Below are 56,836 nucleotides of genomic sequence, written 5' to 3' on the forward strand. Positions count from 1 at the left end.
AGATCGTGCTGCACGAGCTGAGCCCGCAGCGGGCCTCGCTGGAGGAGGCGTTCATGCAGCTGACGGCGGAGTCGGTGGAGTACCACGCGCACGACACGACGACGGAGCCCGCCGGAGGGCCGCAGTGGGGCGAGAGCTGGAGGAGGGGCTGACATGGCGGCGACGCAGGTCGTGAGGTCCGAGTGGACCAAGATCCGGTCGGTGGCGTCCACGGTGTGGACGCTCTCCCTCGCCGTGGTGGTCACCATCGCGCTCGGCATGCTGATCTCGGCGCTGTCGAAGAACGAGTACGACTCCATGAGCGAGCGGGACCGGCTCTCCTTCGACCCCACCTTCATCAGCTTCGCCGGGATGAGCCTCGGTCAGCTCGCGATGATCGTGTTCGGGGTGCTGGTGGTCTCCAACGAGTACTCGTCCGGCATGATCCGCACCTCGCTGGCCGCCGTACCGCAGCGCGGCACCCTGCTGTTCAGCAAGGTCGCGGTCGCCACCCTGCTCGCCCTCGCCGTCGGCCTGGTCACCAGCTTCGCCGCCTTCTTCCTCGGACAGGCGATGCTCGGCGACCTCCGGGCCCACTTCGGGGACCCCGGCGTGCTGCGGGCGGTGCTCGGCGGCGGCCTCTACATGGCCCTGATCGCGATGTTCTCCATGGGTGTCGCCGCGATGCTGCGCTCACCGATGCTGTCGCTCGGCATCCTGATGCCGTTCTTCTTCCTGATCTCCAACATCCTGGGCGGCGTCTCGGCCACGGAGAAGGTCGGCCAGTACCTTCCCGACCAGGCGGGCAGCAAGATCATGCAGGTGGTCACCCCCCTCGACGACGACACGCCCTACGGACCCTGGGGCGGGCTCGGGATCATGGTGCTGTGGGTGATCGCCGCGCTGGTAGGCGGTTACCTGGTGCTCAAGCGACGGGACGCTTAGTCGTGTCACGGTCGCATCGCGAACCGGGGACCTTTTACTCGGCCTTGGCTGGAACCGTCAGCGCCTCGATATCCTCCTAACCCTTACGGGGGCGTGTGCCCCGCTGTCCTGAACCTTTCGATGGGTGCGGAGCATGATCGAAGCAGTCGGCCTGACCAAGCGCTACGGCGACAAGACCGCTGTGTACAACCTTTCCTTCCAGGTACGGCCCGGTGCCGTCACCGGCTTCCTCGGCCCCAACGGCTCCGGCAAGTCGACGACGATGCGGATGATCCTCGGCCTGGACAACCCCACCGCGGGCCAGGTGACGATCGGCGGCTACCCGTACCGCAAGCTGCCGAACGCGCCCCGCCAGGTCGGCGCGCTGCTCGACGCCAAGGCCGTGCACGGCGGCCGGTCGGCCCGCAACCACCTGCTGTCCCTCGCCCAGCTCTCCGGCATCCCGGCCCGCCGGGTGGACGAGGTGCTCGGCGTGGTCGGTCTCCAGGACGTGGCCAAGCGGCGCTCCAAGGGCTTCTCCCTCGGCATGGGCCAGCGGCTGGGCATCGCGGGCGCGCTGCTCGGCGATCCGCAGGTGCTCCTCTTCGACGAGCCGGTCAACGGGCTCGACCCCGAGGGCATCCTCTGGGTGCGGAACCTGATGAAGGCGCTCGCGGCGGAGGGCCGTACCGTCTTCGTCTCCTCCCACCTCATGAGCGAGATGGCCCTGACCGCGGACCACCTCATCGTCATCGGGCGCGGGCAACTGCTCGCCGACATGAGCGTGCAGCAGTTCATCGCCGCGAACTCCGCCGGGTTCGCGCGGGTGCGTACGCCGGACAGTGAGCCGCAGCTGCGCGAGAAGCTGACGGTCGCGCTGACCGAGGCGGGCGGGCAGGTGCTGCCCGAGCAGGACGGCGGGCTGCGGGTGACCGGGCTGCCGCTGCCCCGGATCAGCGACATCGCGCACGAGTCGGACGTACGGCTGTGGGAGCTGTCGCCGCACCAGGCCTCCCTGGAGGAGGCGTACATGCGGATGACGCAGGGCGCGGTGGACTACCGCTCCACGGCCGACCAGAAGGCCGGTCTCATGCAGCCGATGCCGCCCGGCGCGCAGCCGCCGGTGCCGGTGCCCGGGCAGGGTCAGCCCGGTTGGTACGCGCCACCGCCGCCGCAGCAGCAGGGTGGGCAGCCGTTCGCGGCGCCGGAGGGGAATCCGTACCTCCAGGCGGCACCGGCGGCTCCGCAGCAGGCGCCGCCCGCTCCCGCGGCGCCGCCGCAGCCCCCGGCCGCCGCGCCGGAGCAGGCCCCGGCGCCCGCGCCCGCCGTCGCCCCGTCCACGCCCGCGCCCGCGTCGCAGACCCCCGCCCCCGCACCCGCCCCCGCACCCGCCCTCACCGACCCGAACAAGCCCGAGGACGTTCGATGAGCACGCCGCAGACTCCGATGCCGCAGGCCCCGCCCGAGTGGCAGGGCGCGCCCGGGGCGTCGTACCACCCCGGCCACCCCGGCTACACGTCACCCATCCCCGTCGTCCGCACCCACCTCGGGCACGCGATCGCCTCGGAGTGGACCAAGATCCGGTCGGTCCGCTCCACGATGTGGACGCTGGGCGTGTTCATGCTGCTCGTCGTCGGTATCGGCCTGCTGGCCGGGGTGCTGGTGGGCGACTCCTCCGAGGGCGACCTCGGCGGTGAGAGCGCGCTGGCGCTGGGCTTCTTCGGTCTGCTCCTCGGCAGCATGTGCGTGATCACGCTCGGTGTGCTGACGACGGCCTCCGAGTACGGCACCGGCATGATCCGTACCACCATGACCGCGTGCCCCAGCCGGGGCCGGGTGCTGACGGCGAAGGCGATCGTGTTCTTCACGCTGGCGTTCACGGTGACGCTGGTGTCCGCCGGGTTCGTCGCGCTGGTGCAGGTGAGCCTGGTGACCAACGCCCGGGAGCCGTCCGGCGCGGAGTGGCTGAAGGGCACGGTCGGCGTCTCGCTCTACATCGCGCTGCTCGGCCTGCTCTCGCTCCTCGTCGGCTCGATCATCCGGCACTCGGCGGGCGCGATCACCATCATGATCGCCGCGGTGCTGGCCCCGCTGGTGATCGCGCTGTTCATGTTCTCGTCGTCACTGGAGGGCCTGCGCACGGCGCTTTTCGAGTACTCGATCCCCAACCAGCTCAGCATCTTCTACGCCAACTCGCTGTCCGAGTCCGGCCCTTCGGGCTGGGACCCGCTGTGGATCATTCTCGGCGTCACGGCCGTCACGTTCGCGGGCGCCGTGGCGCTCCAGGAGAAGCGGGACGTGTAGCCGGACCCGCTCAGAACCTCGGCGCGTTACGGGACCGCCGTACCGATGTGGTGCGGCGGTCCCGCGCGTTCCAGCAGGCCTTGTGCCAGTGCCGACGGTCGTCGACGCCCGCGTGCTCCGGCCAGGCCACGACATGCGGTATGGCGGAGGGGATCAACTGGTCGCAGCCGGGGCAGCGGTACGTCTTGCCCTCCGCGCTGGCGCCCGCCACGTGCCGCACGCTCCACTGCTCGCCCTGCCAGCTCTCCGTGGACTGCCAGCCGCCGTAGCGGCCCGGGGAATCCTCCTCGGCGCTCCGGCCGTGGAAACCGGAGCCCTTGGGTCGGTTGCGACGCGGGGACACAGGACACCTCACGGAGCTATACAGGTAACGGGGCCGCATCAAGCCTACGCGGGCCCGGCACGGGTACGCGGACACGGTGTTCCGCGCAAGTCACGTGCCCAGGGCGCTTCCGAAGCCGTCCATTTGGCAGACAATCCGCAAATCCCTCCGCCAGCCCGTGTCCTCGGCACGTGTCAGACGGTTATGCGGGGTGGGGGCGCTCCGTGTCGGAGCCGAGGAAGCAGGAAGTGCCATGCGCGTAGGAAGTTTCGTATTGGGGGCCCGGTTCCCGGGTCAGGGCCAGGGGGAGGCACTGCACCGCGCGGTCCGCTCCGCCGAGGTGGCCGAGGAGGCGGGGCTCGACGCGGTCTGGCTGGCCGAGCACCATTTCGTGCCGTACGGCAGCTGCCCGTCGGCGATCACCCTGGCGGGGTTACTGCTCGGCCGCACCGACCGCATCCGGGTCGGTACGGCCGTCAGCGTGCTGTCCACCCAGCACCCGGTGGCGCTCGGCGAACAGGCCGCGCTGCTGCACGTGGCGAGCGGCGGACGCCTCTCGCTGGGCGTCGGGCGGGGCGGGCCGTGGGTGGACCTGGAGGTCTTCGGGACCGGCCTGGAGGCCTACGAGAAGGGGTTCCCGGAATCACTCGATCTGCTGGTGCGCTGGCTGCGCGAACCCGCCGTCGCCGCCGCCGGGGAGCGGTTCCGGTTCCGTGCGGTGCCCGTCGTGCCGCGGCCGTCGGAGTGTCTGTCGGCCACCGAGGGGCCCGAGGTGCTCGTCGCCTGCACCTCACCGGCGAGTGTGCGGCTGGCCGCCGAGCGGGGGCTGTCGATGCTGCTCGGGATGCATGTGGGCGATGAGGAGAAGGCCGAGATGGTCGCCCTGTGGCGGCAGCACGCGCGCGCGGTGGGCCGCTCGCCGGAGGAGATCGCCCGCGCGGGCCATGTCTCGGCCGGTGTCTGCCAGATCGCCGACCGGCGCACCGACGCGGTGGAGACGCTGATGAAGGCGTTGCCGGGCTGGCTGAAGCAGGGCCTTGACGCGCATGTCACGGTGGACGGCCGACAGCGCCGGATGCGCGATCCGCTGGCGTACACCGAACTCCTCTGCGGGCTGCACCCGGTGGGCACACCCCGGCTCTGCGCCGACCGCCTCGCCGCGTCCAGCGAGCGGACCGGAATCTCCCGCTTCGCCCTGCTGGTGGAGGGGTCGGGGGACCTGGCGGCGACAGAGGAGAACGTACGGCGGTTGGGGGCGGAGGTGCTGCCGCATCTTAGGTGAGCGGGGTGCCGGGTATGGCCGCCGGTCCAAGGGGGGCGCCGGATCCAAGGTGGGCGCCGGATCAGAGGTGAGCCCGTATTTGAGGTGGGCGCGCCGAATGTGAGGTGAGCGCCGATGCGGGATGAGCGCCATGGCCCGGTGAACGCTGTACCCGGGATGAGCGCCATGGCCCAGCGAACGCCGTACCGACACACGCGCCATGGCCCAGCGAACGCCGTACCGACACACGCGCCATGGCCCAGCGAACGCCGTACCCGACACGAGCACCACGGCCCAGTAAGCGCCGTACCCGGGATGAGCACCACGGCCCAGTGAGCGCCGCATCCCAGACGAGCGCCGTACCCGCGTGAGCACCATGCCGAAGGGGAGTGGGGCCCGCCGTCCGTCGGCCACCCTCCGCCGTCAACGTGCCGGTGTCGCGAGGGGCTTGCCGCTCCGGTACAAACTGCACCTCCCGCGTACGGAGCGGCAAGCCAGCGGCTCACCTCGTCAGCAGTCCCGCAGTTCCGGAGACTGGTTCAGCAGTTGTCCGCGGACGGACGTGAACCGGGCCAGCCTCTCGTCCGCCGAGGTGTCCAGCGGGAACACCGCCACCCGGTGGCAGTTCTGGAAGGCCAGCCGCACCCCGAAGTGCCGCTGAAGCGCACCGCGGATGGCGTCACTCGCGAGCGCACGCAGCAGCTGACCGCGTGCCTGCTCGTCCGGCGGGGGCGTCTGGTTGTCGGCGAACTCTCCGCCGTCCACCTTCAGCTGGGCCACCAGGGAGCTGATCATCTCCCATGCGTAGGGCAGGGAGGTCCGGACGCAGTCGACGAAGTCAGCTTCGTCGACCTCGCCTCGCTCGGCCTGTTCGAGTAGGGCCGGTGAGACGTCGAGCGACATGGGTTCTCCTCTCGCACCCCCAACCATCAGGGGTTGCCGGACAGGTATGGGGGACCGCGAACTCGGCCACGCTCAGTACACACATCGCGACCTCCCGTTTAATACGGTAGGCAACTGCCGGTGACGGCACCAGGCGAATGCCCACACAGGCGGCCACGGGTGGGCGCACAATCGGCCACGAACGAACGGGAGTGTTCCGGGAGAACTGGGACGCCGGACGCGCGTGCCGGGGCGGGCGGAGACGGGCGGGAGGCAGGCGAATCGCGTGGAGCGGGGGCCGTCGAGTAGCGTTGCCGACCATGCGTCTCGTCATTGCCCGATGCTCCGTCGACTACGCGGGCAGGCTCACCGCCCATCTTCCCTCCGCGCCCCGTCTGATCCTGGTCAAGGCGGACGGCAGCGTCTCGATCCACGCGGACGACCGGGCCTACAAGCCCCTCAACTGGATGTCGCCGCCCTGCACCCTGAAGGAGGGGAACGGTGATGAGGAGGGCGTCTGGACCGTCGTCAACAAGGCGGGCGAGAAGCTCATCATCACCATGGAGGAGGTCCTCCATGACTCCTCGCACGAACTCGGCGTGGATCCTGGCCTGATCAAGGACGGCGTGGAGGCGCACCTCCAGGAACTGCTCGCCGACCGCATCGAGACCCTCGGCGACGGCTACACCCTGATCCGGCGCGAGTACATGACGGCCATCGGGCCGGTCGACATCCTGTGCCGGGACGCCGCGGGCCAGACCGTCGCGGTCGAGATCAAGCGGCGCGGTGAGATCGACGGCGTCGAGCAACTCACCCGCTACCTGGAGCTGTTGAACCGCGACCCCCACCTGGCCCCGGTCCGCGGCATCTTCGCCGCCCAGGAGATCAAGCCCCAGGCCCGCGTGCTCGCCACCGACCGCGGCATCGGCTGCCAGGTCCTGGACTACGACGCCCTGCGGGGCATCGAGGACGACAAGCTGCGGCTGTTCTGACCCGGACGCGGGGGCGGACGCGCATCCGGCCCGCCCCCCGCGCCCGTCAGATCACCGGCTCCGAGCCGCCCGGGGACTCCGAACCCGCCGCGCCGCTCTCCGGGGCACTCGCCGTGGTCTCCGCCGGGCCGCTGGCCGAGTTGGACGTCGTCGGGGGTTCCGGGGACGTCTCGGAGGTGGTGGGGGTCGGGGTCTCGGACTCGGTCGGGGTGGGTGTCGGGGTGGCCGTCCTCGTCGGGGGCCTCGTGGTCGGCGTCGAGGAGGACGACGGCGGCTTCGTCGTGGACTTGGTCGGGGAGGTCGAGGGGCTGCCCGGGGTCGTGCCCTGGGTGCCGCTCGGGTCGTCGGTGGGGGTGTCCGGGGGCGTGGTGCCCGAGGCCGTCGGGGCCGGGTCGTCGGCGGTGCCGGGTGTGCCGTCGGGGCCGGGGTCGGACGGCCTGCCGGTGGCGTCGCCGGTGTCGGCGTCGCTGTCCTGACCGGCCTCGTCGGCGCCGAGGCTGCCGTCGTCGGTGCCCTGGCTGGCGGAGGGGTTGACGCCCACCTGGTCTGAGGGGCTCTCGGCGTCGTTGCTGGAGGTGGCGCCGAGCGTCACCACCGTACCGAGCACGGCGGCGAGCAGCGCGCCCGCGCCCGCCGCGACGAGGTTGCGCTTGGCGAGGCCGCGCAGCCCGCCCCGGGCGTGCCGGGAGCCGGAACCGGCCGCGGGCTGCCGGGTGACCAGCGTGTCGGCGGGCGACTTGAGCAGCGGGAAGGCGGACAGCGAGGCCGGGACGCCACCGGGCGGCGACGCGGACTCCTCGTGCAGCGCGGAGGGCACCTCCTCGCCCGCCGTGCCACCGGCCACCGGGAGACCGGTGCCGGAGCGGTCGGCGACCAGGGCGAGGGCGCGGCGTCCGGCGACGGTGCCGCGCTTGTCGGCGAGGGCGCCGCGCAGCCCTATGGCGGCCTCCAGCTCGGCGCGGGCCCGGTCCAGCCGTCCCTCGCAGAGCGCGAGGACGCCCAACTCATGGTGGAAGTAGGCCTGTTCGGCGACCTGCCCGGCGAGCCGGGACGCCTCGGCGCCGGACCGCAGGGCCCGCTCCCAGGCGCTCCAGTGCAGCCCCGCGGCGAACGCGGGCGCCGCCGTGCGGGCCAGCCGGACGGCGGTGCTCTCCTCGCCGTCGGCGGCGGGCGTGGTGGCGGGTACGAGGACGGCGAGCGCGGCGAGCACGGCGTCCGCCTCGGCGCACACCCGCTCCGGGGTGACCGAGGGGTGCCCGGCCCACCAGGCGTAGTGCTGGGCGGCGGTGCGGGCCCGCTCCGGAAGGTCGGCGGCGTACCCGGCGGCCTCCAGCTGGGTCCGCACCCCGGCGGCGAGCCGGTAGCGGGAGCCGACCGGGGAGACCAGCGCGCAGTCGAGCAGCTCACCGAGGGCGGCGTCGGCGTGGGTGTCCCCGACGAGCGCGGGCAGGTGCGCCTGGTGCGGCACCTCGCCGCCGAGCGCGACGGCGAACCGCAGGGTGTCGCGGGCCGAGGCGCTCAGCCGGGAGGCGAGCAGCTCGGCGGGCGCGGCGCCCTCGGCGAGCGAGGGCAGCGGCACGTCGTCGGCGACGGTGGCGTCGACGGGCGGGTCCAGCACCGCGTCCACGGGCGGCGCGTCCTCGAAGACACCGAACTCGTCGACCGCGTCCACACCCGCCAGCAGCCGGTCGCGCTGTCTGAGCAGGGCTCCGGCCTGGACGAAGCGCAGCGGCAGGCCCTCGGACTCGAACCACAGGTCGCCCGCCCAGTTGGCCTCCTCGTCGGTGAGGGTGCGGCCGACGGCCAGTTCGAGCAGTTCCAGGCCGCCCGCCCGGTCGAGCCCGCCGAGGGCGACCTCCTCGAGGTCCGCGTCGGCGGACGGCGCGGGCACGTCCGGGGTGGTGCCGAACAGGAAGGCGCACTCGGGGGTGGCGTCCAGCAGCTCGTCGAGGGCGGCGCCGCCGATCTCCAGGTCGTCGACGACGACCACGGCACCGATGTCCCGGACCAGTTCGAGCAGTTCGTCCGGTTCGGGGCGGTGCAGCGGGGCGTCGTGGACGGCGTAGAAGAGGTCGTGCAGCAGGTCGTCGCCGGTGCGGTGGAAGCCGGAGAGGCGGACCACGCCGTCGGGCGCGAGGTCCGCGCAGTCCTCGGCGACGAGGTCGAGCAGCCGGGTGCGGCCGGAGCCCCCGGGGCCGGTCAGGCGCACCGAGCGGCCGCGGGCGAGCAGCCGTACCAGTTGCTCGCGTTCGTCCTGGCGGCCGAGGAGCGGCGGCGCGGGCCGCTGCGGTCCGGCCGGGACCGGGGGGCGGGCGGCGCGGTCGCTCTCGGCGCGCTGGGCGGCGGTCAGTTTGCGCGGGCGCGCGGGGCGTTCCCCGGGCGGGCAGGGTTCGATCTCGCTGCCGTCGACGGGGTTGACGGTGAGCAGCAGTTCGCCGGTGACGAGTCGCACCGTGCGGGCGAGCGCGGGCGCGTGCTGGGCGAAGTCCGGTGTGAGGGAGTCCCTGGGCGGGCGCGGGCGCGGTGCTTCACCGTCGCCGTCCTGGCCGTAGTCCTCGGGCCCCCGGGTGTTCGGGTCCATAGGTTTCAAGCCCCCCAAAGGCGTCGTGTGCTCATCCAGCCCCTCCCGGCCACGCCGCACACGGCGCTGTCACTTCTGGTCCGGTGCCCGCGCGACGGGGTTCGGTCGAAGGGGTTTCGGGCGGCGGGCAGTCGAACCGTAAACCTTCGCTCAGTATCTACGACAGCCCGGGGTGCCGAGCCGTCGAAGAGGTCACGGTCTCGTGAGGATTGTGCGGGGCGTGCGAAGGCCGACCCGGGTCACCGGAGCGCGGGTCACACGCGGGGCAGTGACTCCACGCCGATGCCGCCCTCGATGGCGAGGATGCGGTGCAGCCGGGTGGCGACCAGCAGGCGCTGCATCTGCGGTGGTACGTCGCGCAGCACCAGCCGCCTGCCGCACCGGCCGGCCCGACGGTGGGCACCCATGATCACCCCGAGTCCGGTGGCGTCCCAGGAGTCCAGTTCTGACAGGTCGAGCACCAGGTCGCCGACTCCGTCGTCGACGGCCGAGTGCAGGACCGCACGGGCGTCCGCCGCGCTGCGGACGTCGAGGCGGCCCCCGACGACCAGCTCGGCGTGGTCGCCCCTGATGTGCATATGCGCTCCCGTACGTGCGTCTCGTTGCCTCGCGTCGTGATGTCTGGTGGTGCGGTCCCGGCCCTGTGGGCGGCCGTGCGCCCGCTGGGCCGGGGGTGTACCGGGATGTTCCGGGGTGTTACTGCAACCAGGTGTTGCATCCTCTGACGGCTGCGCGCCCCCAGAGGTTGCCGTCTGTAAGCGAACCGATACCGAATTCACCCCGGGGTGTGATACTCCGGAGGCCGGGTGCGGTGTCAGTGCTTGTAGAAGCCCTGCCCGCTCTTGCGCCCGATGTCACCGGCGTCAACCATCCGGCGCATCAGCTCCGGCGGGGCGAACTTCTCGTCCTGGCTCTCGGTGTAGATGTTGCTGGTGGCGTGCAGCAGGATGTCGACGCCGGTGAGGTCGGCGGTGGCCAGGGGGCCCATCGCGTGGCCGAAGCCCAGCTTGCAGGCCAGGTCGATGTCCTCGGCGGTGGCGACACCGGACTCGTAGAGCTTGGCCGCCTCGACGACGAGCGCCGAGATCAGCCGGGTGGTGACGAACCCCGCGACGTCGCGGTTGACGACGATGCAGGTCTTGCCGACCGACTCGGCGAACTCCCGGGCGGTGGCGAGGGTCGCGTCGCTGGTCTTGTAGCCGCGCACCAGCTCGCACAGCTGCATCATCGGCACCGGCGAGAAGAAGTGCGCGCCGACGACGCGCTCCGGGTTCTCCGTCACGGCCGCGATCTTGGTGATCGGGATGGCGGAGGTGTTGGAGGCGAGCACCGCGTCCGGGCGGGTGATCCTGTCCAGGGTGCGGAAGATCTCGTGCTTGACTTCCAGCTTCTCGAAGACGGCCTCGACGACGATGTCCGCGTCCGCGGCGGCGTCCAGATCGGTGGTCGTGGTGATCCGGGCGAGCGCGGCGTCGGCGTCGTGCGCCTCCATCCGGCCCTTGCTCACGAACTTGTCGTACGAGGCCTTGATGCCGTCGGTGCCGCGCTTCAGCGCCTCGTCGGTCACATCGCGCAGGACGACGTCCCAGCCCGCCTGGGCGGAGACCTGGGCGATGCCGGAACCCATGAGACCGGCCCCGATGACGGCGAGCTTCCCTGCCACTGTGCGACTCCCCTGATACGCGCTGTCGTTGTGCTCTCGAGCGGACCCTAGCGCTCGTGAGGGGCCGTGTGACCGCTAAGTAATACGCGTCACGTCTCACATGACGGACATCACACCGGCAGGGGTCACAGGACCCCGCAGACGGCCTAGTTGAGCCGGACGCCGGGCGCCTCACTAGGCTGGCCGCATGGTCAATCTGACGCGCATCTACACGCGGACCGGCGACAAGGGCACCACCGCCCTCGGGGACATGAGCCGGGTCCCCAAGACGGACCTGAGGATCGCGGCGTACGCCGACGCCAACGAGGCGAACGCGGTGCTCGGCACGGCGATCGCGCTGGGCGGGCTGCCGGAGGAGGTCGTCAAGGTGCTCACCCGGGTGCAGAACGACCTGTTCGACGTGGGCGCCGACCTGTCGACGCCGGTGGTGGAGAAGCCGGAGTACCCGCCGCTGCGGGTCGAGCAGTTCTACGTGGACCGGCTCGAGGCGGACTGCGACCGGTTCAACGAGCGGCTGGAGAAGCTGCGCTCCTTCATCCTCCCCGGCGGCACCCCGGGCGCGGCCCTGCTCCACCAGGCCTGCACGGTCGTTCGCCGTGCCGAGCGCTCGACGTGGGCCGCGCTGGAGGTCCACGGCGACCTCATGAACCCCCTGACGGCGACCTACCTCAACCGGCTATCGGACCTGCTGTTCATTCTCGCGAGGACCGCGAACCTCGGCGTCGGGGACGTGCTGTGGGTGCCGGGCGGGGAGCGCTGACGCCGCCTTCCCGGGGTCCTTCTTCGGCCACAGCAGATAGGTGAGCGCGATCACGCCGTGGATGCCCGCGGCCCGCAGCGCCACCCACTGGAACGACCGCAGCGAGGAGACGTCGCCGCTGTCACCGACGTACCACACGGCCCCCTGCAGCAGCGCGCAGGCGACCGCGGCGGCGAGGACGGTACGCAGCCACAGGCGGCCCTCGTGGGCGGCGCGGGGCAGGCCGTAGCGGGGCGGTCCCGTCGGCTTGGGCGCCCCGGCCAGCCGGTGCGCGGCGTGGCCGTCGAGCCAGCGGATCGTGTAGTGGCCGTACGCGACCGTGAAGCCGATGTAGAGCGCCGCCAGGCCGTGTTCCCAGCTCGGCTCGGCGCCGTTCCTCAGGTCGATCGCGGTGGCGACGAACAGCACCACCTCCAGCAGCGGCTCGCACAACAGCAGCGCCACACTCGTACGGCGCCACTTCAGCAGGTAGCGGACGGCCAGGCCGAGCGCCAGCAGTACCCAGAAGCCGACCTCGCAGACGATGATCAACGCGACGATCACGGCGTGCTCCTTTCGGTCACCCTTCCAGGCTCCCGGCGGATCCGGCCGGACACGTCGTCGCCGATGACGAACCCCGAGTACATCGAAGGATGCAGTCCGGGACCCTCCCCCGGCATCAGGCGACGGGCGCCCGCCCCGTGTTGGATGGGGTCATGGCCGTACGACTCCCCCGCCCGCACCGCTTCGACGTGTACGTGGCACTGGGCGGGCTGCTCGGCGGGCTGCTGCTGTGGGCCGTAGGACTGTTCCCGCGGCTGCCGGACGACTCCCTGGTGCTGTGGTCCTCCGACTGGGCGGCCCTGGTCCCGCTCGCGGCGACCGCGGGGTGCGAGCTGCTGCGCCGGAGCAGGCCGCGCACGGTGCTGCTGATCGGGACGGTGGCGCTGGTCGCGGACACCTTCACGCGGGGCAGTGTGGTCACGGTCCTGCTCTACACGGACCTGATGTACGCCGCCGTCCTGTACGGCACGCCCGCCGCGGCCCGTCGGATCCCCTGGGTCACCGGGCTGCTCACGGTCGCCGGTGCCGTGGTGCCGTTCGCGGTGTGGCGGGTGCCGGAGGCGCTGCTGATCGGGGTCGGGGTGGGGATCGTGTCGTTCGGGCCCGCGTCCACCGGGCTGATCGTGCGCAACCACCGGGACGCGGCCGAGGCCGCCCGGCTGCGCGCCGAGCAGACCGCGCTGCTGGCCGAGATGGACCGGGTGCAGGCGGTGACGGCGGAACGGGCGCGGATGGCGCGGGAGTTGCACGACATGGTCGCCAACCACCTCTCCGCGATCGCCATCCACTCCACCGCCGCGCTCTCCCTGGACGACCCGGCGACCTCCCGGCAGGCACTCGGTGTCATCCGGGAGAACAGCGTGGCGGGACTGGCCGAGATGCGCCGTCTGATCGGCCTGCTGCGGGACGCGGGCGCCGAGACCGTGCCGTCCGCGGCGCCCACCCTCGACGGGCTCGGCGCGCTGGTCGGCACCGCCCGCGCCAACGGCCTCGACGTCACCCTGACGGACGCCCACGGCGACGGACTGCCCGCGCCGGTGGAGCTGGCGGCGTACCGCATCGTCCAGGAGTCCCTGACCAACGCCCTCAAGCACGCCGGGCCGGGCCCGGTCCGGGTGCTCCTGGAGCGCCGGGACGGCCGCCTCGACATCGCGGTGACCAGCCCGTACGGCGGCCACGACGGCCCTCGGGCGCCCGGCTCCGGCGCCGGTCTGGTCGGCATGCGGGAGCGGGCCACGCTGCTGGGGGGCGGGCTGGACGCCGGTCCCGAGAGCGCGGAGGACGGCAAGATCTGGGCCGTACGCGCCACCCTGCCCGTCACCGAGGGAGACACCGCATGATCCGCGTCCTCGTCGCCGAGGACCAGTCCGCCGTGCGCGCCGGGCTGGTGCTCATCCTGGGCAGCGCGCCCGACATCGAGGTGGTCGGGGAGGCGGCGGACGGGGAGCGGGCGGTGGCGCTCGCGGGTGAGCTGCGGCCGGACCTGGTGCTGATGGACATTCAGATGCCGGTGCTCGACGGGGTGTCGGCGACCCGGCGGATCGTCGCCGAACGGCTCGCCGACGTGCTGGTGCTGACCACCTTCGACCTCGACGAGTACGTCTTCGGGGCGCTGCGGGCGGGGGCGTCCGGGTTCCTGCTGAAGAACACCGAGGCGAAGGACCTGCTGGCCGCCGTGCGGACGGTGGCGCGCGGCGAGGGGCTGATCGCCCCGGCCGTGACGCGGCGTCTCATCGCGGAGTTCGCGGCCGGTCCGGCGCGGGAGCCGAAGGCCGACCCGGCGGTGCTGCAGAGCCTGACGCGACGCGAACGCGAGGTGCTGTCCTGCCTCGGTGAGGGGCTGTCCAACGCCGCCATCGCGGTCCGCCTCGACATGGCCGAGGCCACGGTGAAGACGCACGTCAGCCGGTTGCTGGGGAAGCTGGAGCTGCGCAGCCGGGTGCAAGCGGCGGTGCTCGCGCAGGAGTTGGGCATCTAGTCCTCGGACATGTCAAGTGGTCCAGACCTATTGACCCGTGGTCCAGACCTTTCTATTCTCGCGGCACCGTGGGCGTGAAGGCTCAGTCATGCCCCCCACACCCCCATAAGGAGGCGCAGCATGCGCTTCAGACACAGAGCGGCGGCAGGGTTCGCGACCCTGTTGCTCCCCCTCGCCGGACTGGTCGGGCTCGCATCCCCCGCCCAGGCCGCCGCCGAAGCCACCGCCACCTACGCCAAGACCCAGGACTGGGGCTCCGGCTTCGAGGGCAAGTGGACGGTGAAGAACACCGGCACCACCTCCATCAGCTCCTGGACGGTCGAGTGGGACTTCCCCTCCGGCACGTCCGTCACCTCCGCCTGGGACGCCGACGTGACGTCCTCCGGCAACCACTGGACCGCCAAGAACAAGGCGTGGAACGGCACCCTCGCCCCCGGCGCGTCCGTCTCCTTCGGCTTCAACGGCTCCGGCTCCGGCGCCCCCGCCAACTGCAAGCTGAACGGCGCCAGTTGCGACGGCGGACCCTCCGTCCCCGGCGACAACCCGCCGTCCGCCCCGGGCACCCCGAGCGCCTCCGAGATCACCAACACCTCGGTGAAGCTCAGCTGGAGCGCCGCCACCGACGACAAGGGCGTCAAGAACTACGACGTCCTGCGCGGCGGCACCAAGGTCGCCACGGTCACCGGCACCAGCTACACCGACTCCGGTCTGACCGCGGGCACCGACTACTCGTACACCGTCCAGGCCCGTGACACCGCCGACCAGACCGGCCCGGTCTCCGGCGCCCGCGCCGTGCGCACCACCGGCGGCTCCACCGACCCCGGCCCCACCAGCAAGATCAACCTCGGGTACTTCACCGAGTGGGGCGTCTACGGCCGCAACTACCACGTCAAGAACCTGGTGACCTCGGGCTCCGCCTCGAAGATCACGCACATCAACTACGCCTTCGGCAACGTGAAGAACGGCCAGTGCACGGTCGACGACACCTACGCCGCCTACGACAAGGCCTACACCGCCGACCAGTCCGTCAGCGGCACCGCCGACACCTGGGACCAGCCGCTGCGCGGCAACTTCAACCAGCTGCGGCAGCTGAAGGCGAAGTACCCGCACATCAAGGTGCTGTACTCGTTCGGCGGCTGGACCTACTCCGGCGGCTTCGGCCAGGCCGCGCAGAACCCGGCCGCCTTCGCCAAGTCCTGCAAGGCCGTCGTGGAGGACCCGCGCTGGGCCGATGTCTTCGACGGCATCGACATCGACTGGGAGTACCCGAACGCCTGCGGTCTGACCTGCGACACCTCGGGCCCGGCCGCGTTCAAGAACCTCTCCCAGGCGCTGCGCGCCGAGTTCGGCCCCAACTACCTGGTCACCGCCGCCATCACCGCCGACGGCTCCTCCGGCGGCAAGATCGACGCCGCGGACTACGGCGGCGCCGCGCAGTACCTCGACTGGTACAACGTGATGACGTACGACTACTTCGGCGCGTGGGCCAACACCGGCCCGACCGCCCCGCACTCCCCGCTCACCTCGTACTCCGGCATCCCGACCGCGGGCTTCAACTCCGCGGACGCGATCGCCAAGCTCAAGGCGAAGGGCGTGCCGTCCTCGAAGCTGCTGCTCGGCATCGGCTTCTACGGACGCGGCTGGACCGGCGTCACCCAGTCCGCCCCCGGCGGCACGGCGACCGGCGCGGCACCGGGCACCTACGAGGCGGGCATCGAGGACTACAAGGTCCTCAAGAACTCCTGCCCCGCCACCGGCACCGTCGCGGGCACGGCGTACGCCCACTGCGGCAACCAGTGGTGGTCGTACGACACCCCGTCGACGATCGCCGGAAAGATGACCTGGGCCAAGAACCAGGGCCTGGGCGGCGCGTTCTTCTGGGAGTTCAGCGGCGACACCAGCAACGGTGAACTGGTGGGCGCCATCAGCAACGGCCTGAAGTAACCCCCACCGCACCACGAGGAACCACGCCGCGGACAGACCGTACGTCTGTCCGCGGCGTGCGCGTACGCCACGAGCCCCCGGCGTACGCGCACCGGGGACCTTCGGCACCGGGCGGTAGGGCCGAACGGCGGGTGCCCGGCCCCCGGCGGCCGGGGAGACTCCTGGTCTCGGAAGAGACTCGGAAAGACTCCTTGAACCAGCACACGGGGGAGAACATGAAGCGCAAGCCCAGCGGGTCCACACCCCGGGCGGCATGCCTCGGCGGATGCGCGGCGGCACTCGCCGCGGTGCTGTCGGTCTGGCCCGCCACCGTCACGGTGAACATAGCCACGGAACAGCGGGAGACGGTCGTGGTCGAACGGACCAGCGTGCCCGGTACCTATGTGGCGGGCGACATCTGCCCGCTGTGACCAACCGTCAGGCCACGTTGACGCGCTGCCCGGGAGGCGCCGCCTCCAGCCACGCCAGGAAACCGGTCAGCGCGTCCTCGCTCATCGCCAGTTCGAGGCGGGTGCCGCGGTGCAGACAGGTGAGGATCACCGCGTCGGAGAGGAGCGCCAGCTCCTCCTCGCCCTCGGGGTGGCGGCGCCCGGCGACCTCGATCGCGGAGCGCTCCAGGGTACGGCGGGGGCGGGGGGCATAGGAGAAGACGCGGAACCACTCCACGCGGTCGCCGTTGTAGCGGGCCACGCCATAGGCCCAGCCCTTGCCGGTGTCGTCCTGCTCCGGGGCCTCCCAGCGCAGGGAACAGTCGAAGGTGCCGCCCGACCGCTGGATCAGCCTGCGCCGCAGACCGAAGACGAAGAGTCCCAGCACCACCAGGGCGACGACCGATCCGCACACAGTCAGAGCGAGGACCATCGACACCGACCTCCTCGTCTCCTAGGTAACGGAACGGAAAAAACTTCCATATCTGCCTCAGCCGCGACCGGCTCCGGATTGCTCCGGTGCCGACCGCGGCTGAGTGACGTCAGCCGACGACGCCCTGGTTCAGTGCGCCGTCGCCGCACGCAGTCGGACCTCGGCGCGACGCTGCGCGAAGGCGTTGGCCTCCGACTGCGCCCGCTCAAGGGCCCGCTCCGCGCGCTGGACATCGATCTCGTCCGACAGCTCGGCGATCTCTGCCAGCAGCGACAGCTTGTTGTCCGCGAACGAGATGAAACCGCCGTGCACCGCGGCGACGACCGTTCCACCTTCACTCGTACGGATGGTCACCGGGCCCGACTCCAGCACACCGAGCAGCGGCTGGTGACCGGGCATGACGCCGATGTCGCCGGACGTGGTGCGCGCGACGACCAGGGTGGCCTCGCCGGACCAGACCTTTCGGTCGGCGGCGACCAGCTCGACGTGCAGCTCAGCAGCCAAGGGTGGCTCCTCGGGTCACCACCCGGCGGGTGTGCCGGGTGTTGGTTACAAGTCTAGTAGGCGTGAAAGAGGGGGCGGGACGCACCCGCCCCCTCAGTCGAACTCAGCGAGTTCAGGAGACGCCCAGCTCCTTGGCGTTGGCCTTGAGGTCCTCAAGACCACCGCACATGAAGAACGCCTGCTCCGGGAAGTGGTCGTACTCGCCGTCGCAGATCGCGTTGAACGCCGCGATCGACTCGTCCAGCGGCACGTCCGAACCGTCCACGCCGGTGAACTGCTTGGCGACGTGGGTGTTCTGGGACAGGAAGCGCTCCACGCGACGGGCACGGTGGACGACGAGCTTGTCCTCCTCGCCCAGCTCGTCGATACCGAGGATCGCGATGATGTCCTGGAGGTCCTTGTACTTCTGCAGGATGTTCTTGACGCGCATGGCGGCGTCGTAGTGCTCCTGCGCGATGTAGCGCGGGTCCAGGATCCGGGACGTGGAGTCCAGCGGGTCCACGGCCGGGTAGATGCCCTTCTCCGAGATCGGACGGGAGAGCACCGTCGTCGCGTCGAGGTGGGCGAAGGTGGTGGCCGGGGCCGGGTCGGTCAGGTCGTCCGCGGGGACGTAGATCGCCTGCATCGAGGTGATCGAGTGACCACGGGTCGAGGTGATGCGCTCCTGGAGGAGACCCATCTCGTCGGCCAGGTTCGGCTGGTAGCCCACCGCGGAGGGCATCCGGCCGAGCAGGGTCGACACCTCGGAACCGGCCTGGGTGAAGCGGAAGATGTTGTCGATGAAGAACAGCACGTCCTGCTTCTGGACGTCACGGAAGTACTCCGCCATCGTCAGACCGGCCAGCGCCACGCGCAGACGGGTGCCCGGGGGCTCGTCCATCTGACCGAAGACCAGCGCGGTCTTGTCGATGACGCCGGACTCCGACATCTCCTCGATCAGGTCGTTGCCCTCACGGGTGCGCTCACCGACACCGGCGAACACGGAGACACCGTCGTGGTTGTTGGCGACGCGGTAGATCATCTCCTGGATGAGCACCGTCTTGCCGACACCGGCACCACCGAACAGACCGATCTTTCCACCCTTGACGTACGGGGTGAGGAGGTCGATGACCTTGACGCCGGTCTCGAACATCTCGGTCTTCGACTCGAGCTCGTCGAAGTTCGGGGCCTTGCGGTGGATGGACCAGCGCTCGCCCTCGTAGGTCTCGTCGACGTTCAGCACCTCACCGAGGGTGTTGAACACCTTGCCCTTGGTGAAGTCGCCGACCGGGACGGTGATGCCCGTGCCGGTGTCGGTGACCGCGGCCTGGCGGACCAGGCCGTCGGTGGGCTGCATGGAGATGGTGCGGACCAGGCCGTCACCCAGGTGCTGGGCGACCTCCAGGGTCAGCGTCTTCTTCTCGCCCTCGTTCGCCGGGTCCGCGACCTCGACGTGCAGGGCGTTGTAGATCTCCGGCATCGCGTCGACGGGGAACTCCACGTCGACGACCGGGCCGATGACCCGCGCGACGCGGCCCGTCGCCGTGGCCGTCTCAGCAGTGGTGGTCATTAGTTGTCACTCCCCGCGGTCGCGTCGGCCAGGGCGCTCGCGCCACCGACGATCTCGCTGATTTCCTGGGTGATTTCGGCCTGGCGGGCCGCGTTGGCAAGACGGGAGAGCGTGTTGATCAGCTCGCCCGCGTTGTCGGTGGCCGACTTCATCGCGCGCCGCGTGGCGGCGTGCTTCGAAGCGGCCGACTGGAGCAGCGCGTTGTAGATCCGGCTCTCGACGTACCGCGGGAGCAGTGCGTCGAGCACGTCCTCGGCCGACGGCTCGAAGTCGTACAGCGGAAGGATCTCGCCCTTCGGCTGCGCCTCCTTCGCCACCTCGTCGAGGCTGAGCGGCAGCAGCCGGGCGTCGAGCGCCGTCTGCGTCATCATCGAGACGAACTCGGTGAAGACGATGTGCAGCTCGTCGACGCCACCGTCCGCCGTGTCCTTCTCGATGGCCTCGATCAGCGGGGCCGCGACCTTCTTGGCGTCCGCGTACGACGGCTCGTCGGTGAAGCCCGTCCACTGCTCCGCGATCTTGCGCTCACGGAAGTTGTAGTGGGCGACACCGCGCCGGCCGACGATGTACGTGTCGACCTGCTTGCCCTCGCGCTCCAGCCGTGCGGTCAGCTGCTCCGCCGCCTTGATGGCGTTGGAGTTGAACGCGCCGGCCAGACCACGGTCACTGGTCAGCAGCAGTACCGCGGACCGGGTGACCGTCTCGGCCTGGGTGGTCAGCGGGTGCTTGGTGTTCGACCCGGTGCCGACCGCCGTGACCGCGCGGGTCAGTTCCTGCGCGTACGGCGTGGAGGCCGCCACCTTGCGCTGCGCCTTGACGACGCGCGAGGCGGCGATCATCTCCATCGCCTTGGTGATCTTCTTGGTCGCGGTGACGGATCGGATGCGACGCTTGTAGACCCGGAGCTGGGCTCCCATGAGTCAGGTCCCTTCCTTACGTCACTTGGCGGTGGCCGAGGCGTCCTCGCCGAGCAGCTTGCCGTCCGAGGTCTCGAACTGCTTCTTGAACTCCGCGACGGCGTCCGCGATGGCCTGGATGGTGTCGTCGGACATCTTGGCGCCCTCCCTGATGGAGGTCATCAGACCCTGCTCCTTGCGGTGCAGGTAGTCCAGCAGCTCCTTCTCGAAGCGGCGGACGTCGGCGACGGGGACTTCGTCCATCTTGCCGTTGGTACCGGCCCAGATCGACACGACCTGGTCCTCGGTGGCCATCGGCTCGTACTGGTTCTGCTTCAGCAGCTCGACCATGCGCTGACCGCGCTCCAGCTGCGACTTCGACGCGGAGTCGAGGTCGGAACCGAAGGCGGCGAACGCCTCCAGCTCACGGAACTGGGCCAGGTCCACACGGAGGCGGCCGGACACCTGGCGCATCGCCTTGTGCTGGGCGGAGCCACCGACGCGGGAGACCGAGATACCGACGTTCAGGGCCGGACGCTGACCGGCGTTGAACAGGTCGGACTCCAGGAAGCACTGGCCGTCGGTGATGGAGATGACGTTGGTCGGGATGAACGCCGAGACGTCGTTGGCCTTGGTCTCGACGATCGGCAGACCGGTCATCGAACCGGCACCCATGTCGTCGGAGAGCTTGGCGCAGCGCTCCAGCAGCCGGGAGTGCAGGTAGAAGACGTCACCCGGGTAGGCCTCACGGCCCGGCGGGCGGCGCAGCAGCAGCGACACGGCGCGGTAGGCGTCCGCCTGCTTCGACAGGTCGTCGAAGATGATGAGGACGTGCTTGCCCTCGTACATCCACTGCTGACCGATGGCCGAGCCGGTGTAGGGGGCGAGGTACTTGAAGCCGGCCGGGTCGGACGCCGGGGCGGCGACGATGGTCGTGTACTCCAGCGCGCCGTTCTCCTCCAGCGCGCGGCGGACCGACGCGATGGTGGAGCCCTTCTGGCCGATGGCGACGTAGATGCAGCGGACCTGCTTCTTCGGGTCGCCGGTGCGCCAGTTGTCGCGCTGGTTGATGATCGTGTCGACGGCCAGGGCGGTCTTGCCGGTCTGGCGGTCACCGATGATCAGCTGACGCTGACCGCGGCCGATCGGGGTCATCGCGTCGACGGCCTTGTAGCCGGTCTCCATCGGCTCGTGCACCGACTTGCGGACCATGACGCCCGGAGCCTGCAGCTCCAGGGCGCGGCGGCCCGAGGTCTCGATCTCGCCGAGGCCGTCGATCGGGTTGCCGAGCGGGTCGACGACGCGGCCGAGGTAGCCCTCGCCCACCGCGACGGAGAGGACCTCGCCGGTGCGCGTGACCGGCTGACCCTCCTCGATGCCGCTGAACTCACCGAGGACGATGGCACCGATCTCGCGCTCCTCGAGGTTGAGGGCGAGGCCGAGGGTGCCGTCCTCGAACTTCAGCAGTTCGTTGGCCATGGCCGAGGGCAGACCCTCGACCTTCGCGATGCCGTCGCCGGCAAGGGTGACCGTACCGACCTCCTCGCGCGAGGCCGCGTCCGGCTTGTACGACTGGACGAAGGTCTCCAGTGCGTCCCGGATCTCCTCCGGCCGGATCGTGAGCTCCGCCATCTGGGTTCCCTGCTCTCCTTGTTGGGCCCGAAGTTTCACTTGGGGGGATGGGGACTCCCCCCGTTAAGAGGTGAATCCTCTGCACGGCCCAACCAGGGCCGTAGGTACGTACTACGTGTTCAGTTGCTGGTCGGCTAACCGGCCAGTCGGCGCTCGGCGTCCTCGAGGCGGTCCGCGAGGGAGCCGTTGATGACCTCGTCACCGACCTGCACCCGGATCCCGCCGAGGACCGCGGGGTCCACTTCGAGGTTGAGGTGCATCCGGCGCCCGTAGAGCTTCGCCAGGGCGGCGCCGAGGCGCTGCTTCTGGCCGTCGCTCAGCGGCACCGCCGAGGTGACGACGGCGACCATGCGGTCCCGGCGGTCGGCGGCGAGCTTGGACAGGGACTCCAGTCCCGCTTCCAGGCTACGTCCCCGCGGCACGGTCACAAGGCGCGTCACCAGACGCTCGGTGGCCGGGGCCGCCCTGCCGCCGAGGAGGCTGCGCAGCAGCTCGCCCTTGGCCGAGGCGGTGGCCTTGCGGTCGGTCAGCGCGGCGCGCAGCCCGGTGTTCGAAGAGACGATCCGGCCGAACCGGAACAGCTCGTCCTCGACGTCGTCGAGCGTGCCCGCCCGCTGGGCGGCGGTGAGGTCGGCGGTGTTCGCCAGCTCCTCCAGCGCGTCCACCAGGTCGCGGGACTGCGACCAGCGGGCGCGGACCATGCCGGACACCAGGTCGGCGGTCTCGCCGCCGAGCTGGCTGCCGAGCAGGCGCTGGACCAGGTCGGCCTTGGCCTCTCCGGACTGCGCCGGGTCGGTCAGGACCCGACGCAGCGACACCTCGCGGTCGAGCAGCGCGGTGACGGCGGCCAGCTCCTCGGCGAGGGCGCCGGCGTCCACGGACGTGGCGTCCGTCAGCGCGTCCAGACGCTCGCGTGCGGCTGCCAGGGCCTCGCGGCTCGCTCCGTTCATCGAGACGCCTCGGCCTTCTCCTCAAGCTCGTCGAGGAAGCGGTCGATCACACGGCTCTGGCGGGCGTGGTCCTCGAGGGACTCGCCGACCAGCTTGCCGGCCAGGTCGGTGGCGAGCTTGCCGACGTCCTGGCGCAGCGCGGAGGAGGCGGCCTTGCGGTCGGCCTCGATCTGGGCGTGGCCGGCGGCGACGATCTCCTCGCGCTGACGCTGGCCCTCGGCCCGCATCTCCGCGATGAGCGCGGCACCCTGCTCCTGCGCCTCCTGGCGCAGGCGCGCGGCCTCGTGCCGGGCCTCGGCGAGCTGGGCCTTGTACTGCTCAAGGACGCTCTGGGCCTCGGTCTGCGCGGCCTCGGCCTTCTCGATACCGCCCTCGATGGCCTCGCGACGCTCTTCCAGGACCTTGTTGATGGTCGGGAGGAGCTTCTTGGCGAGGAAGCCGAAGACGATGACGAAAGCGATGAGGCCGATGACAACTTCCGGCCACGGCGGGATAAGGGGATTCTCCTTCTCCCCCTCAGCCGCCAGGAAAACCAGGGCGGATGTCACATCAGTGCCTTTCGTCGAAAGGGTCGGTCGTCAGGGCTCGTCTTAGTAGACGAACGGCATGACGAGACCGATCAGGGCGAGCGCCTCACAGAAGGCGAAGCCCAGGATCTGGTTGGCACGGATCAGGCCGGCGGCCTCGGGCTGGCGGGCGAGGGCCTGGGTGCCGTTACCGAAGATGATGCCAACGCCGACGCCCGGGCCGATGGCCGCGAGACCGTAACCGACGGAACCGAGGTCACCGGTGACAGCAGCAAGGTTGGACATGCCAGTTCTTCCTTCTCTTTACGGACCGGTGGGGGTTGGCCACCGGACGAGTGCGGGGTGGTGAAGCGGACGTGCTCAGTGGTGCTCGGCGAGCGCGCCCTGGATGAAGGTGCAGGTCAGCAGGACGAAGACATACGCCTGGACGGCCTGGATGAAGAGTTCGAAGGCGGTCATGATGATGACCATCACGAACGAGACCGCGGAGTATGCGATGCCGATGCCGTTCAGCATGTACCAGGCGGCGATGGTGAACAGCAGCAGCAGGGTGTGACCCGCGAACATGTTGGCGAAAAGCCGGACCGCGTGCGTGAACGGACGGACCAGGAGGTTCGAGAAGAACTCGATGGTCATCGCCAGCGGGAGCACCGGGCCGAGCGACTTGTCGTAGCCGGTGAAGTTCTTGAGGGCACCGACGAAGCCGTGGCGCTTGAAGGTCAGCGAGACCCAGGTGATGTAGACGATCAGGGCCAGGATGGCCGGGTAGGCGATGATCGACGTCACCGGGAAGGCGGCGACCGGGATGATGGACCAGAGGTTCATCATCCAGATGAAGAAGAAGAGGGAGACGGCGAGCGGTACGTACTTCTCACCCTCCTTCTTGCCGATGGTCTCGTAGACGATGCCGCGGCGTACGAAGTCGTAGCCGGCCTCGGCGACCATCTGGAGCTTGCCCGGAACGACCTTGGGCCTGGCGAACGCGGCCCAGAAGAAGCCGACCACGATGATCGAGCCGAGCAGCGCGAGCAGCATCGGCTTGTTGAAGTACAGGCCGTTGCCGTCGGCGTCGCCCCAGAGCGGCTCGAAGAGGAAAGAGTGCAGGCCCGGAGCCGGGAAGCCACACCCGTCGAAGAGGTGGCAGTCGGTCTCGAAGGCGAGCACCTGCGTCGGGTCAGCACTCACCGCGGGCTCCTTCATCGTGGCGCATGGAAACGGCAACCTCGTTGTGTCGGCGCGGCGCGGGGCCGCGGTTCGGCACGGGACTGGTGTTACGGATGTGGGGGCGGCTGTGGGGCATCTCGCCTCGCGATTGAGCAGGCGTCAGCTCGGATGCCCGCGCCCGCGATGCCGCAGTTGGCACCGGACGATAGCAGGATCTGTCATGCGCCTTTATCCCGGCCCTACCCCTCACGACGAGTGCCCCGAGTTGTCGGGCTCGACGTAGAGGATCTTGGACTTCATGTGCGCCCGCGTCTGCGCGGCGATCCACGCGAGGGTGGCGGCGACCAGCGTGAGCGCGAAAGCCCTGGGGTTGAAGAGCGTGGTGTTCTTGAACGCGGCGACGAAGACGAACAGCAGAAGAATCTGTGCCGCGTAGAGCATCAGGCCCATCGCCTGGAAAAGGTGCGGAAGCGATTTGGCGGTGCGCTGGAGGACGTAGAGACCGATTCCCATGAACAGGATCACGATCACGGTCGCGACGACCGCGCCGACCGCCCCCTTGCCACCGGCGACCACTCCGCTGACGATGGCCGCCACCGCGCCGACGGCGGCTGTGGGCACAGCGGCCTGGGCAAGGATCCGGGCGTCAGTGGACGGCATGGCGGCAACTCCGCTTTCAAAGGGGGCAGGGGTGTCGTCATGGACGAGCGTAGTCCCGGGCTGAGAGCGAACCTCACACCAATGGACCCTCGCACTAGGGTCCTTCGGCTCTATCCGGGGGTTCTCGTGAACGGTATCACAAACTATTTGATGAGGTCTTTACCTGAGCGTGTGCTCACTGTCACACATGAGAGTGAAGGCGCGCGCTTGAGCATGCACCCGGCCGACTTGTCTGGTATTGGGATGCTTCGCTCCCCCATCAGGGCCCCACGCGTTGGCAATGCTTTAGTCAGATTCTTACCTTCGGTGCCCCACGGCGGTCGCCCCATTGACCCCTGAGGCCCCGGCCGTCACCGGCTCGCGCTGCTCCTCCGGCACCGCCACCGGCTCGACGGCGGCGGACTCCACCGCGGCCACGACCGCGCCGCGCCGCCGGTAGCGCGGCGGCACGAACCGCTCGGCCCAGCGCGGGGCCCGCGGCGTGAAGCGCGGCAGCAGAAGCAGGATCAGCCCGATCGCGCTGAGGAAGACCACACCCAGCACGATCCACATCGACGCGGAGTTCACCGAGTAGGCCAGCGCCCCGAAGGCGATCAGCGCCGACCAGAAGTACATGATCAGTACCGCCCGGCTGTGCGAGTGCCCGATCTCCAGCAGCCGGTGGTGCAGGTGGCCCCGGTCCGCCGCGAACGGCGACTGGCCGCGCCAGGTGCGCCGTACGATCGCCAGCACCAGGTCGGCCGCCGGGATCGCGATGATGGTCAGCGGCATCACCAGCGGGATGTAGACCGGCACCATCTGGTGCACGGCGTTGCGCTCGGAGCCGGAGAACAGCTTCATCACGTCCGGGTCGATCTGCCCGGTCACCGAGATCGCGCCCGCGGCCAGCACCAGCCCGATCAGCATCGAGCCGGAGTCGCCCATGAAGATCCGCGCGGGGTGCATGTTGTGCGGCAGGAAGCCCAGGCACATGCCCATCAGGATCACCGCGAACAGCGTCGCGGGGGCGGCGGCCTCGATGTTGTAGCCGTACCAGATGCGGTAGGCGTACAGGAAGAACGCGCACGCGGCGATGCACACCATGCCCGCCGCCAGCCCGTCCAGGCCGTCCACGAAGTTCACCGCGTTGATGGTGATCACCACCAGCGCGACGGTGAGCAGGGTGCCCTGCCACTGGGTCAGCGCGACCGTCCCCACGCCTGGCACCGGCAGCCACAGGATCGTCAGACCCTGCACCACCATCACACCGGCCGCGATCATCTGCCCGCCCAGCTTGATCAGGGCGTCGATCTCGAACTTGTCGTCCAGCACCCCGATCAGCCAGATCAGCGCCGCCCCGGAGAGCAGCGCCCGGGGCTCGTTGGAGTCCTCGAAGACCTGGTTGAGGTTGGTGAGGTGATCGGCGACCAGCAGGCCCGCGCACAGCCCGAAGAACATGGCGATACCGCCGAGCCGCGGAGTCGGTTCCCGGTGCACGTCCCGGGCCCGGATCTCCGGCATCGCTCCCGCCACGATCGCGAACTTGCGTACCGGCCCGGTCAGCAGATACGTCACCGCGGCCGTGACGCAGAGCGTCAGCAGGTATTCACGCACGGGCTTCCCCACAGGTCTCGCTGGCCATCTCAGCCCCACACCCTAGCGACGGACTCGTACGTGACGCATATACGTAGGGACTTCCGGGTAGCGACGATGGTTGCACGCGCCGCTGTGTACGTGGGCCGCCTACCCCAACTCGGTACGGTGACGACGCCGGATGCGGCGCGCATCACACCGCCGGATAGGGCGGGAACCCCGCCGTCAGCTCCCGCACGTCCTCCCGTGCCCGCGCCCCGTCCACCTCCCGCCGCGCCACCGCCGCCAGCAGCGCGGCGATCTCCGCCATCTCACCCTCCCGCATCCCCTGGGTGGTCACCGCCGCCGTGCCGAGCCGCAGCCCACGCGAGTCGCCGTGCGGCAGGGCGCAGCAGTCCAGCACCAGCCCCGCGGCGGCGAGCAGGTTCCTCGCGGTACGGCCGTCGACGCCGAGCGGCGCCGGGTCGGCGGTGATCAGGTGGGTGTCCGTGCCCCCGGTGGTGACCACGAGGCCCTCGGCGGCCAGCCCCGCCGCCAGCACCCGGGCGTTGGCGACCACCTGACGGGCGTACGCCGCGAAGGCCTCCGTCGCCGCCTCGCCGAACGCCACGGCCTTGGCGGCGACGGTGTGCATCTGCGCGCCGCCCTGCGTGAACGGGAACACCGCCCGGTCCACCCGCTCGGCCAGCTCGCTCCCGCACAGGATCATCCCGCCGCGCGGCCCCCGCAGCACCTTGTGCGTGGTCGCGCAGACGATGTCCGCGTACGGCACCGGACTGGGCGCCACTCCCCCGGCGACGAGCCCGATGGGATGGGCGGCGTCCGCGATCAGATAGGCGCCCACCTCGTCGGCGACCTCGCGGAAGAAGGCGTAGTCGAGATGGCGGGGGTAGGCGATGGAGCCGCACACGATCGCCTTGGGCCGCCGGGTTAGGGCCAGCGCCCGCACCTGGTCGTGGTCGACGAGCCCCGTCTCGGCCTCCACGCCGTAGCCGACGAAGTCGAACCAGCGCCCGGAGAAGTTCGCGGGCGACCCGTGCGTGAGGTGACCCCCGTGCGGCAGTCCGAGCGCCAGCACCGTGTCACCGGGCCGCAGCAGGGCGGCGTACGCGGCGAGCACCGCCGACGACCCCGAGTGGGACTGCACATTGGCGTGCTCCGCGCCGAACAGCTCCCTGGCCCGGTCCACCGCGACCCGCTCGGCGACGTCCACGATCTCGCAGCCCCCGTGGTGCCGGGCCCCCGGATACCCCTCCGCGTACTTGTTGGCGAGCGGCGAGCCGAGCGCGGCCAGCACGGCCGGGGAGGCGAAGTTCTCGGCGGCGTTCAGCTGGAGCGTGCGCGACTGCCGGGTCAGCTCCGCGAGCAGGATGTCGGCGAGCTGCGGGTCCTGACCGCGCAGGACGGCGGTGGCATCGGCCGTGGGGGCAGGCGTGACCGACATGGTGGGCTCCCGGGCGTCGGCGGTGACGACGGTGACGTACGACCAATGTAGGCCGCTCCCGGGGTCGCCGCCCGGCTGTTACGCCCTGGCGGGCACCCCGGTCAGCGCGGTGACCACCGGATCCAGCGCCTCGTGTATCTCGTCCCCGATCGACCGGAAGAACGGCAAGGGGGCCCCGTAGGGGTCGTAGACCTCGTCCGCCTCGGCGGTGGGCGCCAGCAGCCAGCCGCGCAGCGCCGCCGCCGCGCGGACCAGGGCCCGCGCCCGCGCCACCACGCCGTCGTCCAGCGGCGGCAGCGTCGCCGGGTCGATGGCCTTCACCAGCCGGGTGAACTCCTTCAGGGTGAACGTCCGCAGCCCCGCCGAGTGCCCCATGGAGATCACCTGGGCCCGGTGGTCACGCGTCGCGGTCAGCACCAGGTCGGCCCGGATCACATGCTCGTCCAGCAGCTCCCGGCCGGTGAACCCGGACGCGTCCGCGCCGAAGTCGGCCAGCACCGTCTCCGCGTTCGCCTCCATCGGCGCCCCCTCGTGCCCCCAGGTCCCCGCGCTCTCCACGATCAGCCCGCCGCCCAGGATGCCCAGCCGCTCCTGCACGAAATGACGGGTCAGCCGCTCGGTGATGGGCGAGCGGCAGACGTTCCCGGTGCTGACGTGCAGGATGCGGAAGGAGTCACGGGGAAACCCGAACGTCGTCGTCTCCTCCGCGGGCCGTTCCCGGCTGCCTATGCCACGCCCCGACTCAGGGGCGGTCAATTGGCCACCTCGAGGTCGGGTACGACCTTCCGCAGCTCCTCCGGCGACAGGGCGCCCTCACGCAGCAGCACCGGCACCGGACCGGTGACATCGACGATGGACGACGGCACGATGCCGGGCGTGGGACCACCGTCGAGATAGACGGAGACGGAGTCGCCGAGCATCTGCTGGGCCGCGTCACAGTCCTCCGGCGCCGGGTGCCCGGTCAGGTTCGCGGAGGACACGGCCATCGGGCCGACGTCGGTGAGCAGCTCGATGGCGACGGGGTGCAGCGGCATCCGCACGGCGACCGTGCCCCGGGTGTCGCCCAGGTCCCACTGCAGGGACGGCTGGTGCTTGGCGACCAGCGTGAGCGCGCCCGGCCAGAAGGCGTCGACCAGTTCCCAGGCCAGCTCGGAGAAGTCGGTGACCAGGCCGTGCAGGGTGTTCGGGGAGCCGATCAGGACGGGGGTGGGCATGTTGCGGCCCCGGCCCTTGGCGGCCAGCAGGTCGGCGACGCCCTCCGAGGAGAAGGCGTCGGCGCCGATGCCGTACACGGTGTCGGTCGGGAGGACCACCAGCTCGCCCCGGCGGACGGCGGACGCGGCCTCGCGCAGACCCGTCACACGGTCGGTCGCGTCGTTGGTGTCGTATCGCCGTGCCATATCAGCGGGCCTCCTCGTACACGAAGTACACGTACTGCTGGGGGATGTGGTTCGGGATGGTCACGGCAGCGCCTTGCGGGCGGTGGCGAAGCGCGGCCGGTTGTTCAGGTCGGGGTGGTCGGCGGCGTCGGTCCAGCCGCGGTCCTCGGCGAAGATCCACGGCACCTGGCCGCCCTGGGTGTCGGCGTGCTCGACGACCACGAGCCCGCCGGGCCGCAGCAGCCGGTGCGCGGTGCGCTCCAGGCCGCGGATCAGGTCGAGGCCGTCCTCGCCGGAGAACAGCGCCAGCTCGGGGTCGTGGTCACGGGCCTCGGGAGCGACGTACTCCCACTCGGTGAGGGGGATGTACGGCGGGTTGGAGATGACCAGGTCGACGTGGCCGTCGAGGTCCGGGAAGGCGGTCAGGGCGTCGCCCTGCCGCAGGTCGACCCTGGACCCCTCCATGTTCTTACGGGTCCACCTGAGCGCCTCCTCGGACAGCTCCACGGCGTGCACGCGCGAGCGCGGCACCTCCTGGGCCATGGCGAGGGCGATCGCCCCGGAGCCGGTGCACAGGTCGACGATGCACGGCTCGACCACGTCCATGGCCCGAACCGCGTCTATCGCCCAGCCCACGACGGACTCCGTCTCCGGGCGCGGCACGAACACGCCGGGGCCGACCTGGAGTTCCAGATAGCGGAAGTAGGCGCGTCCGGTGATGTGCTGGAGCGGTTCGCGGGCCTCGCGCCGGGCGACGACCTCCCAGTACCGGGCGTCGAAGTCAGCGTCCCGCACGGTGTGCAGCTCGCCCCGCTTGACGCCGTGGACGAACGCGGCGAGTTCCTCCGCGTCGGTGCGCGGCGAGGGCACGCCGGCGTCGGCCAGCCGCTGGGTGGCCTGCGCCACCTCCGCGAGCAGCAGGTTCACGCTGGTCCTCCGAGCTGTCCGAGCTGTCGAGCTGTCCGAACTTTCCGAGCTGTCTGAGCTGTCTGAGCTGTCTGAGCTGTCTGAGAGAGTTACGCGGCCGCCAGCTTGGCGGCCGAGTCCGCGTCGACGCAGGCCTGGATCACCGCGTCCAGCTCCCCGTCCAGGACCTGGTCGAGGTTGTAGGCCTTGAAGCCGACACGGTGGTCCGAGATGCGGTTCTCCGGGAAGTTGTAGGTACGGATCTTCTCGGAGCGGTCGACGGTACGGACCTGGCTGCGACGGGCGTCGGCGGCTTCGCGCTCCGCCTCCTCCTGCGCCATGGCGAGCAGCCTGGAGCGCAGGATACGCAGTGCCTGCTCCTTGTTCTGCAGCTGGCTCTTCTCGTTCTGGCAGGAGGCGACGACTCCGGTGGGAATGTGCGTGATGCGCACCGCGGAGTCGGTGGTGTTCACCGACTGCCCGCCGGGCCCGGAGGACCGGTAGACGTCGATCCGGAGGTCGTTCGGGTTGATCTCCACGTCCACCTCCTCGGCCTCGGGGGTGACGAGCACACCGGCGGCGGAGGTGTGGATCCGGCCCTGGGACTCGGTCGCCGGGACGCGCTGCACCCGGTGCACCCCGCCCTCGTACTTCAGCCGCGCCCACACGCCGTGCCCGGGCTCGGTCTGTCCGCGGGTCTTCACGGCGACCTGGACGTCCTTGTAGCCGCCCAGCTCGGACTCGGTGGCGTCGATGATCTCGGTCTTCCAGCCGACCCGCTCGGCGTACCGCAGGTACATGCGCAGCAGATCACCGGCGAACAGGGCGGACTCGTCGCCGCCCGCGCCCGCCTTGATCTCCAGGATCACGTCCTTGTCGTCACTGGGGTCGCGCGGGACGAGCAGCAGGCGCAGCTTCTCCGTCAGCTCCTCGCGGTGCTTCTCCAGCTCCTTGACCTCGGCGGCGAACTCCGGGTCGTCGGCGCCGAGTTCGCGGGCGGTGTCGATGTCGTCGCCGGTCTGCTTCCAGGAGCGGTACGTGGCGACGATCGGGGTCAGCTCGGCGTAGCGCTTGTTCAGCTTGCGCGCGTTGGCCTGGTCGGCGTGGACCGACGGATCGGCGAGCCGCTTCTCCAGATCGGCGTGCTCGGCGACGAGGTCGTCGACGGCCTCGAACATCTTGGGCTCCTGAAGTGACTGACGTGCGACGGGAAGGCGGGGGGCGGGAAGTGGCCCAGGGGCGCCGTGGGCGCGGGGACGCCGGGGCGCGGGGCGCTGGGGGCGCGGGGCGCTGAGGGCGCGCTGGGCGGCGCGAGCAAAAACGCCGGTCCCCGGCGCGCCCTCGGGTGCGGAGGGCGCGGCCGTGGACCGGCGCTGGCGGCTCGCTACTTCTTGCCGGCGGCCTTGCCGAAGCGGGCCTCGAAGCGGGCCACACGGCCACCGGTGTCGAGGATCTTCTGCTTGCCCGTGTAGAACGGGTGGCACTCGGAGCAGACCTCGGCGCGGATGGTGCCGCTCTCGATCGTGCTACGGGTGGTGAACGACGCGCCGCAGGTGCAGCTGACCTGCGTCTCGACGTACTCGGGGTGGATGTCGCGCTTCAAGGGTTTCTCCTAGGTTTCGGGAGGGCGCCGGGTCGCAGCCGCGGGGTGCGGATGCGTGAACCGGAGCCGACGTACCAGTCTGCCAGGACTGGGGCCATCACCCAAAACCGGGGGTTGCCGTGGTCTATTCCCCGCGGGTTGTCCGTGGCTGGCCGCGCAGTTCCCCGCGCCCCTCACGGGGCGCTTACGACGCCCTTGGCTTCGCCTGTCGCCGTTCCCTCTGTCGCCGACCTGGGAATGCGCTCGTCGTTCTTCAGGGCCTTCCACACGCTGTCCGCCTGCTTCTCGGCGAGGATGACGCGGTTGGGGTCGGCGGGGTCGTACTGGACCGGCATGGTGACCATGGTCATGTCCTCGGGGCCGATGCCCTTGAGGCTGCCCGCGAAGGAGACCAGGGAGTTCACCGAGGCGAGGTCGGAGTCGGTGGTGACGGCCCGGGTGGCGGTGTCGGCGACGTCGTAGAGCTTCTTGGGGCTGGTGAACAGGCCGACGTCCTTGACCTGCTCGACCAGGGCCTTGAGGAACGCCTGCTGGAGCTGGATGCGGCCGAGGTCGGAGCCGTCGCCGACGCCGTGCCGGGTGCGGACCAGGCCGAGTGCCTGCTCGCCGGTGAGCCGGTGGGTTCCGGCCTCGAGGTCGAGGTGGCTGTCGGGGTCCTGGATGTCCTGGGTGGTGGTGACCTCGACGCCGCCGAGTTCGTCGATCAGCTTCTGGAAGCCGCTGAAGTCGACCTCCAGGTAGTGGTCCATGCGGATGCCGGTGATCGACTCGACGGTCTTCACGGCGCAGGCGGCGCCGCCGGTGGAGTACGCGGAGTTGAACATCACGCCGGACGCGGCGTCGTGCTCGTCGCCGTCGGCGTCGGTGCAGGCGGGCCGGTCGATGACGGTGTCCCGGGGGACGGAGACCACGCTGGCCTTCTTCCGGCCCTCGTGGACGTGCACGATCATCGCCGTGTCGGAGCGGGCGGTGCCGTCGTCGGTGCCGCCGCCGAGCTTGTCGTTGGCGCCGGAGCGGGTGTCGGAGCCCAGGACGAGGATGTTCTGCGAGCCGTCGTCGACCTTGGTGGGCCGGTCGGTGCCGAGGGCCTGGTCGATGTCGACGCTTCGGAGGTTGCCGTTGAGCTTGAAGTAGACGTACCCGGCTCCGGTGCCGCCCAGGACCACGATGCCCGCGGCGCTCCACGCGGCCACCAGCACCCCGGTACGGCGCCTGCCGCGGGGCTTGCGACGGCGGCCCCGGGCGCGACGGCGCGGGCCGGTGGGTCCGGGGGCGCCCGGTATACCGGGTCCCGGCGTGCTCTCGGCAGCCATGTGCTCCTCAGCTCTCGTCCGTTCGGTTACCCCCTGCGCTTCGGTGCAGACACGGTCGGTGGACCCTTGCCGCACCATCGTCCTCCGTACGGTGGGACGGGGAAACCCGGGACAGGGTTGCACGACGCGCTGTGCCCACCGCCGGGGCGACGGGCACGCTGCGTAGTCGGACCGAGTGCCCGAGCACGGGGTCTCACCTGCGGCTTCTGTCCTCGTCAGCCCCGGATGTCGTACTGCTGAGAGCCGATGCCGACGGAGGTCCCTGTGGCGAAGATCTCGCCGCCGGGCCCAGGACGCGGAAAGGGCCGCCCCGAAGGGCGGCCCATTCCGTCAGCTGCGCCGGTCTCAGTCGCCGTTGCCCGGCGTCGGCGTCGTCTTCTGGATCTGCATCAGGAACTCGACGTTCGACTTCGTCTGCTTCATCTTGTCCAGCAGCAGCTCGATCGCCTGCTGCTGGTCCAGCGCGTGCAGCACCCGCCGCAGCTTCCAGACGATGCCCAGTTCCTCCGCGCCCAGCAGGATCTCTTCCTTACGGGTACCGGACGCGTCCACGTCCACCGCCGGGAAGATCCGCTTGTCCGCGAGCTTGCGGTCGAGCTTCAGCTCCATGTTGCCGGTGCCCTTGAACTCCTCGAAGATCACCTCGTCCATGCGGGACCCGGTGTCCACCAGGGCGGTGGCGAGGATGGTCAGCGAGCCGCCGTCCTCGATGTTGCGGGCCGCACCGAAGAAGCGCTTCGGCGGGTACAGGGCGGTGGAGTCCACACCACCGGACAGGATGCGGCCGGATGCGGGCGCGGCCAGGTTGTAGGCGCGGCCCAGTCGCGTGATGGAGTCCAGCAGCACGACCACGTCGTGGCCCAGCTCGACGAGCCGCTTGGCGCGCTCGATGGCCAGTTCGGCGACCGTGGTGTGGTCCTCGGCCGGGCGGTCGAAGGTCGAGGAGATGACCTCGCCCTTGACCGACCGCTGCATGTCGGTGACCTCTTCCGGACGCTCGTCGACGAGGACGACCATCAGGTGGCACTCGGGGTTGTTGTGGGTGATCGCGTTGGCGATCGCCTGCATGATCATGGTCTTGCCGGTCTTCGGCGGGGCCACGATCAGACCGCGCTGGCCCTTACCGATCGGCGACACGAGGTCGATGATGCGGGTGGTCAGCACCCCCGGGTCGGTCTCCAGACGGAGCCGGTCCTGCGGGTACAGCGGGGTGAGCTTGTTGAACTCCGGGCGGCCACGGCCGTGTTCGGGGGCCATGCCGTTGACGGAGTCCAGGCGGACCAGCGCGTTGAACTTCTCGCGCCGCTCGCCTTCCTTGGGCTGGCGGACCGCGCCGGTGATGTGGTCGCCCTTGCGCAGGCCGTTCTTGCGGACCTGGGCGAGGGAGACGTACACGTCGTTCGGACCGGGCAGGTAGCCCGACGTACGGATGAAGGCGTAGTTGTCGAGGATGTCCAGGATGCCCGCGACGGGGATCAGGACGTCGTCCTCGGCGATCTGCGGCTCCTGGACCTCGTCGCGGCCACGACGGCCCCGGCGGTCCCGGTAACGGCCGCGACGGCCGCGACGGCCGCCCTCGAAGTCGTCGTCGTCCTGCTGCTGCTGCCGGTCCTGACGGTCCTGGCGCCCGCCGCCCTGCTGGCGCTGCTGGCCCTGGTTCTGCTGCTGGTCGTCGCCCTTGCCGCGGCGGTCGCGGTCGCGATCGCGGTCCCGGTCACGGCCGCGCTCACGGCGGTCGCGGCGGCGGCCCTCGCCGCCGTCACCGGCGTCGCCCTTGGCCTCGCCCTGCGGCTGCTGGGCGGGCGCCTCGGACCTGGCCTCGGCGGTGACGGTCTCGGGGCTGCCCGCTTCGGCGGTGGCCCGGCGACGGCGGCGCTCAGCGGGCGCGTCGTCGCTGGCGGGCTGACCGGGGATCTCGATCTGCTGCTGCGCCACGGCCTGCTCGGCCTTGGGAGCGGCCACAGCGGCGGCCTTCTCGGCGGGAGCGGCCTCGGCGGAGGCGTCCGCCTTCTTCTCGGCCTTCTCGGCGCCCTCGCCGCCCGTACGGGTCCGGGAGGTGGCCCGGCGCTTCGGCTTGGTCTCGGTGGCGGTGTCGGCCTTGGCCGGGGCGCCACCGGACGCCTGCGCCTCCTTGATGACCTCGATCAGCTGGCTCTTGCGCATCCGCGCGGTGCCCCTGATTCCGAGGCCGGATGCGACCTGTTGCAGCTCGGCCAGCACCATGCCCTCGAGGCCGGTACCGCGGCGCCGCCGGGAGCCGGCACCGGTGGCAGGCGCGGAGGCGTCCGTGGCGGGCGCGGCAGCGGTCTCCTCGACACGTGCGCCCATCAGATCGGTGGTGTCGCTCACGAAGGGTCCTTCCCTGGAGCGGACGTCGGCCTGTCTGGCTCGGCGACCGGTTGTGCTGTCCGGCTTCGGTCCCTGGTGTGTGGACCGTGCCGGGGCGGTGGTCCGCCAAAGAGGCGGAAGAGATATCTGGTGATGGCGCAACCTCGAGCCGTGGCACCCTGTGTCACGTGGCGTGGTCGCACCGGTTCCGGAGCGTGCCCGCAGGTCCGCTCAGTGTCGACGTACGACGTACTGCCCGCATACGAGGTACAGAACACAGTGCGGCTTGGGGAGCTCCCGGAAGAATGTCTGTCCCGGACGGGGACACGAGGCACCTCGCCATGGTGAGGTCGGGTGCAGACTTGAGGTTAACACTACCGGATCCAACAAACATTCCCCCTCTCGAAATCCGGCAACCGCCCGCTTTATTTGTCCCCGCTGATGTCACCGACCGGGTCACGGCCGCTGTCACCCTCGGTGTTCTCGCTGGTGGCGCCGGGGTTTGTACTGGTCGCGAGCGGCAGCACGCTCGCTCCCTCGACATCGAGGCCGAGTCGGTTGGCGGCCCAGTCCGCTCCGGCCAGCGCCTCGACCTTGTCGGCGCTCTCCGCGTCGGCCAGGGCCATCACGGTGGGTCCGGCGCCGGAGATCACCGCCGGGATGCCGTCGGCGCGCAGCCGCTCCACCAGCGCCGCGCTCTCCGGCATCGCGGGGGCGCGGTACTCCTGGTGGAGCCGGTCCTCGGTGGCGGGCAGCAGCAGCTCGGGGCGCCTGGTCAGTGCCTCGACGAGCAGGGCGGCGCGGCCCGCGTTGGCGGCGGCGTCGACGTGCGGCACGGTGCGCGGGAGCAGTCCGCGCGCGGCCTCGGTGAGCACGGGCTTCCCGGGCACGAAAACCACCGGAACGATGGAATCGGCGGGCTCCATCCTGATCGCCCGCGCGGCGCCCGCCTCCATCCAGGAGAGCGTGAAGCCGCCGAGCAGACAGGCGGCGACGTTGTCGGGGTGGCCCTCGATCTCGGTGGCCAGCTCCAGCAGGGCGGCGTCGTCGAGGCGGGCCTCGCCGCCTATGGTCACGGCGCGGGCGGCGACGATCCCGGCGCAGATGGCGGCCGAGGAGGAGCCGAGGCCCCGGCCGTGCGGGATGCGGTTGGCGCAGACGATCTCCAGGCCGCGCGGCTGGCCGCCGAGGACGTCGAAGGCGGTGCGCAGGGAGCGTACGAGCAGATGGCCCTCGTCACGCGGGAGGGTCTCGCTGCCCTCGCCCGCGATGTCGATGTGCAGCCCGGAGTCGGCCACCCGGACGACGACGTCGTCGTACAAGCCCAGCGCGAGGCCGAGGGCGTCGAAGCCCGGGCCGAGGTTGGCGCTGGTGGCGGGGACGCGCACCCGGACGGCGGCGGCGCGGAACGCTGGACCGGCCATCGCTCGATGACTCTCCTTGAGCTGCGTGATTGTCGAAGACATTCGAAGTCGATACGTACGGGGAACCCCGGCCCTTCGGGCCGCTCGGCAGCATGCCCTCGACGGGCATATGCGGCAGGCGGGTTCAGTACAGCTTATCGAAGGAAGGTTCTGTGGCGACATAGGGCGCACAGGAGGCGCACGATGCGTGTCGTAAGCCCCCTGTGCACCCCTCATAGGGAATGACCTAGGGAATGACCTAGGGATTTGCCCGATGGGCGTCAGGCCAGCCCGAGCCGCTCGGCCGCCGTCGCCGCGTCGACCGGGACGGTGACGGGCTGCGGGGCGCCCGCGACGGCCCAGTCGGGGTCCTTGAGGCCGTTGCCGGTGACGGTGCACACGATCCGCTGGCCGGGGTCGACCTTGCCCTGCTCGGCCGCCTTCAGCAGCCCGGCGACGGACGCGGCCGAGGCGGGCTCGACGAAGACGCCCTCCTGAGCGGCCAAGAGGCGGTAGGCGCGCAGGATCTCACGGTCCGTCACCTCGTCGATGAGCCCGCCGGACTCGTCGCGCGCGGCGAGCGCGTACTGCCAGGAGGCCGGGTTGCCGATCCGGATGGCGGTGGCGATGGTCGACGGGTCCTTGACGACCTCACCGCGCACGATGGGCGCGGAGCCGGAGGCCTGGAACCCCCACATGCGCGGGGTCCTCGCGGCCACGCCGTCGGCGGCGTACTCGCGGTACCCCCTCCAGTACGCGGTGATGTTGCCCGCGTTGCCCACCGGCAGGACATGGATGTCGGGCGCGTCGCCGAGCATGTCGACGATCTCGAAGGCGGCGGTCTTCTGCCCCTCGATACGCACCGGATTGACCGAATTGACCAGCGCCACGGGGTAGTTGTCGCTGAGCGCGCGCGCGAGGGTCAGACAGTCGTCGAAGTTGCCGTCGACCTGGAGGATCTTGGCACCGTGGACGAGGGCCTGGCCCATCTTCCCGAGGGCGATCTTGCCCTGCGGCACGAGAACGGCCGAAACCATACCCGCGCGCACGGCGTACGCGGCGGCGGAGGCGGACGTGTTGCCGGTGGAGGCGCAGATGACGGCCTTCGCCCCCTCCTCCTTGGCCCTGCTGATGGCCATGGTCATACCGCGGTCCTTGAAGGACCCGGTGGGATTGGCACCCTCCACCTTCAGGTGGACCTCGCAGCCCGTGCGCTCGGAGAGCACCTGCGCGGGCACGAGGGGCGTGCCGCCCTCGCGGAGCGTCACGACCGGCGTGGTGTGGGAGACGGGCAGCCGGTGCCGGTACTCCTCGATGATTCCGCGCCACTGGTGGGTCATTGCTGGTTACTCTCCTTCAACCCGCATGATGCTGGCGACACCCCGCACGGTGTCGAGCTTGCGCAGCGCCTCGACGGTCCCGGTGAGGGAGGCGTCGGACGCGCGATGGGTGACGACGACGAGGGAGGCCTCACCGTCGCTGTCCTGTCGTCCTTGCTGCCGCACGGTATCGATCGACACCCCGTGCTCGGCGAAGACGGTCGCGACCTGGGCGAGCACACCCGGTTTGTCCGCCACGTCCAGGCTGATGTGGTACCGCGTGACGACCTCGCCCATCGACGACACGGGCAGCGCGGCGTACGCGGACTCACCGGGCCCGGTAGCGCCGTTGAGCCGGTTGCGGCAGACGGCGACGAGGTCACCGAGCACGGCGGAGGCGGTGGGGCTGCCGCCCGCGCCAGGCCCGTAGAACATCAACTGCCCGGCGGCGTCCGACTCCACGAAGACCGCGTTGTACGCGCCGCGCACGGAGGCGAGCGGATGCGTGAGCGGAATCATCGCGGGATGCACGCGCGCGGTGACCGAGCCCCCGTCCTCGGCCCGTTCACAGATGGCGAGCAGCTTGATGGTGCACCCCATCTCGCGGGCGGAGACGAAGTCGGCGGCGGTCACCTCGGTCATGCCCTCGCGGTATACGTCGTCCAGGCGCACGCGCGTGTGGAAGGCGATCCCGGCGAGGATGGCGGCCTTGGCGGCGGCGTCGAACCCCTCGACATCGGCGGTCGGGTCGGCCTCGGCGTACCCCAGCGCGGTGGCCTCGTCGAGGGCCTCCTGGTATCCGGCGCCACTGGAGTCCATCTTGTCGAGGATGAAGTTGGTCGTCCCGTTGACGATCCCGAGCACGCGGTTGACCTTGTCCCCGGCGAGGGACTCGCGCAGCGGCCGGATCAGCGGAATGGCACCGGCGACGGCGGCCTCGTAGTACAGGTCCCGTCCGTGCTGCTCGGCGGCGGCGTGCAGATCGGCGCCGTCCTGCGCGAGCAGCGCCTTGTTGGCGGAGACGACGGAGGCGCCGTGCGCGAAGGCGGTGGTGATGAGGGTACGGGCGGGCTCGATCCCCCCGATGACCTCCACCACGACATCAATGTCCCCGCGTTTGACGAGGGCGGTGGCGTCGGTGGTGATCAGCTCGGCGGGGATGCCCTCCCGCACCTTCCCGGGCCGCCGCACGGCGACCCCGGCCAGCTCCACGGGCGCACCGATCCGCGCGGCGAGGTCGTCGGCGTGCGTCGTCATGATGCGCGCCACCTCTGAGCCGACAACCCCACAGCCCAGCAGCGCCACCTTCAGCGGACGCGTACGCATCATCCGACCTCGTTTCCTCATACCGTCTACGGTTGGACCAGTCTCACTCACCGGACCGGAGTTTCTGTGCGTGGTCCGGAATATGAGACATCTATTTCATTTGTACGGGGCGGAAGAACCGAAGATCTTCCGGCCCCGTAAGGGTTGTCTGGGGCATGGTCAGGGGGTCACCCGACATCGAGCCGCAGAAGATCCTCTTCCGTCTCCCGCCGGACGATCACCCGGGCCTCCCCCTCGCGCACGGCGACGACGGGCGGCCTCAGGACGTGGTTGTAGTTGCTGGCCATCGACCTGCAGTAGGCGCCGGTCGCCGGTACGGCGATCAGGTCGCCCGGTGCCAGGTCGGCGGGCAGGAACGCGTCCTTGACCACGATGTCCCCACTCTCGCAGTGCTTGCCGACGACACGCGAGAGCATCGGCTCGGCGTCGGAGGTACGGGACACGAGGGCGACGCTGTACTCGGCGTCGTAGAGCGCGGTACGGATGTTGTCCGACATCCCGCCGTCGACGGACACGTAGGTCCGCAGGCCGTCGAGCGGCTTCACGGTGCCGACCTCGTAGAGGGTGAAGGCCGTCGGCCCCACGATGGCGCGCCCGGGTTCGACGGAGATCCGGGGAGTGCGCAGCCTGGCACCCTCACATTCCCGGGTGACGATCTCGCTGAGCGCCTTGGCGATCTCATGGGGCTCACGGGGATCGTCGTCACTGGTGTAGGCGATCCCGAGCCCGCCTCCGAGGTCGATCTCGGGCAGTTCGACCCCGTGCTCGTCACGGATGTCCTTGAGCAGCCCGACCACGCGGTGGGCGGCGACCTCGAACCCGGACATGTCGAAGATCTGCGACCCGATGTGCGAGTGGATGCCGATCAGCTCGAGCCCGTCGAGCCGAAGGGCCCGCCGTACGGCCTCGGCGGCCTGCCCACCGGCGAGCGGAATCCCGAACTTCTGGTCCTCATGGGCGGTGGCGATGAACTCATGGGTATGCGCCTCGACGCCCACGGTGACGCGAATCTGCACCCGCTGCCGCTTACCGGCCGCTTCAGCGATGTGCGCGACGCGCACGATCTCCTGGAAGGAGTCGAGAACAATCCGCCCGACCCCGGCGTGCACGGCCCGCTCGATCTCCTCCACGGACTTGTTGTTGCCGTGGAAGGCGATCCGGTCGGCGGGCATCCCGGCGGAGAGGGCGGTGGTGAGTTCCCCACCGGAGCACACATCGAGATTGAGCCCCTCCTCGTGCAGCCACCGCACCACGGCCCGCGAGAGGAACGCCTTACCGGCGTAGAACACGTCGGCGTCCGGCCCGAAGGCGGCCCGCCAGGCACGGGCACGGGAACGGAAGTCGGACTCGTCGAGCACATAGGCGGGGGTCCCGAACTCCTCCGCGAGCCGGGTCACGGGAATCCCGCCGACGGTCAAGACACCGTCGCCGTCCCGGGAGACCGTCTCGGCCCACACCTTGCGGTCGAGGGCGTTGAGATCGGTGGGCGGGGCGGAGTAGTGCCCCTCGGGCAGGACATCGGCGTGACGGGGCCCGGCGGGATGTGCGGAACGGCTCATGTCTTCGCTGGCTCTCTTCGCTGGCTCTTCATAGATGGTCGGGTGCGTCGATGCCGAGCAGGGCCAGGCCGCCGGCCAGCACCGCCCCGGCGGCTTCGGCAAGAGCGAGCCGGGCGCGGTGGGCGGCCAGGGGTTTCTCCGCACCACGCGGCAACACGGTCGGCAGCAACGGCAGCACGGCATCGGCGACGGCGACGAGGTGCCGGGCGAGACGGTCGGGGGCGCGATGGGTGGCGGCGGCGGTGAGGACGCGGGGGTGGTCGGCGAGCAGGGAGGTCAGGGAACCGTCGGCATGGCTGCCGGGCTCGGCGCTGAATCCCAGGTCGGCGGCGTTGCGGGTGAGGGCGCGGGTTCGGGCGTGGGCGTACCGCACGCGGAAGAGGGGGTTGCTCTCCCGCTGGACCAGATGGTCGGCGGTGATCCGGGGCCGGTCGTGCGGCGCGGGGTGGAGCAGGGCCCAGAGCGCGGCGTCGGCGCCGAGGAACGCGGGGTCCTCGGGCGCGGGTACGGGCCGCAGGTTCACGGGCTCCCCGTGCTCGACCTCGACGCGCCCGCCCTGCGAGGCGACGATCCGCGCCACCGCGTCGGCGACGGCCTCGGCACGCACCTCGTGGGGCACGCGCAACGAGATGACCTGCCCCTCAAACTCCCGGGAACACCCGTACCGCTCCCCCTCCCCCAGAATCCGCCGTACGACATCCCGGCCGACGCCTTGGTCAAGCCGGATGTTGATGAACCCGCCCCCGGTGACGCGCACCTCCCGCACACCCTCGGCCCGGTCCAGATACCGCCCCAACACCTCCGCCACCCGCACCGCGGGCTGCCCCGCGGGCCGCGCCAACCGCAGGGCGATGTTGGTGGCGTAATCCCCGAACCCACCCGCCCCGGGCACCCTGACGACGGCCCGCTCAGGGACGGTCACGGTCAGTTCCCCGTCGTCGACAGCACAACGCACGGCGTGCAGCACGGTGCGGGAGAGTTCGACGGGGGTCACGGGACAAGCGTAGGGGAGGAGGGGGGTGGGTATGCGAGCTGGTTTGGGGTTGGTTCCGGGATGTGGACGGGGGCCCGGCGCGTCCTGCTGGCGGGAGGCTCAGCCGCCGGTCCGCTCGGGCGGACTGGCGGATGTCTCGGCAGAGACGGCCAGAGGGGCGGGGACCGAACCGGCATCGGCATCGGAGTCCGCGTCGGACGAAGAGGCGGGGGCCCCGACAGCTGCCGAAACAGAGGTCGCGGCCGACGTCACAGCCGTAGCCGTCGGAGCCGTAGCCGTCACAGCCGTAGCCGTCGGAGCCGTAGCCGTCGGAGCCGAGACGTCACCCCCACGCCCACGCCCACCAGCCGCCCCCTCAACCAACCCACGCACCACCCGCACCAGCTCCCCGGGCTCGAACGGCTTGGCAAGAAAGGCATCCACACCAATATCGAGGCCGCTCTCGACCTCGTACTGGGTACAAGCACTGACGATCACGAGGGGCAGGTCCCGAGTGAGCGGATCACTCCGCAGCCGGGCCGCGGTCCGCAGCCCGTCCAGCCGAGGCATGACGACATCGAGGGTGACCACATCGGGCCGCACCTGATGCACGACTTCCAGACACTCGGCACCATCGGCCGCGGTCACGACCTCGAGGCCCTCCAGCTCGAGATTGACCCTGATCAACTGCCGGATGACCTTGTTGTCGTCCACAACAAGCACCCGACCCGACGCGCCTGGCACAACTCGAGAGTAGGTCCGCACCGGCCACCGCGTCCGGGTTTTCCCCACTTCCACCCCCTCCGGGGGACCCTGCCGTACCTTTGCCCCCATCCCCGGCCGCACCTTCACCTCCCTCCCCGCCTCACCGGAAACCCGTTCATGAACACCCCACCGGAGCTGGTAGTGTTCTACCCGTCGCCGCAGCCACAGAGCACCGCGAACGACACGCCCCCGTAGCTCAGGGGATAGAGCAACGGCCTCCGGAGCCGTGTGCGCAGGTTCGAATCCTGCCGGGGGCACCGAACATGAGGTGCCCAAAGACCCCGTCACCAGCGGAAGCGCTGAGGTCGGGGTCTTCGTGTGTGTGCAGGCGTGTGCCGCTCGAGCGGCTGTATGCCGAGGTTTGTGGACGAGGCGTGGACGCGATCTTGCCGCATCGCCGCAGGTGAGGCCTGGAAAACGACGAGGCCCCTGGGCAGGATGCCAGGAACCTCGCACGTGGTCAGGCGATGTCACTCGTACTCGCGCAGCAGTTCCTCAATGCGTCGGTTGGCGACCTCTTGGCGGCCGTCGAGACACTTTGCGTAGCGGGTCAGGAGGACTTCGACGCTGTTGCCGGCGCGCTCGGCAACCTCGGTAAGGTCGACACCCGCGTTGAGCCACGTGGAGAGTGCCGAATGGCGAAGGTCGTACGGCCGACGCGCGAGCGGCGAGGCCGCCACGGCCGGTGGCAGCGCCAACACACCGGCGTGCTGCCACACGCGGTAGTAGGTTGAGGATGGGACGACGGCGCCCTTCTCAGTGAGCTTCTTCAGCGTTGCAGCTCCAGTGTGAGGACTGCCTTGGCGATTGACGTCATGCGGTTGGGGCTGCAGCGGGACCTGCGGAAGATCCGCCAGGACTTCAGGCGGGCGACGCCGGGTTCGACGGGTGCTCGTGCCGCGGCCAGGGCACGGTTGCGGGTCCTGTCGGTGGGAGTGAGTTCCTGGAAGGGCTTGCGCTTGATGCCGGTGGTGAGCCATGGGCCGGCGCCCTGGTAGGCGAGATCGGCCACGATCGGAACGCCCTGGCGCTCGCAGATGCGGATGATCCGGTGGGTGCGTGCGGCAGTCAGGTCGTAAGTGCGGCCCGGCAGAGCGGGCGAGAGCCATAACAGCCAGCCGCAGGGATCGGTGACAACCTGCACGTTCACGCCGTGGCGCCGGTGTCTGTGGGAGTAGTCGGCCCGGCCGTCGCCGACCCGGTCGCACTCGGCGAGGGTGCCGTCGAGCAGGACGAAGTCGGGTTCGTGCTCGCGCAGTGTCTTCAGCAGACCTGGGGCACGCGCGGCGAGCTGGTCGACGACCGCGCTGGTGTAGGCGTGGGCGGTGGACTCGCTGATCCCGAACCCGGTGGCGATCTTCGCCAGAGTGATGTGTTCGCGCAGGTACACCAGTGCCACCATCGCGCGCTGGGACGGCCGGAGCTTGCAGCGCCGGTCGCCCTCACGGGTGACGATCAGCATGGTGACCCACTCCACGAGTGCATGCGGCAGGTCGAGTGCGGCAGGATGGATGACCAACGAGGCCCCCGAGCAACGTGATTGAGACGTCAGACACCTCGATCAACAGCTCGGGGGCCTCGCTCGTTGCGCTTGTCGGCCCATCACCCGATCGGTGGCGACCTCGAAGAAGCTCATGTGGTGGGCTGAACGACCAAGATTCACCTCGCAGCCGATGCACGCTGCCGACCTCTCGCGTTCGTCCTCACGGCCGGTCAGGCCGGGGATGCACCGGCCCTTCACCGACGTCATGGCCCGCCTGCGTGTTCCCCGGCGACGTGGCCGTCCGCGCACCAGGCCGGACGTGGTCCCGGCGGACAAGGCCTATTCGTCCCGTGCGATCTGCGGCCACCGGCTGCGACGAGGCAGCCGAGGCGGCAGGCCACCACCCTTCGACCGCGAGACCTACAAGCAGCGCAACACCGTCGAGCGCTGCATCAACCGGCTCAAGCAGTGGCGCGGCATCGCCACCCGCTACGAGAAGACCGCCACGATCTACCTGGCCGGACTCCACATCGCTGGCATCTTCCTCTGGTCCGCCCGCTGATCCAAACGAAACCGCCTAACTGTTGGTCGATGCATGTCGGCTGGTCTGGACATGCACTCGACCACGTTCGTGCGCTGGAGCACGACTTGATGATGTCGCCGCCTCCGGTGTGGTCGCCGCTGACGTTGTGCCGGGCAACACTGGAGGGCGCGGCTTTCGTCGGCTACCTGTGCAACCCGGCTGTGTCGGTGGGGCAGAGGGTTGCTCGGGCGGCCAGTAAGCGGGTCAAGAAAGCGCAGAATCAGAGCGGCGCGGCTGCGGTGCTCGGTCCAAAGGAGCAAGCCGCAGCCGCACGTGACATCGCGGAGGCCAAGCAGTTGGTAACCGCTGCGGGGGCTGTACAGCAGGTCAACTGACGCGGGCGGCTGACCGCGTACACGGTGGATGGGGAGTCCGCGCCTCTCGACCACAGCATCTCTGCCGAGATCAAGGCGTTCCTGCCACCGTGGACCACGAGCTCGTATCCCTTGGTCTTCGGTGCAGCGCATGGACGTCCGTGGATGATCGCGCGGGGGCGCTCGGCAGACGGTTCCTGGGCTGGTGAGGCCGCTACTGTGCTGGCTGCGCTGATCACCCTCATGGGTGCGCTGGAGGCAGGTGGCGACGCGTGGGGGGCGTACCTGGGGCGGGACGTCAGCGCCGCCCTTGTGGTGATGGAAGTGGCGCGGATGTCAATCGTGACGGACCCGTTCGGCCTGGCGTACGCGCTGTCCTGAGCGGTCGGGCGGACAGCGCCCCGACCAAGGGCGGGGCTCGGGCGGTGGCGGTCAGTGCGAAGAAGCCGAGCAAGAGCGGGGAGCCGTGAACCTGGGCTGGAGTCGAACCAATGCACATGGCTCCGGAAGCCGTATGTTGTCCCGGCAAGTCAGCAGGTCAGAGCCGCACAGGGCAAGCGAGTGACTGGTTCCGTCCGCGGACGGTCCACGCGGTGATTACGATCAGTCGCCATGAGACGCCTTGCGAAGCACACCCGAGACGACGCGTATGCATCTAAAAGGGATTATCAGGAACTTAATCGCGTTCGGAGTGTCAAGGTCTATCCTGGGGTAAATCTGGACAATCACCTCACCTTCACTGCCGAACCGACTGTTGAAACCGCACACGGCACCCTCGTGGCTTTTGGTGCCTACATTGCAGCTGAGACTCCTCTGGAGCTAACCGCGCTGCTTCGTCGGGGCAACGTTTCCAAGAGCGGGGTGTTCAATCTCTCGGCAGATTTCACGCGAGTTGGGTTCGCGCTGAGTGCAGATGAGCCGGGGCCAATTTCTCTGGAACTCTTCTGGGCCGGCACAGATGCGCTAGACGTGTGGGGGCTTGATATTGGGCCTGCCGCTATCCCTGATGGGGTAACTTTCGAGGAAATTTTGGAGGCCGGCAGGTCTATAACTCCTGAAACGTACTACCTTGATCATGCGATCGCGCTTAACGCAGATTTGGCGCCCTCGACCACTTCTGTCGTAGCGGAGGAAGGGGATTGGCTGCACCTAAAGAAGTGCTCTTACTGTGGACGCCTTCTGCCGATCAATATGAACAAGTTGGGATCACTGGCCTTTCATAAGCACAATGCAAAGCGAACTCACCATCAGAACGAGTGTAGGTCCTGTAAAAAATGGCGAATAAATGATAATTTTAACCCGTCCCGTACGGTAGACCAGCTTCACGAGTCTTCGGTGATCACGCGGGAAAGAAAGATTTTCCTGCAGGAATCCAGCATCCTTCAAGAAATCAAAAAGCGGACTGGTGAGGGACTCAAGTCTCAAGTCTGGGAAAGATTCGAACGGCGTTGCTTCAATTGCAAGAAAAAAATTTCCCTTAATCAAGTGCAGCTGGATCATACGCGTCCATTGGCCTACCTGTGGCCGATCGATGAGCACGCGACGTGTCTATGTGCGGAATGCAATAACAACAAAAAGGATCGGTTCCCGGTAGAATTCTACAGCGAGTTGCAACTCCGGGAGCTTTCGCGAATTTGCGGACTTCCTTACGACGAGCTTGTTGAGAAGCGTGTGAACATGGAGCAGCTCGACAGGATCACCAATGACATAATCAGATATGCCACTACTTGGGAGCCTAGAACCTTCTTCTCCGTAGCCCGTAAAGTTCAGGAGATTCACCCTGAGATTAGATTGGGTGAGCAGCTCCAGTATTTGAGCCCGGAAATTTATGAGGATCTACTCGCCCGTGCTGCGGCTGTAAGGCTACTAGAGGACGAGTGACATGGAGCACGGTGAGCCTCGGGCATAGCGAGGCTCACCGCTAACTTGTGACGGCCCTGACAACGGCTGACACAATGAGGTGGATCGGCGTTGGTTGCCGTGTCCAGGGCGGGAGTTGAACGTTCGGCCCGGCGTGGTGACATCCCCGTGGATCGTGTCGGATGAGCTGTGGGACCGCCTGGAGCCGCTGCTGCCGCAGCGTGAGCGCCGCTTCCGGTGTCCCGGCCGCAAGGCGTTACCGGACGGGAGGCGTTGTGCGGACCTGTATGTGCTGCACACCTGCATCCAGTGGGAGTGCCTCCCGAAGGAGCTGGGCTTCGGCTCGGGCATGATCTGCTGGCGACGGCTGCGGGACTGGAACGAGGCCGGTGTTTGGCAACGGCTCCACGAGGTCCTGCTGGCCGAACTGTACGCAGCCTCGCGGCTGGACTGGTCCCGCTGCGTGGTCGACTCTTCCCATGTCAGGGCGCTAAAGAGGGGAACCACACGGGCCCCTCGCCGGTCGATCAGGGCCGGGCAGGCTCGAAACACCACCTCATCACCGACGGACACGGCACCTCGCTCGCCGTCCTGCTGACCGGCGGCAACCGCAACGACGTCACCCAGCTCCTGCCCTTACTCGACGCGATCCCGCCGGTCCGCGGCCGGGTCGGACGACCGCGCCGCAAACCCGACTCCCTCTTCGCCGACCGTGGCTACGACCACGACATCTACCGAGATCAGATCCGCGCTCGCGGCATCGTGCCGGCCATCGCCCGCCGCGGAACACGGCACGGCACCGGACCGGGCACCTACCGCTGGGTGATCGAGAGAAGCTTCGCGTGGCTGCATGGCTACGGATCCGCTGGGAACGCAGAGCCGATATCCACGAAGCGTTCCTCAAAAGTTGCCTGCTGCCTGATCGCGCACCGACAACTCAGCTCATTATGTTAGCCGCTGTTAGACTTTTTGGAAGAACAGCATATGGTGGTGCTTTGTAAGGCCCTTGTCTCTGAGGCCGTGATTAGCGACCCGCTCGACGTTCTCGATTGACTCACCAACGAGATCTAGATACCCCTTCCCTAGGGTTCGCATATCTCCCACCAGGTCACCTCGGCCGCCACTTCCAATGTGTACCGCCATTACACCGCCGGATGCAAGAAGTTGAGTACAGGTCGAGAAGAATTCGGCGTAGACACTGGTCGACTTTGTTTGCTGCCGCTCAAGGAAATCTAGACTCTTGGTGTGGAAGTCTGTTGCCCGCCAGCCGCAGAACCACATCCTCAACCAATTAGGTCGATCGAAACGCATCCCGATGAATGGGGGGCTGGTTATAATCGCGTCGACCGGATCTGTAATTTTATTGGGAAGATCCCTGAAGTCGCCATAGTGAGCTTCGCCCTGTACGAACAGCGGCGGCAGTGGTACGGCAAGAGCAGAAGTAACTCGGTTTTGCAATCTTTCAATGAGCGACTTATAGATGTACTCACCTGTCGGATTGAATGGAGTGATCGGATGGGAAGTGCGTGACAAGGCGTATGGCCTATTACCATGAAGAACGTGCAGTAGAGATGCCCACATGAAAGCGTCGCCTCGCACTCCCTTCGTCAGGAAGACCTTGCGCGCCTTCAGTACCTCCAACAGCGTCTCGGGATGGTAGTAAGCAGAAACTGATGCATTGAGTCCGAATTCAGCTTCAGCGATGTCGTCGGCGCTGAGATTGACTGTCAGAATTTCCTTTTCCAGCCGGGAAATCTGCTCTAGTGCTTCATCGAGTGAGGGCGGGGTCATTTTAGCTGCGCCGACAGTAGCCGCGAGTGGGCTCTTGTCGTTCGTGATTGCCCTTCTCCCTAGGAGGGCTGCCTCGAATGGCACAGTTCCCACTCCGCCTAGGGGATCCAGAACACTGCCGCCTTCTGGTGCGAAGGACTTCACAAGCCAGTGGGCCATCGCCGGCTTGAATTTTCCCTGATAAGAGCAAAGGGAATGCAGCTTGTGCCCCCAGGAGCGGCTCGCATATGCGCCCCTAGTGTATGGGAGTGTTGATTGGAATTCGTTGATCGCGGCTTTCAGGTCAGAGCGCTTCACAGTCAGCCCTTTCGGAAAATGATTTCGACTTGCTGAAGCGCACTGCGGTCGCGTGAATACCTTCGAGCGATTACCTCGTCAGATACAACCTCGAACCCGACGCGCTCAGCTACCTGGACGAGCAGGCGATCTGTGGGGACATACACGCCATAGAACTTGGAGTCTCCGATGTCGAAGATAAACTGTCCGCCGGGCTTTAGGCTGTGCTGTACCGCTTGGAACACTTGTGTCATATCAGAGAAGTATTGACGCACCAGGAGTGGGATCCTTTTGTCTGGAGAAGCTATATCAAGCGCCGCTGCCACCTCCTCGACACTTTCGTAAGTGTGCTCCAGGTTGCGAGTCTTGCTGACATTATTGATGCCAGCTGTCACGGCCTTTCTGCACAGTCCCGGAAGCTCCTTTTCGGCCTTGATGAAGTCGAGAAGCCAAAGCTCAATTTTAGTGTTTCGGAAGTAATTTGTTCCATTTAGGTAAGGCGGTGACGTGATTGCCAGATCGAATTCGTTTGCTTCGCCGTGACGAACATCTCGGCAATCCTCCGCTAGTTTGACCATGGAGGCCGCGTGATCAGGGATTATATTGATGTCGCGCACCATTTGCGTAACGGAAGCATGGACGAAACCCTGAACGTCGACGACTCGCGTGACGTATTCGTTCGCCCGTCGCCGCCTGAGATCCGCCCGGCGAGTCATATGAGAGCTCGCTACAGCATTAGACGCAGTAGCGAGCAAGAGAAGGTCACGAAGCCAGACGCGGCCGTCACTAATCCGATGGGCTAGATTCTTGATGGCGAGTAGCGTGCGTAGGTGAGCTTCTTCAAAGAAGTCACGCTTTGGGAAAGCCTCATGGTACGGTGATAGGTCAACAAGTTTTGCTTCATGTTCGAGGCTGTCGGACTGCAGGTGCTTTAGAAATTGCTTAGCCGCCGCCTGAAACTCGGATTGCTTTTTCCTGGCTGTGCGCGCTGCGTTGACCTTTGTCTCTGCCACGAAGGACATGAAAGGGTTAATCTCTGAGTAAGAGGAATTTACGCCAGCGTGCGAAGCAACCACTTGAACCGTGCCGGATCCGCCGAATGGGTCGTAAACGTGTGAGACCCTTTCGTTCTGAGCGAGTTTCTGGCGAACGTAGTCTGCAGAAAATCCCTCGACGTAGGGGTACCAGCTATGAACGGCCTGATTCCTGTTATCTCTAAAGGTGACACCGAGATCGAGTGTGCTTTGCTGCGTCACTGGTTCCCTGCCGAAGCGATTTTGGGTGGTCGCGATAGTCTATAGCAGGGCACCTTGCGTGGTAGTCACGCGGTGTTCGATTGATTCCCTGTCGGGCGACCGGGCAGTTACTCACAGTAGCTCGCATGCTGGTGCGCCGGTCGGTGGAGCGGCTTTGGCGTGGTGCTGCTTTGGCGAGTGATCATGGTCCCGTAAGCTTGCGGCGCGTCGGGCAGGTTGTGGACCTGTCCGGTAAAGCACGACGTGGGGGCCATGATCTTCGAGGCTCGCGTCAAAGTGGCTCCGTAACTGGCCGTTCTCTATCAGGCCGTGCGGTCGGTCTGGTTCGAACGGGGCCCTGGACCGGGTGACTTGTAGGCTGGTGGGGCATAGAGGAAGGGCCTCCTGGTAGCTCGCGGTTGTCGAGTCCAGCGAGAAACCAGAGGCCCTGCTGTCGAAGCGTTGCGTGGTGGTAGCTGCCGGGTCCAGTCCGTCCACTCCTGGGTGTGGCTGTCTCGCCCATCGGTTCGGGAACGCGGCCGACCGGCCAGAGCGTCGGCCCCGGTACGGCTCGGACATGAGCGATGCGGAGTGGGCTGCGGTACGGGCTGCCGGTCCGGGGTGTCTGGCGGGTCGGGGCGGCCGCCCGGAGGGCTACTGCCATCGGCAGATGATCGACCAATGCCGCGAAGTTAAGGTCCCGATGGTGCTGTCAAGGGCTCGGGGAGCGGGAGCTTATAGGTGCAGGGGGCTGTGCGGATGAGCCGGTTATTGCGGGTCCAGTAGCAGAGTTGTGCTGTGAGGCTCTTGATGGACGGTGTGGTGGTGAGGCCGAGGCGGCGTGCAATGTCTCGGGTATGCATGGCTTGGTTCGCATTCGCCGCCAGGATCCGGCAGACCTGGTCCCAGCGCCTGGAGGCCGTCTGGCTGGGCGTCTGTGTGCCGGGAGGGGCCGGCGGGTGGACGGTGATCTCGATGGCGCTGATCGGGGTGCTGTCGCGGGGGCGTCCGTCGCGGTTCCAGGTGTGGTAGCGGGAGATTCCGCTCTTGACGATACGGGCGGAAAGCCGCATCCGGCGTTTGGGAGGGAGCGTGCGCAGGATGCGGGTACCGATGTGTCCGACCAGGTCGGAGTAGTTGCGCGGTCCGGTTGTTGGAAGTATTCCGGTGAGGCTGACGACCGTGTCGCGGGCTGCCTCCAGAGCGGCGGTGAAGCCGGCCCGGTCGGGGTCGCAGCCGGGTTCGGTCTCCACCGCGGTCACCATAATCGAGCGCAGTGCCTGGTAGAGGGTGAGCAGTCCCCACACTTCCTGGCAGAGGCCCACCGGGTCCTTCGAACGCAGCACCCGGCCTTGAAGGAGGGTGTGGCGTAGTGCCAGGTAGGCGGTCTCGATCTCCCAGCGTTCATGGTAGAGGCGCATCAAGCGGGCGGCGGGGTCCGTGCGATGGTCGGTGAGTGTTGTCAGCAGGCGGTAGGTGTCACCGAAAGTGCCGCCGTCGACGGTGCGTGCTTGGACCTCGGCCTCGATCACTCGTAGCGAGAGGCTGCCGATGCGGGTGAGGTACGAGCCGTCGGGCAGCACGGCCAGCACCGGTGGGCGCCGGGTGCTGGTGCAGCGCACCAGGAACTGCGCGCCCTGTCGCGTGATGGCGGCTAGGAGCTCGTTGCCGTCAAATGCACGGTCTGCCAGAAGGAGCATGTCCGGGGTGAGGTGGCTGGTCAGTTCCCGGGCGTAGTCGCTCTCGGCTTTGACGGCGGGACCGAAGGTTGCTGCGATCAGGCCGCGGGTGCCTGTCTCGCACAGCGTCATCAGCATCAGCTGGGGTAACCCGCCGGGCCGTGGCGCCGCACGGTGCGACCGAGCCAGGACCTGTTGCGTTCGTGGTCGGGGACCGACAAGCTTCCGCATCCATCGAATGCGACCGTGCGCCAACGGCGGTAGCGCACTCCGGGGGTGGAGGGCTGGGCCAGCGGGCCCGCCAGCACGTCGAAGAGCCGCTGCAAAGGGGCGACGCCCACCCGCCGGCGCAGATCACGAAGTGCCTTCTCGGACGGCCGTGGCACGTTGCCGCTCAGCCCTGCTACGAGTTTGTCCCACACCAGCTGAGCTCCCAGATACTCGAACATGCCGAGAGCCAGGACGAAGTAGACCCCGACCCGGGATGGCAGTCTCCGTAATCGTTTCTCGCGGGCTCCGGTCTCTTCCACCCACCGCATCCACCAGCTCCGGTGGGATGACCTGGGTTAACTCGCCGATGTGACCGGGCGCGAGCACGTCAGGCGTGCCGCCCGTGACAAACTGGGCCACAGGGCCTCTCCTCTCTCAGGAAGATCTTGGTCGATCCCCTGGATAGCAGAGGCCCTGCCACATCTCACGAACTCCTTGACATTGCCATCGGGGCCTTAACTTCGCGGCATTGGATAATCGACATGGTGCGCTACCTCGTCCACAACGGCATCCAGTGGCGGGCAGTGCCGTCCGACTTTCCGCCCTGGCCGCCGGTGTATGCCTTCTTCACCCGATGGCGGGATACGGGCCTGGTGACCGAACTGCACGACCGGCTGCGCGAGACCGTCCGCACGGCTGAGGTCCGAAAGCCGGAGCCGAGCTCGAGGGTCGAGGACTCGCAGTCGGTGAAGGCGGATGCCACCGTCGCCCATGTCTCGCGGGGCTTCGACGCCGGGAAGAAGACATCCGATGCGAAGAACGTGTCAAGCGGCGAGGGCAAGACGGGGTTCTCGCAAGGTCGGGAAGGCTACGGCCTCGTTGAACGGGACGCGGTGAGTCAGACAGTGGTGGAGGCAGCCGATCATCCGGTTGAAGAGGTTCCTCTGCGCGGCCGTGTGCCGATCTCCGGCCTCGCGTCGGCGGTCGTAGTGAGCCCGCGCTCCGTCTGAGTGGGCCATCGCCGAGAAGGCCCACATGTAGCCAACGCCGGCCAGCCGCTGGTTCTTCACCCTGCGGGCCGCGACTGACACGCTCTTGCCGGAGGCCCGGGTGACCGGGGCGGAACCCGCGTATGCCTTCAGACCTCTGGCGTCGGCGAACCGAGTCCTGTCGTCGCCGATCTCAGCCAGAACCCGAGCTCCACTGAGGGGGCCCAGCCCTGGAAAGCTGGTGATGATCTCGGCATCAGCGTGCGTCTCGAACGCCTGCACCGCGGCCTCGGCGAGATCGTCGGCGCTCGCGCACGCGGCTTCCAACTGCCGAAGTAGCGCGATTGCCTGACGCCCCATGGCCTCCTCGACCAGGGGGAGGTGGTGCATCTGCGATGCGCGAAGTGCGCTGTGCAGACGCTCGACCTCCCTGTCGATGGTGTTCTTGCGGCCGGCCTTCTTCAGTACGGCCCGCAGCTGCGGCCTGGTCAACTTGGCCGCCTGGCGCGGGGTCGGCGCCGCAGCCAAGAGAGCCCGGGCTATGGGGTGATAGATGCCCTCGCGGCGGTGCCCGACGGCGGCCAGGTAGCCGGGGAAGTACTCACGCAGGTGGGAGGTCAGCTTGTTGCCGGCCTGGGTTCGATCCCAGACGGCGTCCTGCTGAGCACGTGCAAGGACCGCGACGGCCTGGGCCACCTCCGAGTCGGCGGGAAGCATGCGGTGAGCGGCTGCATCGGTGCGGAGGATGTTCGCCAGCACCATGGCGTCCAGGTGGTCGGACTTCTTGCGGGAGACCGTGTGTCGGTCCCGGTATCGGGCGGCGGCCATCGGGTTGATGGCGTAGACGGGGCGGCCCGTTGCCCGTAGGCAGGCGCCCAGAAGTCCGCGGGAGGTCTCGATGGCCACCGGGATGGGATCCTGCGGACTATCGTCGTGCTCGGCGAGTATCTGAAGCAGCTGGGCGAGCCCTTCCGCAGAGTCATCAATGCGAGCACGAGCCAGCAGCGAACCCGTTTCATCGACGACGGCTATGTCGTGGTGATCGCTGGCCCAGTCGATGCCGCAGAACGCTTGCACTCGCCTCACGCTTCCTCATCGAACCTGTGTCGTGGCTGGTCACAGCCGTGCAGGGCATGCGTCTCTCTAATGGAAGGGCTCGGCGGCCCGACATCCGATTAGCCGTTCATGACCCCAGCGACCTGCGGGGCCCTCGGTCTTGATCGGAGCTGGTAGCTCCCGAGCACGTAAGAGGTAGTCCCCGCAGGGGGCTTGGACCACGATCATCATCGGTGATCAAGTGATCGCTCTCGATGCCGACGGCGAGCGCCAGCACACGTCAGTCTTCTTTGAGGGCTCAGAGGCCCGGATCAACGGAGGACGTCGTGCTGACGCCGGCGATCGACATCGAGAAGGTGTTTCAACGAGCTCAGCTACCGCCCATTAGATCAACGGACGCAAGCGGCACCTGCTCACCGACACCCTCGGACTGCTTTTGACCGTGCGGATCACACCGGCGTCGACCACCGATCGGCACGCCGCCCTCGGCCTGCTGCCCGCAGTAAAGGATCACTACCCGCATCTGGGCCGACGGTGGCTACTCCGGTCACCTCACCGACTGGACCACCCAGCACCTCGGAATTGTCCTCGACATCGTCCGCCGCAGCGACGACGTCCAAAGCTTTGAGGTCCTGTGCCGACGCTGGGTCGTCGAAAGATCCTTCACTGGCTCCTGCGCAGCCGGCGCCTGGTCCGTGACTACGAACGACGCTCCTACACCAGCGAGACGGTCACCCTGTGGTCGATGACCATGCTCATGACCCGACGCCTGGCCGCCCGGCACCAGCAGCATCCCGCTCCGGCGCGGGCAGCATGAACCTGCCCGGCTTCTCCTTCACCAACCAACGCCGTTCCACCAGCCGTTTCAGCCGGGCTCCCGCCTCCCTCGACGCGGGAGGCGGGAGCACTGTCCCAGCCAAGCACCACCGCCGCCCGCCGGGCACCCAACTCGTCTCTTCCCGCTTCCAGGGCCGCAGCCATCAACGCCTGCTAGTCCACCGACAGCACCTCGGTCCCGGCCACATTTTGGCGGTGAGGTACCGCCCGACGCGGGCCCACCGGCTTCCTCTGCGACGCAGCGGCCTCAACGGGTGCATCCTCCTCGGCCAGTGCTTCCAGATACTGCTCCAGTCCGATCGTCCGATGCCGGAGCACCTCTTCCGCCTCCGCCAGAGCTGCCCGCACCCGCTCCAGCTTAACTTCGAGTTTCTCCACCCGCACTGCCGCGACCTTCTGCCGCGGCTCCAGGACCGTCCGTATCGACGGCATTCGCCACAGCCCCACCAAATCTCGGCCAGCAACGAACCGAGACTCCCGCGACATCCGCCACCTCATGCCTGACCAGCAGAAACCACACGTGAGGTGCGGAAAGAGAACGACCTCTAAAGCCGTGGAGCCGAGCGCCCCGGGGACTGTAAAGCGTTCGGTGTAACTCCCGATCATGGAAGATGCATCGATGGCCAGTGAGGACGTGACCGATCCCAAGTGTGTCGAGTCGGCAGAGGCGGTGTCGGCGAAGGTTGTGGACGGCCAGTTGATCGACGAACTGGTGTGCCGGGCCCAGGCCGAGGGTCTGCAGCTGACAGGCGTGGGCGGGCTGCTGCAGCAACTGACCAAGCGGCTGCTGGAGTCCGCCCTGGAGGGCGAGATCACCGACCACCTCGGCTGCGACAAGCACGCTGCGGCTGGCAAGAACGGCGGCAGCTCCCGCAACGGCTAACGCTCCAAGACCGTGCTGAGCGACGTGGGCCCGGTGGGCCGTCGACGACCACAGCCGCCTGGCCTACAGCGAGGTCCACTCGGACGAGAAGGCCGCCACCTGCGCCGCCTTCTTGCGGCGGGCCGCAGCCTTCTGCGCCACCTGCGGCATCGACCAAATCGAGCGGGTCCTGACCGACAACGCCTGGCCCTACCGCAAGAGCTTCGCCTGGCGGCAGGCACTGGCCGACCTCGGCGCGGCTGGCAAGCTCACCCGCATCTACCGGCCGCAGACCAACGGCAAGGTCGAACGCTTCAACCGCACCCTGCTCGACGAATGGGCCTACCTGCGGCCCTACACCAGCAACGGCGAACGCACCGCCGCCCTGGCAGACTTCCTGCATACCTACAACCACCACCGCTGCCACACCGCACTCGGCGGCCACCCACCGATCAGCCGTGTGAACAACGCTTCAGGTCAATACACCTAGCCTGCCTACTGCCAGTGTCCGAGCACCGTATGGGGCCGACAGACGTGTCTTCGAGCTGCGCGCTGCTCGGCCACCTTGCGCTCGGAACGTTGCTCCCGTGCAAGGACGAGACGAAGAGTACCGTGCCAAACGCGTGCCGGATCCAGCAGGGAACAGCGGGGTATCGAGCGGTGGTCTCCCAGGACACCAGCGCCCTCAGCCGCAGGTCAGGAAGACAATCCTGGCCGGAGGACACGAGCTTCCCAAGCTGATGTCACTCGCGTCCGGGGATAGACACCGCCTTTGCTTTCGTACAGCGGACGTATTGGTTTGCCACTTCGTCCGGGCTGCGGCGCTAGGCAGTGTCTTTCCGATTATCGGCTCGCCGGGCTCCGGACGGACACCCGGCGAGCCGGGGCAGGACTT

General features: G+C 68.7%; 51 protein-coding genes, 1 tRNA gene and 7 pseudogenes (1 of these 59 cut by a window edge). 21 read left to right on the forward strand and 38 right to left on the reverse strand.

Features of this window, described 5'->3' with window-relative positions; translation table 11 throughout:
- From ACFVQG_RS18800 to ACFVQG_RS18815, 4 genes are all read left to right on the forward strand, one after another.
- On the forward strand, positions 1-152 hold the final stretch of the coding sequence (locus ACFVQG_RS18800; RefSeq protein WP_383383987.1) for an ABC transporter ATP-binding protein. 808 nt of this gene lie to the left of the window's left edge; the window shows 152 of its 960 coding nt (coding positions 809-960); its start codon lies beyond the left edge, outside the window; its stop codon occupies positions 150-152.
- A gap of 1 nt (position 153) precedes the next feature.
- Positions 154-924: an ABC transporter permease gene (locus ACFVQG_RS18805; protein ID WP_383383990.1), complete on the forward strand. Its 771-nt coding sequence runs from the start codon at positions 154-156 to the stop codon at positions 922-924.
- Between the two features lie 133 nt (positions 925-1,057).
- The gene (locus ACFVQG_RS18810) at positions 1,058-2,332 is read left to right on the forward strand and encodes an ABC transporter ATP-binding protein (protein WP_383383993.1); all 1,275 of its coding nucleotides are present in this window, start codon (positions 1,058-1,060) and stop codon (positions 2,330-2,332) included.
- On the forward strand, positions 2,329-3,207 hold the full coding sequence (locus ACFVQG_RS18815; protein WP_383383996.1) for an ABC transporter permease: 879 nt from the start codon (positions 2,329-2,331) through the stop codon (positions 3,205-3,207). Before ACFVQG_RS18810 ends, ACFVQG_RS18815 begins: the two co-directional genes overlap by 4 nt.
- 10 nt (positions 3,208-3,217) lie before the next feature.
- Here the strand turns inward: ACFVQG_RS18815 and ACFVQG_RS18820 are convergent, their stop codons facing one another.
- Positions 3,218-3,550 (reverse strand): ATP/GTP-binding protein, encoded by a 333-nt coding sequence (locus ACFVQG_RS18820; RefSeq protein ID WP_383383999.1) that lies wholly within the window; start codon positions 3,548-3,550, stop codon positions 3,218-3,220.
- A 232-nt stretch (positions 3,551-3,782) separates the two neighbouring features.
- Here ACFVQG_RS18820 and ACFVQG_RS18825 point away from each other — a divergent pair, with 232 nt between their 5' ends.
- On the forward strand, positions 3,783-4,811 hold the full coding sequence (locus ACFVQG_RS18825; protein ID WP_383384004.1) for an LLM class flavin-dependent oxidoreductase: 1,029 nt from the start codon (positions 3,783-3,785) through the stop codon (positions 4,809-4,811).
- A 489-nt stretch (positions 4,812-5,300) separates the two neighbouring features.
- Here the strand turns inward: ACFVQG_RS18825 and ACFVQG_RS18830 are convergent, their stop codons facing one another.
- On the reverse strand, positions 5,301-5,693 hold the full coding sequence (locus tag ACFVQG_RS18830; protein ID WP_383384006.1) for an SCO5389 family protein: 393 nt from the start codon (positions 5,691-5,693) through the stop codon (positions 5,301-5,303).
- A 299-nt stretch (positions 5,694-5,992) separates the two neighbouring features.
- On the opposite strand from ACFVQG_RS18830, the gene nucS reads away from it, so the two are divergent.
- Positions 5,993-6,664, forward strand: a complete 672-nt coding sequence (nucS, locus tag ACFVQG_RS18835) for an endonuclease NucS (protein WP_383384009.1) — start codon at positions 5,993-5,995, stop codon at positions 6,662-6,664.
- 46 nt (positions 6,665-6,710) lie between these two features.
- On the opposite strand, the gene ACFVQG_RS18840 is transcribed toward nucS, so the two are convergent.
- The 3 genes from ACFVQG_RS18840 to ACFVQG_RS18850 form a co-directional block, all read right to left on the reverse strand.
- Positions 6,711-9,245, reverse strand: coding sequence for an ATP-binding protein (locus tag ACFVQG_RS18840; protein ID WP_383384012.1), 2,535 nt, complete (start codon positions 9,243-9,245; stop codon positions 6,711-6,713).
- 254 nt (positions 9,246-9,499) lie between these two features.
- The gene (locus tag ACFVQG_RS18845; RefSeq protein WP_381612499.1) at positions 9,500-9,823 is read right to left on the reverse strand and encodes an STAS domain-containing protein; all 324 of its coding nucleotides are present in this window, start codon (positions 9,821-9,823) and stop codon (positions 9,500-9,502) included.
- Positions 9,824-10,059: 236 nt separating this feature from the next.
- The gene (locus ACFVQG_RS18850; protein WP_383384015.1) at positions 10,060-10,908 is read right to left on the reverse strand and encodes a 3-hydroxyacyl-CoA dehydrogenase family protein; all 849 of its coding nucleotides are present in this window, start codon (positions 10,906-10,908) and stop codon (positions 10,060-10,062) included.
- A gap of 187 nt (positions 10,909-11,095) precedes the next feature.
- Between ACFVQG_RS18850 and ACFVQG_RS18855 the strand changes: the two genes are divergently transcribed.
- Positions 11,096-11,668, forward strand: a complete 573-nt coding sequence (locus tag ACFVQG_RS18855) for a cob(I)yrinic acid a,c-diamide adenosyltransferase (RefSeq protein WP_383384017.1) — start codon at positions 11,096-11,098, stop codon at positions 11,666-11,668.
- On the opposite strand, the gene ACFVQG_RS18860 is transcribed toward ACFVQG_RS18855, so the two are convergent.
- Entirely contained in the window at positions 11,585-12,211 is a 627-nt protein-coding gene (locus ACFVQG_RS18860; protein WP_383384020.1) for a hypothetical protein, read from the reverse strand. The two genes, ACFVQG_RS18855 and ACFVQG_RS18860, sit on opposite strands and share 84 nt — an antisense overlap.
- Positions 12,212-12,363: 152 nt before the next feature.
- On the opposite strand from ACFVQG_RS18860, the gene ACFVQG_RS18865 reads away from it, so the two are divergent.
- The 4 genes from ACFVQG_RS18865 (at position 12,364) to ACFVQG_RS18880 (ending at position 16,543) form a co-directional block, all read left to right on the forward strand.
- Positions 12,364-13,551 (forward strand): sensor histidine kinase, encoded by a 1,188-nt coding sequence (locus ACFVQG_RS18865; protein WP_383384023.1) that lies wholly within the window; start codon positions 12,364-12,366, stop codon positions 13,549-13,551.
- Positions 13,548-14,189 (forward strand): response regulator, encoded by a 642-nt coding sequence (locus ACFVQG_RS18870; RefSeq protein WP_383384026.1) that lies wholly within the window; start codon positions 13,548-13,550, stop codon positions 14,187-14,189. The genes ACFVQG_RS18865 and ACFVQG_RS18870 overlap by 4 nt, the downstream gene beginning before the upstream one ends.
- Positions 14,190-14,309: 120 nt before the next feature.
- Positions 14,310-16,133: a glycosyl hydrolase family 18 protein gene (locus ACFVQG_RS18875; protein ID WP_383384029.1), complete on the forward strand. Its 1,824-nt coding sequence runs from the start codon at positions 14,310-14,312 to the stop codon at positions 16,131-16,133.
- Between the two features lie 215 nt (positions 16,134-16,348).
- Complete coding sequence (locus tag ACFVQG_RS18880) at positions 16,349-16,543, forward strand: hypothetical protein (protein ID WP_383384033.1); 195 nt, start codon at positions 16,349-16,351, stop codon at positions 16,541-16,543.
- 7 nt (positions 16,544-16,550) lie between these two features.
- On the opposite strand, the gene ACFVQG_RS18885 is transcribed toward ACFVQG_RS18880, so the two are convergent.
- The 25 genes and pseudogenes from ACFVQG_RS18885 to ACFVQG_RS19005 form a co-directional block, all read right to left on the reverse strand.
- Positions 16,551-16,994, reverse strand: coding sequence for a DUF2550 domain-containing protein (locus ACFVQG_RS18885; RefSeq protein WP_383384038.1), 444 nt, complete (start codon positions 16,992-16,994; stop codon positions 16,551-16,553).
- A gap of 129 nt (positions 16,995-17,123) precedes the next feature.
- Positions 17,124-17,498, reverse strand: a complete 375-nt coding sequence (locus ACFVQG_RS18890; protein WP_383384041.1) for a F0F1 ATP synthase subunit epsilon — start codon at positions 17,496-17,498, stop codon at positions 17,124-17,126.
- A 112-nt stretch (positions 17,499-17,610) separates the two neighbouring features.
- Positions 17,611-19,047, reverse strand: a complete 1,437-nt coding sequence (gene atpD / locus ACFVQG_RS18895) for a F0F1 ATP synthase subunit beta (RefSeq protein WP_383384044.1) — start codon at positions 19,045-19,047, stop codon at positions 17,611-17,613.
- Positions 19,047-19,964: a F0F1 ATP synthase subunit gamma gene (locus ACFVQG_RS18900; RefSeq protein ID WP_383384047.1), complete on the reverse strand. Its 918-nt coding sequence runs from the start codon at positions 19,962-19,964 to the stop codon at positions 19,047-19,049. Before ACFVQG_RS18900 ends, atpD begins: the two co-directional genes overlap by 1 nt.
- Before the next feature lie 21 nt (positions 19,965-19,985).
- Positions 19,986-21,575, reverse strand: a complete 1,590-nt coding sequence (atpA, locus tag ACFVQG_RS18905; protein WP_383384050.1) for a F0F1 ATP synthase subunit alpha — start codon at positions 21,573-21,575, stop codon at positions 19,986-19,988.
- Positions 21,576-21,709: 134 nt separating this feature from the next.
- Complete coding sequence (locus tag ACFVQG_RS18910) at positions 21,710-22,525, reverse strand: F0F1 ATP synthase subunit delta (protein ID WP_383384053.1); 816 nt, start codon at positions 22,523-22,525, stop codon at positions 21,710-21,712.
- Entirely contained in the window at positions 22,522-23,073 is a 552-nt protein-coding gene (locus ACFVQG_RS18915; RefSeq protein ID WP_360214619.1) for a F0F1 ATP synthase subunit B, read from the reverse strand. Before ACFVQG_RS18915 ends, ACFVQG_RS18910 begins: the two co-directional genes overlap by 4 nt.
- Positions 23,074-23,115: 42 nt before the next feature.
- Positions 23,116-23,337, reverse strand: a complete 222-nt coding sequence (gene atpE, locus ACFVQG_RS18920; RefSeq protein WP_004925497.1) for an ATP synthase F0 subunit C — start codon at positions 23,335-23,337, stop codon at positions 23,116-23,118.
- A 75-nt stretch (positions 23,338-23,412) separates the two neighbouring features.
- Positions 23,413-24,252 carry a F0F1 ATP synthase subunit A gene (atpB, locus tag ACFVQG_RS18925; protein ID WP_383384058.1) on the reverse strand — a complete coding sequence of 280 codons (840 nt, stop codon included), beginning with the start codon at positions 24,250-24,252 and terminating at the stop codon, positions 23,413-23,415.
- A 210-nt stretch (positions 24,253-24,462) separates the two neighbouring features.
- Positions 24,463-24,876 carry a hypothetical protein gene (locus ACFVQG_RS18930; protein WP_383384061.1) on the reverse strand — a complete coding sequence of 138 codons (414 nt, stop codon included), beginning with the start codon at positions 24,874-24,876 and terminating at the stop codon, positions 24,463-24,465.
- A 297-nt stretch (positions 24,877-25,173) separates the two neighbouring features.
- Positions 25,174-26,469, reverse strand: coding sequence for an MraY family glycosyltransferase (locus ACFVQG_RS18935; RefSeq protein ID WP_383384064.1), 1,296 nt, complete (start codon positions 26,467-26,469; stop codon positions 25,174-25,176).
- 172 nt (positions 26,470-26,641) lie between these two features.
- Entirely contained in the window at positions 26,642-27,892 is a 1,251-nt protein-coding gene (glyA, locus tag ACFVQG_RS18940; protein WP_383384067.1) for a serine hydroxymethyltransferase, read from the reverse strand.
- A gap of 78 nt (positions 27,893-27,970) precedes the next feature.
- Entirely contained in the window at positions 27,971-28,648 is a 678-nt protein-coding gene (locus ACFVQG_RS18945) for a protein-tyrosine-phosphatase (protein WP_383384070.1), read from the reverse strand.
- The gene (locus tag ACFVQG_RS18950; RefSeq protein WP_383384074.1) at positions 28,645-29,292 is read right to left on the reverse strand and encodes an L-threonylcarbamoyladenylate synthase; all 648 of its coding nucleotides are present in this window, start codon (positions 29,290-29,292) and stop codon (positions 28,645-28,647) included. Before ACFVQG_RS18950 ends, ACFVQG_RS18945 begins: the two co-directional genes overlap by 4 nt.
- A gap of 60 nt (positions 29,293-29,352) precedes the next feature.
- The gene (gene prmC, locus ACFVQG_RS18955; RefSeq protein WP_383384077.1) at positions 29,353-30,198 is read right to left on the reverse strand and encodes a peptide chain release factor N(5)-glutamine methyltransferase; all 846 of its coding nucleotides are present in this window, start codon (positions 30,196-30,198) and stop codon (positions 29,353-29,355) included.
- An 89-nt stretch (positions 30,199-30,287) separates the two neighbouring features.
- Complete coding sequence (gene prfA, locus ACFVQG_RS18960; RefSeq protein ID WP_383384080.1) at positions 30,288-31,355, reverse strand: peptide chain release factor 1; 1,068 nt, start codon at positions 31,353-31,355, stop codon at positions 30,288-30,290.
- A 206-nt stretch (positions 31,356-31,561) separates the two neighbouring features.
- Complete coding sequence (gene rpmE, locus ACFVQG_RS18965; RefSeq protein WP_383384083.1) at positions 31,562-31,780, reverse strand: 50S ribosomal protein L31; 219 nt, start codon at positions 31,778-31,780, stop codon at positions 31,562-31,564.
- Positions 31,781-31,953: 173 nt separating this feature from the next.
- Entirely contained in the window at positions 31,954-33,093 is a 1,140-nt protein-coding gene (locus tag ACFVQG_RS18970; RefSeq protein WP_383384086.1) for an LCP family protein, read from the reverse strand.
- A gap of 345 nt (positions 33,094-33,438) precedes the next feature.
- Complete coding sequence (gene rho, locus ACFVQG_RS18975) at positions 33,439-35,442, reverse strand: transcription termination factor Rho (protein ID WP_383384089.1); 2,004 nt, start codon at positions 35,440-35,442, stop codon at positions 33,439-33,441.
- Between the two features lie 404 nt (positions 35,443-35,846).
- Positions 35,847-36,845, reverse strand: coding sequence for a homoserine kinase (gene thrB, locus ACFVQG_RS18980; RefSeq protein WP_383384092.1), 999 nt, complete (start codon positions 36,843-36,845; stop codon positions 35,847-35,849).
- Between the two features lie 260 nt (positions 36,846-37,105).
- The gene (gene thrC, locus ACFVQG_RS18985; protein WP_383384095.1) at positions 37,106-38,164 is read right to left on the reverse strand and encodes a threonine synthase; all 1,059 of its coding nucleotides are present in this window, start codon (positions 38,162-38,164) and stop codon (positions 37,106-37,108) included.
- 6 nt (positions 38,165-38,170) lie between these two features.
- The gene (locus ACFVQG_RS18990) at positions 38,171-39,472 is read right to left on the reverse strand and encodes a homoserine dehydrogenase (RefSeq protein ID WP_383384098.1); all 1,302 of its coding nucleotides are present in this window, start codon (positions 39,470-39,472) and stop codon (positions 38,171-38,173) included.
- A gap of 164 nt (positions 39,473-39,636) precedes the next feature.
- Complete coding sequence (gene lysA, locus ACFVQG_RS18995; RefSeq protein WP_383384101.1) at positions 39,637-41,028, reverse strand: diaminopimelate decarboxylase; 1,392 nt, start codon at positions 41,026-41,028, stop codon at positions 39,637-39,639.
- Positions 41,029-41,056: 28 nt separating this feature from the next.
- Entirely contained in the window at positions 41,057-42,022 is a 966-nt protein-coding gene (nrtL, locus tag ACFVQG_RS19000; RefSeq protein ID WP_383384104.1) for an ArgS-related anticodon-binding protein NrtL, read from the reverse strand.
- A gap of 303 nt (positions 42,023-42,325) precedes the next feature.
- Positions 42,326-42,835 (reverse strand): annotated as a pseudogene (locus ACFVQG_RS19005) (response regulator); the annotation flags it as partial.
- A 116-nt stretch (positions 42,836-42,951) separates the two neighbouring features.
- Here ACFVQG_RS19005 and ACFVQG_RS19010 point away from each other — a divergent pair.
- A tRNA-Arg gene (locus ACFVQG_RS19010) sits at positions 42,952-43,023 on the forward strand.
- Positions 43,024-43,236: 213 nt separating this feature from the next.
- Here ACFVQG_RS19010 and ACFVQG_RS19015 read toward each other — a convergent pair.
- Both ACFVQG_RS19015 and ACFVQG_RS19020 read right to left on the reverse strand, forming a co-directional pair.
- Positions 43,237-43,485, reverse strand: a complete 249-nt coding sequence (locus tag ACFVQG_RS19015; RefSeq protein WP_383384107.1) for a hypothetical protein — start codon at positions 43,483-43,485, stop codon at positions 43,237-43,239.
- A gap of 50 nt (positions 43,486-43,535) precedes the next feature.
- Positions 43,536-44,285 (reverse strand): transposase family protein, encoded by a 750-nt coding sequence (locus tag ACFVQG_RS19020; protein ID WP_383384110.1) that lies wholly within the window; start codon positions 44,283-44,285, stop codon positions 43,536-43,538.
- A gap of 129 nt (positions 44,286-44,414) precedes the next feature.
- Here ACFVQG_RS19020 and ACFVQG_RS19025 point away from each other — a divergent pair.
- The 5 genes and pseudogenes from ACFVQG_RS19025 to ACFVQG_RS19045 all read left to right on the forward strand — a co-directional run.
- Positions 44,415-44,811: pseudogene (locus tag ACFVQG_RS19025) on the forward strand (IS5 family transposase); the annotation flags it as partial.
- A gap of 29 nt (positions 44,812-44,840) precedes the next feature.
- The gene (locus ACFVQG_RS19030; RefSeq protein ID WP_383384112.1) at positions 44,841-45,167 is read left to right on the forward strand and encodes a hypothetical protein; all 327 of its coding nucleotides are present in this window, start codon (positions 44,841-44,843) and stop codon (positions 45,165-45,167) included.
- 198 nt (positions 45,168-45,365) lie between these two features.
- Entirely contained in the window at positions 45,366-45,527 is a 162-nt protein-coding gene (locus ACFVQG_RS19035; RefSeq protein ID WP_383384114.1) for a hypothetical protein, read from the forward strand.
- Between the two features lie 231 nt (positions 45,528-45,758).
- Positions 45,759-47,027: an HNH endonuclease gene (locus ACFVQG_RS19040; protein WP_383384117.1), complete on the forward strand. Its 1,269-nt coding sequence runs from the start codon at positions 45,759-45,761 to the stop codon at positions 47,025-47,027.
- A 136-nt stretch (positions 47,028-47,163) separates the two neighbouring features.
- Positions 47,164-48,007 (forward strand): annotated as a pseudogene (locus tag ACFVQG_RS19045) (IS5 family transposase).
- Here ACFVQG_RS19045 and ACFVQG_RS19050 read toward each other — a convergent pair.
- From ACFVQG_RS19050 to ACFVQG_RS19060, 3 genes and pseudogenes are all read right to left on the reverse strand, one after another.
- A complete protein-coding gene (locus tag ACFVQG_RS19050) occupies positions 47,967-49,094 on the reverse strand; it encodes a hypothetical protein (RefSeq protein WP_383384120.1) in 1,128 nt (375 codons plus the stop codon). The pseudogene ACFVQG_RS19045 and the gene ACFVQG_RS19050 overlap by 41 nt on opposite strands.
- Before the next feature lie 2 nt (positions 49,095-49,096).
- Complete coding sequence (locus ACFVQG_RS19055) at positions 49,097-50,095, reverse strand: restriction endonuclease (protein ID WP_383385529.1); 999 nt, start codon at positions 50,093-50,095, stop codon at positions 49,097-49,099.
- A gap of 905 nt (positions 50,096-51,000) precedes the next feature.
- Positions 51,001-52,584, reverse strand: a pseudogene (locus tag ACFVQG_RS19060) (IS4 family transposase).
- A 155-nt stretch (positions 52,585-52,739) separates the two neighbouring features.
- Between ACFVQG_RS19060 and ACFVQG_RS19065 the strand changes: the two are divergent.
- Positions 52,740-52,805: pseudogene (locus ACFVQG_RS19065) on the forward strand (hypothetical protein); the annotation flags it as partial.
- 216 nt (positions 52,806-53,021) lie between these two features.
- On the opposite strand, the gene ACFVQG_RS19070 reads toward ACFVQG_RS19065, so the two are convergent.
- On the reverse strand, positions 53,022-54,263 hold the full coding sequence (locus ACFVQG_RS19070) for an IS110 family transposase (RefSeq protein WP_383384121.1): 1,242 nt from the start codon (positions 54,261-54,263) through the stop codon (positions 53,022-53,024).
- A gap of 421 nt (positions 54,264-54,684) precedes the next feature.
- Between ACFVQG_RS19070 and ACFVQG_RS19075 the strand changes: the two genes are divergently transcribed.
- Complete coding sequence (locus ACFVQG_RS19075) at positions 54,685-54,870, forward strand: hypothetical protein (RefSeq protein ID WP_383385533.1); 186 nt, start codon at positions 54,685-54,687, stop codon at positions 54,868-54,870.
- A 362-nt stretch (positions 54,871-55,232) separates the two neighbouring features.
- On the opposite strand, the gene ACFVQG_RS19080 is transcribed toward ACFVQG_RS19075, so the two are convergent.
- Entirely contained in the window at positions 55,233-55,457 is a 225-nt protein-coding gene (locus ACFVQG_RS19080) for a hypothetical protein (protein WP_383384124.1), read from the reverse strand.
- 241 nt (positions 55,458-55,698) lie between these two features.
- Between ACFVQG_RS19080 and ACFVQG_RS19085 the strand changes: the two are divergent.
- Positions 55,699-55,959: pseudogene (locus ACFVQG_RS19085) on the forward strand (transposase); the annotation flags it as partial.
- 40 nt (positions 55,960-55,999) lie between these two features.
- Positions 56,000-56,431, forward strand: a pseudogene (locus tag ACFVQG_RS19090) (integrase core domain-containing protein); the annotation flags it as partial.
- Between the last annotated feature and the right edge of the window lie 405 nt (positions 56,432-56,836).

The organism is Streptomyces sp. NPDC057877, assembly GCF_042796855.1.
Lineage (GTDB): Bacteria > Actinomycetota > Actinomycetes > Streptomycetales > Streptomycetaceae > Streptomyces.

Bases quoted from the DNA above. Each gene is read 5' to 3' on its own strand.
- ACFVQG_RS18805 (WP_383383990.1), top strand. From the start codon at position 154: ATGGCGGCGACGCAGGTCGTGAGGTCCGAGTGGACCAAGATCCGGTCG.
- ACFVQG_RS18810 (WP_383383993.1), top strand. From the start codon at position 1,058: ATGATCGAAGCAGTCGGCCTGACCAAGCGCTACGGCGACAAGACCGCT.
- ACFVQG_RS18815 (WP_383383996.1), top strand. From the start codon at position 2,329: ATGAGCACGCCGCAGACTCCGATGCCGCAGGCCCCGCCCGAGTGGCAG.
- ACFVQG_RS18825 (WP_383384004.1), top strand. From the start codon at position 3,783: ATGCGCGTAGGAAGTTTCGTATTGGGGGCCCGGTTCCCGGGTCAGGGC.
- ACFVQG_RS18830 (WP_383384006.1), bottom strand. From the start codon at position 5,693: ATGTCGCTCGACGTCTCACCGGCCCTACTCGAACAGGCCGAGCGAGGC.
- nucS (WP_383384009.1), top strand. From the start codon at position 5,993: ATGCGTCTCGTCATTGCCCGATGCTCCGTCGACTACGCGGGCAGGCTC.
- ACFVQG_RS18840 (WP_383384012.1), bottom strand. From the start codon at position 9,245: ATGGACCCGAACACCCGGGGGCCCGAGGACTACGGCCAGGACGGCGAC.
- ACFVQG_RS18845 (WP_381612499.1), bottom strand. From the start codon at position 9,823: ATGCACATCAGGGGCGACCACGCCGAGCTGGTCGTCGGGGGCCGCCTC.
- ACFVQG_RS18855 (WP_383384017.1), top strand. From the start codon at position 11,096: ATGGTCAATCTGACGCGCATCTACACGCGGACCGGCGACAAGGGCACC.
- ACFVQG_RS18865 (WP_383384023.1), top strand. From the start codon at position 12,364: ATGGCCGTACGACTCCCCCGCCCGCACCGCTTCGACGTGTACGTGGCA.
- ACFVQG_RS18870 (WP_383384026.1), top strand. From the start codon at position 13,548: ATGATCCGCGTCCTCGTCGCCGAGGACCAGTCCGCCGTGCGCGCCGGG.
- ACFVQG_RS18875 (WP_383384029.1), top strand. From the start codon at position 14,310: ATGCGCTTCAGACACAGAGCGGCGGCAGGGTTCGCGACCCTGTTGCTC.
- ACFVQG_RS18880 (WP_383384033.1), top strand. From the start codon at position 16,349: ATGAAGCGCAAGCCCAGCGGGTCCACACCCCGGGCGGCATGCCTCGGC.
- ACFVQG_RS18885 (WP_383384038.1), bottom strand. From the start codon at position 16,994: ATGGTCCTCGCTCTGACTGTGTGCGGATCGGTCGTCGCCCTGGTGGTG.
- atpD (WP_383384044.1), bottom strand. From the start codon at position 19,047: ATGACCACCACTGCTGAGACGGCCACGGCGACGGGCCGCGTCGCGCGG.
- ACFVQG_RS18900 (WP_383384047.1), bottom strand. From the start codon at position 19,964: ATGGGAGCCCAGCTCCGGGTCTACAAGCGTCGCATCCGATCCGTCACC.
- atpA (WP_383384050.1), bottom strand. From the start codon at position 21,575: ATGGCGGAGCTCACGATCCGGCCGGAGGAGATCCGGGACGCACTGGAG.
- ACFVQG_RS18910 (WP_383384053.1), bottom strand. From the start codon at position 22,525: ATGAACGGAGCGAGCCGCGAGGCCCTGGCAGCCGCACGCGAGCGTCTG.
- atpE (WP_004925497.1), bottom strand. From the start codon at position 23,337: ATGTCCAACCTTGCTGCTGTCACCGGTGACCTCGGTTCCGTCGGTTAC.
- atpB (WP_383384058.1), bottom strand. From the start codon at position 24,252: ATGAAGGAGCCCGCGGTGAGTGCTGACCCGACGCAGGTGCTCGCCTTC.
- ACFVQG_RS18930 (WP_383384061.1), bottom strand. From the start codon at position 24,876: ATGCCGTCCACTGACGCCCGGATCCTTGCCCAGGCCGCTGTGCCCACA.
- glyA (WP_383384067.1), bottom strand. From the start codon at position 27,892: ATGTCGGTCACGCCTGCCCCCACGGCCGATGCCACCGCCGTCCTGCGC.
- ACFVQG_RS18950 (WP_383384074.1), bottom strand. From the start codon at position 29,292: ATGGCACGGCGATACGACACCAACGACGCGACCGACCGTGTGACGGGT.
- prfA (WP_383384080.1), bottom strand. From the start codon at position 31,355: ATGTTCGAGGCCGTCGACGACCTCGTCGCCGAGCACGCCGATCTGGAG.
- ACFVQG_RS18970 (WP_383384086.1), bottom strand. From the start codon at position 33,093: ATGGCTGCCGAGAGCACGCCGGGACCCGGTATACCGGGCGCCCCCGGA.
- thrB (WP_383384092.1), bottom strand. From the start codon at position 36,845: ATGGCCGGTCCAGCGTTCCGCGCCGCCGCCGTCCGGGTGCGCGTCCCC.
- thrC (WP_383384095.1), bottom strand. From the start codon at position 38,164: ATGACCCACCAGTGGCGCGGAATCATCGAGGAGTACCGGCACCGGCTG.
- ACFVQG_RS18990 (WP_383384098.1), bottom strand. From the start codon at position 39,472: ATGATGCGTACGCGTCCGCTGAAGGTGGCGCTGCTGGGCTGTGGGGTT.
- lysA (WP_383384101.1), bottom strand. From the start codon at position 41,028: ATGAGCCGTTCCGCACATCCCGCCGGGCCCCGTCACGCCGATGTCCTG.
- ACFVQG_RS19030 (WP_383384112.1), top strand. From the start codon at position 44,841: ATGCATGTCGGCTGGTCTGGACATGCACTCGACCACGTTCGTGCGCTG.
- ACFVQG_RS19040 (WP_383384117.1), top strand. From the start codon at position 45,759: ATGAGACGCCTTGCGAAGCACACCCGAGACGACGCGTATGCATCTAAA.
- ACFVQG_RS19055 (WP_383385529.1), bottom strand. From the start codon at position 50,095: ATGTCCTTCGTGGCAGAGACAAAGGTCAACGCAGCGCGCACAGCCAGG.